At 71.0% G+C, this 57,671-nt stretch carries 46 protein-coding genes, 6 tRNA genes and 1 riboswitch (1 of these 53 running past the window's edge); of the genes, 29 read left to right on the top strand and 23 right to left on the bottom strand.

The features are described 5' to 3' along the window. Positions 1-13 carry the start of an Lsr2 family protein gene (locus tag AB0G20_RS04990; RefSeq protein WP_361297670.1) on the bottom strand. 305 nt of this gene lie to the left of the window's left edge, so only the first 13 of its 318 coding nucleotides appear in the window; its start codon is at positions 11-13; its stop codon lies off the left edge, out of view. Positions 14-335: 322 nt separating this feature from the next. Between AB0G20_RS04990 and purS the strand changes: the two genes are divergently transcribed. The 9 genes from purS to purM all read left to right on the top strand — a co-directional run bounded on the left by purS (position 336) and on the right by purM (position 9,368). Further along, on the top strand, positions 336-599 hold the full coding sequence (gene purS, locus AB0G20_RS04985; protein ID WP_053669986.1) for a phosphoribosylformylglycinamidine synthase subunit PurS: 264 nt from the start codon (positions 336-338) through the stop codon (positions 597-599). After that, positions 596-1,276, top strand: coding sequence for a phosphoribosylformylglycinamidine synthase subunit PurQ (purQ, locus tag AB0G20_RS04980; RefSeq protein WP_361295969.1), 681 nt, complete (start codon positions 596-598; stop codon positions 1,274-1,276). Before purS ends, purQ begins: the two co-directional genes overlap by 4 nt. Next, positions 1,273-3,531: a phosphoribosylformylglycinamidine synthase subunit PurL gene (gene purL, locus AB0G20_RS04975; RefSeq protein WP_361295966.1), complete on the top strand. Its 2,259-nt coding sequence runs from the start codon at positions 1,273-1,275 to the stop codon at positions 3,529-3,531. The genes purQ and purL overlap by 4 nt, the downstream gene beginning before the upstream one ends. A 114-nt stretch (positions 3,532-3,645) precedes the next feature. After that, on the top strand, positions 3,646-4,146 hold the full coding sequence (locus AB0G20_RS04970) for a winged helix-turn-helix domain-containing protein (RefSeq protein ID WP_361295963.1): 501 nt from the start codon (positions 3,646-3,648) through the stop codon (positions 4,144-4,146). 17 nt (positions 4,147-4,163) lie between these two features. Continuing rightward, on the top strand, positions 4,164-4,997 hold the full coding sequence (locus AB0G20_RS04965) for a M23 family metallopeptidase (protein ID WP_361295960.1): 834 nt from the start codon (positions 4,164-4,166) through the stop codon (positions 4,995-4,997). A gap of 10 nt (positions 4,998-5,007) precedes the next feature. Further along, positions 5,008-5,805 carry a sterol carrier family protein gene (locus tag AB0G20_RS04960; RefSeq protein WP_361295957.1) on the top strand — a complete coding sequence of 266 codons (798 nt, stop codon included), beginning with the start codon at positions 5,008-5,010 and terminating at the stop codon, positions 5,803-5,805. Between the two features lie 71 nt (positions 5,806-5,876). Next, on the top strand, positions 5,877-6,650 hold the full coding sequence (locus AB0G20_RS04955; RefSeq protein WP_361295954.1) for an META domain-containing protein: 774 nt from the start codon (positions 5,877-5,879) through the stop codon (positions 6,648-6,650). A gap of 63 nt (positions 6,651-6,713) precedes the next feature. Beyond that, entirely contained in the window at positions 6,714-8,243 is a 1,530-nt protein-coding gene (purF, locus tag AB0G20_RS04950; protein WP_361295951.1) for an amidophosphoribosyltransferase, read from the top strand. 45 nt (positions 8,244-8,288) lie between these two features. After that, a complete protein-coding gene (gene purM / locus AB0G20_RS04945) occupies positions 8,289-9,368 on the top strand; it encodes a phosphoribosylformylglycinamidine cyclo-ligase (protein WP_361295948.1) in 1,080 nt (359 codons plus the stop codon). 83 nt (positions 9,369-9,451) lie between these two features. Here the strand turns inward: purM and AB0G20_RS04940 are convergent, their stop codons facing one another. Together AB0G20_RS04940 and AB0G20_RS04935 are read right to left on the bottom strand one after the other, a co-directional pair. Next, positions 9,452-9,697 carry a DUF3073 domain-containing protein gene (locus tag AB0G20_RS04940; RefSeq protein WP_030251636.1) on the bottom strand — a complete coding sequence of 82 codons (246 nt, stop codon included), beginning with the start codon at positions 9,695-9,697 and terminating at the stop codon, positions 9,452-9,454. A 317-nt stretch (positions 9,698-10,014) separates the two neighbouring features. Next, positions 10,015-11,121 carry a Glu/Leu/Phe/Val dehydrogenase dimerization domain-containing protein gene (locus AB0G20_RS04935; protein ID WP_361295945.1) on the bottom strand — a complete coding sequence of 369 codons (1,107 nt, stop codon included), beginning with the start codon at positions 11,119-11,121 and terminating at the stop codon, positions 10,015-10,017. Between the two features lie 221 nt (positions 11,122-11,342). Between AB0G20_RS04935 and AB0G20_RS04930 the strand changes: the two genes are divergently transcribed. Beyond that, the gene (locus tag AB0G20_RS04930; RefSeq protein ID WP_361295942.1) at positions 11,343-12,188 is read left to right on the top strand and encodes a hypothetical protein; all 846 of its coding nucleotides are present in this window, start codon (positions 11,343-11,345) and stop codon (positions 12,186-12,188) included. Positions 12,189-12,787: 599 nt separating this feature from the next. After that, entirely contained in the window at positions 12,788-12,994 is a 207-nt protein-coding gene (bldC, locus tag AB0G20_RS04925; protein ID WP_003949541.1) for a developmental transcriptional regulator BldC, read from the top strand. Positions 12,995-13,457: 463 nt separating this feature from the next. On the opposite strand, the gene AB0G20_RS04920 is transcribed toward bldC, so the two are convergent. The 7 genes from AB0G20_RS04920 to AB0G20_RS04890 all read right to left on the bottom strand — a co-directional run bounded on the left by AB0G20_RS04920 (position 13,458) and on the right by AB0G20_RS04890 (position 20,099). After that, positions 13,458-13,649 carry a DUF6274 family protein gene (locus AB0G20_RS04920; protein ID WP_361295939.1) on the bottom strand — a complete coding sequence of 64 codons (192 nt, stop codon included), beginning with the start codon at positions 13,647-13,649 and terminating at the stop codon, positions 13,458-13,460. A 192-nt stretch (positions 13,650-13,841) separates the two neighbouring features. Continuing rightward, positions 13,842-13,916, bottom strand: a tRNA-Asp gene (locus AB0G20_RS04915). A 93-nt stretch (positions 13,917-14,009) separates the two neighbouring features. Next, entirely contained in the window at positions 14,010-17,978 is a 3,969-nt protein-coding gene (hrpA, locus tag AB0G20_RS04910) for an ATP-dependent RNA helicase HrpA (RefSeq protein ID WP_361295936.1), read from the bottom strand. Positions 17,979-18,163: 185 nt separating this feature from the next. Continuing rightward, positions 18,164-18,237 (bottom strand) — tRNA-Phe (locus AB0G20_RS04905). A 24-nt stretch (positions 18,238-18,261) separates the two neighbouring features. Then, positions 18,262-18,336: transfer RNA gene (locus AB0G20_RS04900), tRNA-Asp, on the bottom strand. Between the two features lie 35 nt (positions 18,337-18,371). Beyond that, a tRNA-Glu gene (locus AB0G20_RS04895) sits at positions 18,372-18,444 on the bottom strand. A gap of 80 nt (positions 18,445-18,524) precedes the next feature. Continuing rightward, positions 18,525-20,099, bottom strand: coding sequence for a metallophosphoesterase (locus AB0G20_RS04890; RefSeq protein ID WP_361295933.1), 1,575 nt, complete (start codon positions 20,097-20,099; stop codon positions 18,525-18,527). A gap of 83 nt (positions 20,100-20,182) precedes the next feature. Between AB0G20_RS04890 and AB0G20_RS04885 the strand changes: the two genes are divergently transcribed. The 4 genes from AB0G20_RS04885 to AB0G20_RS04870 all read left to right on the top strand — a co-directional run bounded on the left by AB0G20_RS04885 (position 20,183) and on the right by AB0G20_RS04870 (position 23,868). Continuing rightward, a complete protein-coding gene (locus AB0G20_RS04885; protein WP_361295930.1) occupies positions 20,183-20,533 on the top strand; it encodes a metallopeptidase family protein in 351 nt (116 codons plus the stop codon). A gap of 87 nt (positions 20,534-20,620) precedes the next feature. After that, complete coding sequence (locus AB0G20_RS04880; protein ID WP_361295927.1) at positions 20,621-21,154, top strand: hypothetical protein; 534 nt, start codon at positions 20,621-20,623, stop codon at positions 21,152-21,154. Positions 21,155-21,484: 330 nt separating this feature from the next. Continuing rightward, positions 21,485-23,581 carry a DEAD/DEAH box helicase gene (locus AB0G20_RS04875; RefSeq protein ID WP_361295924.1) on the top strand — a complete coding sequence of 699 codons (2,097 nt, stop codon included), beginning with the start codon at positions 21,485-21,487 and terminating at the stop codon, positions 23,579-23,581. A gap of 214 nt (positions 23,582-23,795) precedes the next feature. Beyond that, positions 23,796-23,868, top strand: a tRNA-Lys gene (locus tag AB0G20_RS04870). Between the two features lie 97 nt (positions 23,869-23,965). Here the strand turns inward: AB0G20_RS04870 and AB0G20_RS04865 are convergent. The 3 genes from AB0G20_RS04865 to AB0G20_RS04855 form a co-directional block, all read right to left on the bottom strand. Continuing rightward, positions 23,966-24,325 (bottom strand): hypothetical protein, encoded by a 360-nt coding sequence (locus AB0G20_RS04865; protein WP_361295921.1) that lies wholly within the window; start codon positions 24,323-24,325, stop codon positions 23,966-23,968. Positions 24,326-24,982: 657 nt separating this feature from the next. Next, the gene (locus AB0G20_RS04860) at positions 24,983-25,831 is read right to left on the bottom strand and encodes an RNA polymerase sigma factor SigF (RefSeq protein ID WP_361297667.1); all 849 of its coding nucleotides are present in this window, start codon (positions 25,829-25,831) and stop codon (positions 24,983-24,985) included. 344 nt (positions 25,832-26,175) lie between these two features. Next, complete coding sequence (locus tag AB0G20_RS04855; RefSeq protein ID WP_361295918.1) at positions 26,176-26,670, bottom strand: MarR family transcriptional regulator; 495 nt, start codon at positions 26,668-26,670, stop codon at positions 26,176-26,178. Between the two features lie 137 nt (positions 26,671-26,807). Here AB0G20_RS04855 and AB0G20_RS04850 point away from each other — a divergent pair, with 137 nt between their 5' ends. From AB0G20_RS04850 to AB0G20_RS04830, 5 genes are all read left to right on the top strand, one after another. Continuing rightward, positions 26,808-27,980 (top strand): PP2C family protein-serine/threonine phosphatase, encoded by a 1,173-nt coding sequence (locus tag AB0G20_RS04850; RefSeq protein ID WP_361295915.1) that lies wholly within the window; start codon positions 26,808-26,810, stop codon positions 27,978-27,980. Positions 27,981-28,119: 139 nt separating this feature from the next. Beyond that, on the top strand, positions 28,120-29,037 hold the full coding sequence (locus AB0G20_RS04845; RefSeq protein WP_361295912.1) for an STAS domain-containing protein: 918 nt from the start codon (positions 28,120-28,122) through the stop codon (positions 29,035-29,037). Further along, positions 29,034-29,453 (top strand): STAS domain-containing protein, encoded by a 420-nt coding sequence (locus AB0G20_RS04840; RefSeq protein WP_361295909.1) that lies wholly within the window; start codon positions 29,034-29,036, stop codon positions 29,451-29,453. Before AB0G20_RS04845 ends, AB0G20_RS04840 begins: the two co-directional genes overlap by 4 nt. Next, the gene (locus AB0G20_RS04835; RefSeq protein ID WP_361295906.1) at positions 29,453-29,896 is read left to right on the top strand and encodes an ATP-binding protein; all 444 of its coding nucleotides are present in this window, start codon (positions 29,453-29,455) and stop codon (positions 29,894-29,896) included. Before AB0G20_RS04840 ends, AB0G20_RS04835 begins: the two co-directional genes overlap by 1 nt. Beyond that, on the top strand, positions 29,896-30,966 hold the full coding sequence (locus tag AB0G20_RS04830) for an ATP-binding SpoIIE family protein phosphatase (protein WP_361295903.1): 1,071 nt from the start codon (positions 29,896-29,898) through the stop codon (positions 30,964-30,966). Before AB0G20_RS04835 ends, AB0G20_RS04830 begins: the two co-directional genes overlap by 1 nt. 46 nt (positions 30,967-31,012) lie before the next feature. Here the strand turns inward: AB0G20_RS04830 and AB0G20_RS04825 are convergent, their stop codons facing one another. The 3 genes from AB0G20_RS04825 to AB0G20_RS04815 all read right to left on the bottom strand — a co-directional run bounded on the left by AB0G20_RS04825 (position 31,013) and on the right by AB0G20_RS04815 (position 32,949). Further along, entirely contained in the window at positions 31,013-31,513 is a 501-nt protein-coding gene (locus AB0G20_RS04825) for a MarR family winged helix-turn-helix transcriptional regulator (RefSeq protein ID WP_361295900.1), read from the bottom strand. A gap of 117 nt (positions 31,514-31,630) precedes the next feature. Then, positions 31,631-32,272, bottom strand: coding sequence for a GTP cyclohydrolase II (ribA, locus tag AB0G20_RS04820; RefSeq protein ID WP_361295897.1), 642 nt, complete (start codon positions 32,270-32,272; stop codon positions 31,631-31,633). A 161-nt stretch (positions 32,273-32,433) separates the two neighbouring features. Beyond that, the gene (locus AB0G20_RS04815; protein ID WP_361295895.1) at positions 32,434-32,949 is read right to left on the bottom strand and encodes a MarR family transcriptional regulator; all 516 of its coding nucleotides are present in this window, start codon (positions 32,947-32,949) and stop codon (positions 32,434-32,436) included. An 89-nt stretch (positions 32,950-33,038) separates the two neighbouring features. Between AB0G20_RS04815 and AB0G20_RS04810 the strand changes: the two genes are divergently transcribed. The 4 genes from AB0G20_RS04810 to AB0G20_RS04795 all read left to right on the top strand — a co-directional run bounded on the left by AB0G20_RS04810 (position 33,039) and on the right by AB0G20_RS04795 (position 36,898). Continuing rightward, a complete protein-coding gene (locus tag AB0G20_RS04810; protein WP_361295892.1) occupies positions 33,039-34,175 on the top strand; it encodes a dihydrofolate reductase family protein in 1,137 nt (378 codons plus the stop codon). 53 nt (positions 34,176-34,228) lie between these two features. Next, positions 34,229-34,302 (top strand) — tRNA-Met (locus AB0G20_RS04805). A 299-nt stretch (positions 34,303-34,601) separates the two neighbouring features. Next, a riboswitch (cyclic di-AMP (ydaO/yuaA leader) is annotated at positions 34,602-34,758 on the top strand. An 11-nt stretch (positions 34,759-34,769) separates the two neighbouring features. After that, positions 34,770-35,804 carry a M23 family metallopeptidase gene (locus AB0G20_RS04800; RefSeq protein ID WP_361295889.1) on the top strand — a complete coding sequence of 345 codons (1,035 nt, stop codon included), beginning with the start codon at positions 34,770-34,772 and terminating at the stop codon, positions 35,802-35,804. Between the two features lie 149 nt (positions 35,805-35,953). Further along, positions 35,954-36,898, top strand: coding sequence for an aldo/keto reductase (locus tag AB0G20_RS04795; protein WP_361295886.1), 945 nt, complete (start codon positions 35,954-35,956; stop codon positions 36,896-36,898). Between the two features lie 18 nt (positions 36,899-36,916). Here the strand turns inward: AB0G20_RS04795 and AB0G20_RS04790 are convergent, their stop codons facing one another. The 4 genes from AB0G20_RS04790 to AB0G20_RS04775 form a co-directional block, all read right to left on the bottom strand. Beyond that, a complete protein-coding gene (locus tag AB0G20_RS04790) occupies positions 36,917-38,257 on the bottom strand; it encodes a PrsW family intramembrane metalloprotease (protein ID WP_361295883.1) in 1,341 nt (446 codons plus the stop codon). A gap of 58 nt (positions 38,258-38,315) precedes the next feature. Continuing rightward, entirely contained in the window at positions 38,316-39,149 is an 834-nt protein-coding gene (gene trmB, locus AB0G20_RS04785) for a tRNA (guanosine(46)-N7)-methyltransferase TrmB (RefSeq protein WP_361295880.1), read from the bottom strand. 173 nt (positions 39,150-39,322) lie between these two features. Beyond that, positions 39,323-40,528: an L-2-hydroxyglutarate oxidase gene (gene lhgO / locus AB0G20_RS04780; protein ID WP_361295877.1), complete on the bottom strand. Its 1,206-nt coding sequence runs from the start codon at positions 40,526-40,528 to the stop codon at positions 39,323-39,325. Positions 40,529-40,600: 72 nt separating this feature from the next. Continuing rightward, the gene (locus AB0G20_RS04775) at positions 40,601-42,025 is read right to left on the bottom strand and encodes an MFS transporter (RefSeq protein ID WP_266460839.1); all 1,425 of its coding nucleotides are present in this window, start codon (positions 42,023-42,025) and stop codon (positions 40,601-40,603) included. An 862-nt stretch (positions 42,026-42,887) separates the two neighbouring features. Here AB0G20_RS04775 and AB0G20_RS04770 point away from each other — a divergent pair. Both AB0G20_RS04770 and AB0G20_RS04765 read left to right on the top strand, forming a co-directional pair. Then, positions 42,888-45,005 (top strand): asparagine synthase-related protein, encoded by a 2,118-nt coding sequence (locus AB0G20_RS04770; RefSeq protein ID WP_361295874.1) that lies wholly within the window; start codon positions 42,888-42,890, stop codon positions 45,003-45,005. Positions 45,006-45,169: 164 nt separating this feature from the next. Then, positions 45,170-48,463 carry a BTAD domain-containing putative transcriptional regulator gene (locus AB0G20_RS04765; RefSeq protein ID WP_361295871.1) on the top strand — a complete coding sequence of 1,098 codons (3,294 nt, stop codon included), beginning with the start codon at positions 45,170-45,172 and terminating at the stop codon, positions 48,461-48,463. A gap of 13 nt (positions 48,464-48,476) precedes the next feature. Here the strand turns inward: AB0G20_RS04765 and AB0G20_RS04760 are convergent, their stop codons facing one another. Both AB0G20_RS04760 and AB0G20_RS04755 read right to left on the bottom strand, forming a co-directional pair. After that, complete coding sequence (locus tag AB0G20_RS04760) at positions 48,477-50,459, bottom strand: sigma-70 family RNA polymerase sigma factor (RefSeq protein ID WP_361295868.1); 1,983 nt, start codon at positions 50,457-50,459, stop codon at positions 48,477-48,479. A gap of 237 nt (positions 50,460-50,696) precedes the next feature. Further along, complete coding sequence (locus tag AB0G20_RS04755) at positions 50,697-51,467, bottom strand: helix-turn-helix domain-containing protein (protein WP_361295865.1); 771 nt, start codon at positions 51,465-51,467, stop codon at positions 50,697-50,699. Between the two features lie 374 nt (positions 51,468-51,841). On the opposite strand from AB0G20_RS04755, the gene AB0G20_RS04750 reads away from it, so the two are divergent. Both AB0G20_RS04750 and AB0G20_RS04745 read left to right on the top strand, forming a co-directional pair. Next, a complete protein-coding gene (locus AB0G20_RS04750; RefSeq protein WP_361295862.1) occupies positions 51,842-53,221 on the top strand; it encodes an NAD(P)/FAD-dependent oxidoreductase in 1,380 nt (459 codons plus the stop codon). Positions 53,222-53,393: 172 nt separating this feature from the next. Further along, on the top strand, positions 53,394-55,061 hold the full coding sequence (locus tag AB0G20_RS04745; protein WP_361295859.1) for a SpoIIE family protein phosphatase: 1,668 nt from the start codon (positions 53,394-53,396) through the stop codon (positions 55,059-55,061). Between the two features lie 12 nt (positions 55,062-55,073). Here the strand turns inward: AB0G20_RS04745 and AB0G20_RS04740 are convergent, their stop codons facing one another. After that, positions 55,074-56,339: an MFS transporter gene (locus AB0G20_RS04740; protein WP_361297664.1), complete on the bottom strand. Its 1,266-nt coding sequence runs from the start codon at positions 56,337-56,339 to the stop codon at positions 55,074-55,076. Positions 56,340-56,461: 122 nt separating this feature from the next. On the opposite strand from AB0G20_RS04740, the gene AB0G20_RS04735 reads away from it, so the two are divergent. Further along, positions 56,462-57,010 (top strand): MarR family transcriptional regulator, encoded by a 549-nt coding sequence (locus tag AB0G20_RS04735; protein WP_361295856.1) that lies wholly within the window; start codon positions 56,462-56,464, stop codon positions 57,008-57,010. Positions 57,011-57,671 lie beyond the last annotated feature (661 nt).

Genomic DNA, 57,671 nt, shown 5'->3' with positions numbered 1-57,671 from the left:
CCTTCTGCGCCACGAATATCGGTCCCTTCATGCGGCACTTTGCCAATTCATTTGTACAGTGCCTGGCAATACATTGTGAAGCCCGACTAAATCCTTCTGCGTGTCCAAAAGCAAGAGGGAGCGCAGCGACTTCATTGGAAGGGTGGTGGCGGGAGACGGGTGGGCGCAATAGGTCCCGGGTGTCGATCCGGAATCTTTCCCGAAAATTTCGCGTGTGGGCCCGTCGATGCCGGATCGTGATGACGGTCACGTAGTTTCCTACAAGTCAACGCGCGTAGAATTTTTGTGCGGGTAGTCTGAAGGAACCTGCTCAGCACCACACACCGGGAGTGCCAGTGGCACGCGTCGTAGTCGACGTCATGCTCAAGCCGGAGATCCTCGACCCCCAGGGCCAGGCGGTGCAGCGCGCACTGCCGCGGCTGGGATTCGAAGGCATCTCGGACGTCCGCCAGGGAAAGCGTTTCGAACTGGAAGTTGACGGGCCGGTCGACGAGGCCGCCCTCGCCCGCATTCATGATCTTGCGGAGTCCTTCCTCGCGAACACCGTGATCGAGGACTTCACGATCAGGGTCGAGGAAGTCGCGGAGGCCGCGAAGTGACCGCTCGTATTGGCGTCGTCACTTTTCCCGGCAGTCTGGACGACCGCGACACCCAGCGCGCGATCCGCGTCGCCGGCGCCGAGCCGGTCGCCCTCTGGCACAAGGACAAGGACCTCAAGCAGGTCGACGCCGTGGTGCTGTGCGGTGGATTCTCCTACGGCGACTATCTGCGCGCCGGGGCCATCGCCCGTTTCTCGCCGGTGATGGAGCCCCTGCTGGAGCAGGCCAAGGCCGGCCTGCCGGTGCTCGGCATCTGCAACGGCTTCCAGATCCTCACCGAGGCCCATCTGCTGCCGGGCACGATGCTCCGCAACAACCACCTGCACTTCATCTGCCGTGACCAGAAGCTGCGGGTGGAGAACGCCGAGACTTCCTGGACCACCGACTACACGTCCGGCCAGGAGATCCACATCCCGCTGAAGAACAACGACGGGCAGTACGTCGCCGACACGTACACGCTCGACAAGCTGGAGGCCGAGGGCCGCGTCGCCTTCCGCTACCTGGACTTCAACCCCAACGGCTCCCAGCGGGACATCGCCGGCGTCACCAACGAGGCCGGAAACGTGGTCGGCCTCATGCCGCACCCCGAGCACGCCGTCGAGCCGCTGATCGGCACCGGTCGCACCGACGGCCTCCCGTTCTTCACCTCGATCCTCAAGAAGCTGGTCAACGCATGAGCCGGACGCCTCTGGACACGGTCGAGCACGCGGCCGCGACCCCCGACGTCGAGCTGCCCTGGGCCGAACTGGGCCTGAAGAAGGACGAGTACGAGCGCGTGGTCGAGATCCTCGGCCGCCGGCCCACCGGCGCCGAGCTCGCCATGTACTCGGTGATGTGGTCGGAGCACTGCTCGTACAAGAGCAGCAAGGTGCACCTGCGCCAGTTCGGCGAGAAGGCCCCCGAGTCCGACGCGATGCTCGTCGGCATCGGCGAGAACGCCGGTGTCGTGGACGTCGGCCAGGGCTACGCGGTCACGTTCAAGGTCGAGTCGCACAACCACCCGTCGTACGTCGAGCCCTACCAGGGCGCGGCCACCGGTGTCGGCGGCATCGTCCGCGACATCATCGCCATGGGCGCGCGGCCCGTCGCGGTCGTCGACCCGCTGCGGTTCGGCGCGGCCGACCACCCCGACACCAAGCGCGTCCTGCCGGGCGTCGTCGCCGGCATCGGCGGCTACGGCAACTGCCTGGGACTGCCCAACATCGGCGGCGAGGTCGTCTTCGACGCCTGCTACCAGGGCAACCCGTTGGTCAACGCCGGTGCCATCGGCGTCATGCGGCACGAGGACATCCACCTCGCGAAGGCCTCCGGCGCCGGCAACAAGGTCATCCTGTACGGGGCCCGGACCGGCGGCGACGGCATCGGCGGCGCCTCGATCCTGGCCTCCGAGACCTTCGACGACGCCAAGCCCTCGAAGCGCCCGGCCGTGCAGGTCGGCGACCCCTTCCAGGAGAAGCTCCTCATCGAGTGCACCCTGGAGGCCTTCGCCGAGAAGCTCGTCGTCGGCATCCAGGACCTCGGCGCGGCCGGCCTGTCCTGCGCCACCTCCGAGCTCGCCTCCAACGGCTCCGGCGGCATGCGCGTCACCCTGGACGACGTCCCCCTGCGCGACTCGACGCTCTCGCCCGAGGAGATCCTCATGAGCGAGTCGCAGGAGCGCATGTGCGCGGTCGTCGAGCCGGAGAAGGTCGACCGCTTCCTGGAGATCTGCGACAAGTGGGACGTCATCGCCACCGTCATCGGTGAGGTGACCGACGGCGACCGCCTGGAGATCTACTGGCACGGCGGCAAGATCGTCGACGTCGACCCGCGCACGGTCGCGCACGAGGGCCCGGTCTACGAGCGCCCCTACGCCCGCCCGTCCTGGCAGGACGAGCTCCAGGCCGACGACGCGAACAAGCTGCCGCGGCCGGCGACCTCCGAGGAGCTGAAGGACCAGGTCCTGAAGCTGGTCGGCTCCCCGAACCAGGCCTCCAAGTCCTGGATCACCAGCCAGTACGACCACTTCGTTCAGGGCAACACCGTCCTCGCCCAGCCCGAGGACTCCGGCATGATCCGGATCGACGAGGAGACCGGCCTCGGCGTGGCCATCGCCACGGACGGCAACGGCCGGTACGCCAAGCTCGACCCGTACCACGGCGCCCAGCTGGCGCTGGCGGAGGCGTACCGCAACGTCGCCACCACCGGGGCCAAGCCGCTCGCCGTCTCCGACTGCCTGAACTTCGGTTCGCCCGAGGACCCGGCGGTGATGTGGCAGTTCGCGGAGGCCGTGCGCGGTCTGGCGGACGCCTGCCAGCAGCTCGGCACCCCGGTGACCGGCGGCAACGTCTCGCTCTACAACCAGACGGGCGAGGCCGCCATCCACCCGACGCCGGTGGTCGCGGTCCTCGGCGTGATCGACGACGTGGCCCGCCGCACGCCCGTCGCCTTCCAGGAGGAGGGCCAGCTGCTCTACCTCCTCGGCGACACGCGTGAGGAGTTCGGCGGCTCGGCCTGGTCCCAGGTCGTGCACGACCACCTCGGCGGTCTGCCGCCCAAGGTCGACCTGGAGCGCGAGCGGCTGCTCGCCGAGATCCTGATCTCCGCGTCCCGCGACGGCATGATCGACTCCGCGCACGACCTGTCCGACGGCGGTCTGATCCAGGCGGTCGTCGAGTCGGCGCTGCTCGGCGGCAAGGGCGCCCGCCTGATCGTCCCGGACGGTCTGGACGCCTTCACGTTCCTCTTCTCCGAGTCGGCGGGCCGCGCGGTCGTGGCCGTGCCGCGCTCGGAGGAGGTCCGCTTCAACGACATGTGCGGGGCGCGGGGCCTGCCCGTCACCCGCATCGGTGTCGTCGACGGCGACACCGTGGACGTCCAGGGCGAGTTCGCGCTCTCCTTGGCCGAGCTGCGCGAGACGCACGAGGGCACGATCCCGGCTCTGCTGAAGTAAGCAACCGCTGCGAAGCCCCCGCCCGGTCCGCCGGGCGGGGGCTTCGCCGTGTCCGGAACGGTACGCGCACACCGGCCCTTGTGTGAGATTACGTAGTTACGTAATCTGGGAAGTGTGGAACTGGAACAACGCGTCGCCGACCTCGAACGCCGCCTGGCGGCCCTGGAAGGCGCCCAGCGCACCGGCCCCCGCCTCGACGGCAGCGACTTCTGGGCCCTGAACGGGCTGAGGGAGCAGCTGTCCGAGGCCGGGGCGGCCGACGGCGGTGTCCTCTACACCGGCTCCGTACGCCTGCCGACGGGCGAGCAGTACGCCTGGCAGATGACCGCCCTCACCCAGGACCTGCTGGAGGACGACTGGGTGTCGGCCGCCGAGTCGTTCGCCGCGCTCGGCCACCCCGTCCGGATCCGCCTGCTCCGCGAGATCCTCGGCGGCCGGCGCACCGCCGCCGAACTCGCCGAGCTCGACGAGGTCGGCACGACCGGCCAGATCTACCACCACCTGCGCCAGCTCACCGGCACGGGCTGGCTGCACACGACGGGCCGGGGCCGCCACGAGGTGCCGCCGGGGCGGGTCGTACCGCTGCTGGTGGCGCTGGCGACGACCCGCCCATAGAGGAACGGGGGGACAGGATGTCCGCACGCAAGCTCGGCACAGTCGCTTCCCGAGGCCTTCAACTGGCCTTCATCGGCCTGGTGACCGCCCATGTCTGCTTCGGCTGGGACCACAACGTCCTGTGGAATTTCCTGCCGCTGGTGCTGGCGTACGCCGTCGTCACCGTCGCCAACCGGTGGGGCGGCGCCCCGGACGACCCCCGGGTCGCCCCCGAGCCCCTGGAGGTCGCCCCGCCCGTGACCGGCCGCTGGTCCGCGCTGAACAGCCCGGCCGACCGCACCCCGAGCCATGGCGTCCACGCCCACGGGCAGACGTACGCCATCGACATCGTCGCCGAGCCCGAGCCGGGTGCCCGTCCGGCCTTCGGGTGGCTGTGGCCGCTCGCCCGCCGCCCCCAGGACTTCCCGGCCCACGGCGCCCCGATCCTCGCGGTCGCCGACGCCACGGTCGTACGCGCCATGGACGGTCAGCGCGACCACCTCAGCCGCAACTCCCTGCCGGGGCTGCTGTACCTGATGCTGATCGAGGGCTCGGTACGCGAGCTGTTCAGCGTCAACCGCATCCTCGGCAACCACATCGTCCTCGACCTCGGCAACGGCACCCACGCCGCCTACGCCCACCTCCAGCGCGGCTCCCTCACCGTCCGCGAGGGCGACCGCGTCCGCGCCGGACAGCAGCTCGCCCGCTGCGGCAACTCCGGCAACTCCACCGAGCCGCACCTGCACTTCCAGCTGATGGACGGCCCCGACCCGGACGCGGCCAGGGGCGTCCCCTTCACCTGGCAGGGCATCGGCGTGCCCCGCAACGGGGAGACCTTCGAGGCACCCCCCACTGTCACAGCCCGCACTTAGGCTGACCCCCATGCCACCGGCCAGGAAGCGCACCCGCAGCTACGACCCCGCCAAGATCCGTACGGCGGTACTCGCCCAGTTCGGGAACGTACGGGCCGCCGCCGCCGGACTCACCCCCGACCAGCTCGCCCTCCCCACCCGGCTGGGCGACTGGACCGTCCGGGACCTGGTGGCACATGTCGGGATGAGCCTCGGGGCGGTCTCCCGGCTGACCGGCCTGCCGGAGCCGGCCAAGCAGGACGGCACCCTGCTCGACTGGCCCTCCGCGATCGCGGCCGACGCGCCGGACATCGCCGCGTACGCCCGTGAGCTGGCAGAGAGCCACCCGGACCCGGCCGCCCACCTCGCGGACACCGAGGAGCGCTTCACCGCCGACCTCGCCGCCCACCCCGGCACCCGGCTGCTCGCCACCAGCGCCGGCGCCCTGCCGCTGGCCGACTACCTCGTCACCCGCACCGTCGAACTCGTCGTCCACACCGACGACCTCAACGCCGCCGTCCCCGGCCTGGACATCCCCTACGACCGTCAGGCCCTGGCCGCCTGCACCCGGCTGCTGGCCGACGCGCTCGCCGCGAAGGCGCCCGGCGGTTCGACGGAGGTGCGGGTGCCGCCGTACGCGGTGGTGCAGTGCGTGGAGGGGCCGAGGCACACCCGGGGCACCCCGCCCAACGTCGTCGAGACGGACCCGCTGACCTGGATCCGGCTGGCGACCGGGCGTCTTGCCTGGGCGCAGGCCCTCCGGGACGCCCAGGTCAGTGCGAGCGGGGAGCGGGCGGATCTGTCGGCCCACCTGCCGCTCATGGCGTGAATGCTCATGGCACAAGAAGGAATCGCCGCCGTAAGGGGAACCGATCCCCCCGGGTGGCCCGTCGAAGTGGCATGGACAGGCAGAAGCAGCGCATGACTCTGACGGCCGCCGCCATGCTCGTCCCGCTCATGGCGGCCTGTGGCAGTGAGAAGGCGGACAGCGGCAGCGGCTCGGTCGGTGCCGAGCGGCCGGTCACCGGTGTGCGGTGGAGCGTGGACAGCGTCACCGCGGACGGCAGGACGCAGAAGGCACCCACCGGCGCCCACGTGACCATCGACAAGGGCCGGGCCGAGGGCAGCTTCGGCTGCAACAACTTCAGCGCCGAGGCCACCGTCGACGGCGACCGCGTCCGGCTCGGCAAGACCATGGCCACCGAGATGGCCTGCGAGAACAAGCCCATGGCCTTCGAGAAGACCCTCGCGCAGGCCTTCTCGGACCAGGAGCTGAAGGCGAAGGTGGACGACGACCGTCTCACCCTCACCACCGGCCAGGGCGACACCGTCCGGCTGACCAAGGCGAAGGACGCCCCGCTGGCCGGCACCAAGTGGACCGTCACGACCCCGAGGGCCGACGGCCGTGCCCACCTCACCTTCGACGAGAAGAAGGGCACCGTCTCCGGCAGCCTCGGCTGCAACAAAGTGAACGCCAAGGCCACGGTCCGCGACGGCCATATCACCCTCGGCCCTCCGGCCACGACCCGAATGATGTGCGAAGACTCACTCATGGACGGCGAGAAGACGCTGCTGCGACTTTTCGACGGAAAGCTGAAGTACCGAGTCGATCACCAAACCCTGACGCTGACCAGCGAAAACGGTACGAGTGTGCGAGCGGTCGCCGAGCGGTGATCCACCGGAAAGTCCGGTATCCCCAATTCGGACCAGTGGTCGACCTCGCCTACACTCGGTGGCGTGCCACGTGGTGACGGACGACTCAACCACGACCTGCTCCCCGGTGAGAAGGGCCCCCAGGACGCTTGCGGCGTCTTCGGTGTCTGGGCTCCGGGCGAAGAGGTCGCCAAGCTCACGTACTTCGGGCTCTACGCCCTCCAGCATCGAGGCCAGGAATCCGCGGGAATCGCGGTCAGCAACGGCTCACAGATCCTCGTCTTCAAGGACATGGGCCTGGTTTCCCAGGTCTTCGACGAGACCTCCCTCGGTTCGCTCCAGGGTCACATCGCGGTCGGACACGCCCGCTACTCGACCACCGGTGCCTCCGTCTGGGAGAACGCCCAGCCGACCTTCCGCGCGACCGGACACGGATCCATCGCGCTCGGCCACAACGGCAACCTCGTCAACACCGCCCAGCTCGCCGAGATGGTCGCCGACCTGCCCAAGCAGGAAGGCGGGCGGACCCCGCGCGTCGCGGCGACCAACGACACCGACCTGCTCACCGCGCTCCTCGCGGCCCAGGTCGACGAGGAAGGCAAGCCGCTGACCATCGAGGAGGCCGCCCACAGCGTCCTTCCGCAGGTCAAGGGCGCCTTCTCACTCGTCTTCATGGACGAGAACACCCTGTACGCGGCCCGCGACCCGCAGGGCATCCGCCCGCTGGTCCTCGGCCGCCTGGAGCGCGGCTGGGTCGTCGCCTCCGAGTCCGCCGCCCTCGACATCTGCGGCGCCAGTTACGTCCGCGAGATCGAGCCGGGCGAGTTCGTCGCCATCGACGAGAACGGCCTCAGGACCTCCCGATTCGCGGACGCGAAGCCCAAGGGCTGTGTCTTCGAGTACGTGTACCTGGCCCGCCCCGACACCGACATCGCCGGCCGGAACGTGTACCTCTCCCGCGTGGAGATGGGCCGCAAGCTCGCCAAGGAAGCGCCCGTCGAGGCCGACCTGGTGATAGCGACCCCGGAGTCCGGCACGCCCGCGGCGATCGGCTACGCGGAAGCGTCCGGCATCCCGTTCGGCGCCGGCCTCGTCAAGAACGCGTACGTCGGACGTACGTTCATCCAGCCCTCGCAGACCATCCGCCAGCTGGGCATCCGCCTCAAGCTGAACCCGCTGAAGGAAGTCATCAAGGGCAAGCGCCTGGTCGTCGTCGACGACTCGATCGTGCGCGGCAACACCCAGCGGGCCCTGGTCCGCATGCTCCGCGAGGCGGGCGCCGCCGAGGTCCACATCCGGATCTCCTCGCCGCCCGTGAAGTGGCCCTGCTTCTTCGGCATCGACTTCGCCACCCGCGCCGAGCTCATCGCCAACGGCATGACGATCGACGAGATCGGCACCTCCCTGGGCGCCGACTCCCTGGCCTACATCTCCATCGACGGCATGATCGAGGCGACCACCATCGCCAAGCCGAACCTGTGCCGTGCCTGCTTCGACGGCGAGTACCCGATGGAGCTCCCGGACCCCGAGCTGCTCGGGAAGCAGCTGCTGGAGACGGAGCTGGCCGCCGGCCCGGCCGCCACGGCCGCCGCCGACGCGATCCGCCGCCCGTAGACGGCCCGTAACACCTGCCGTACGACACGAAGGTTCTCTTTAGCCATGTCCGAGAAACCCAATGCCGAGGGCGGCGCCAGCTACGCAGCCGCGGGCGTCGACATCGAAGCGGGCGACCGCGCCGTCGAACTGATGAAGGAGTGGGTGAAGAAGGCCCAGCGCCCCGAGGTCCTCGGCGGCCTCGGCGGCTTCGCCGGCCTCTTCGACGCCTCCGCCCTGAAGAACTACGAGCGGCCCCTGCTCGCCTCCGCCACGGACGGCGTCGGCACCAAGGTCGACATCGCCCGCCAGCTGGGCGTCTACGACAGCATCGGCCACGACCTGGTCGCCATGGTCATGGACGACATCGTGGTCTGCGGCGCCGAGCCGCTGTTCATGACCGACTACATCTGCGTCGGCAAGGTCCACCCCGAGCGGGTCGCCGCCATCGTCAAGGGCATCGCCGAGGGCTGTGTGCTGGCCGGCTGCGCCCTGGTCGGCGGCGAGACGGCCGAGCACCCGGGCCTGCTGGGCGAGGACGACTTCGACGTCGCCGGCGCCGGTACGGGCGTCGTGGAGGCCGACCGGCTGCTCGGCGCGGATCGTATCCGGACGGGTGACGCGGTGATCGCCATGGCGTCCTCCGGTCTTCACTCGAACGGGTACTCCCTCGTCCGGCACGTCCTGCTGAACCAGGCGGGCCTGGCCCTGGACGCGCACATCGAGGAGCTCGGCCGCACCCTCGGCGAGGAGCTGCTGGAGCCCACGAAGATCTACTCGCTGGACTGCCTGGCCCTGATGCGCACCACCGAGGTGCACGCCTTCAGCCACATCACCGGCGGCGGACTCGCGGCCAACCTCGCCCGGGTCATCCCGGACGACCTGCACGCGATCGTCGACCGCTCCACCTGGACGCCGGCCCCGATCTTCGACCTCGTCGGCCGTACGGGCAGCGTCGAGCGCCTGGAGCTCGAGAAGACGCTGAACATGGGCGTCGGCATGATCGCGATCGTGCCGCAGGAGTCCACGGACGTGGCCCTGACGACCCTCGCCGACCGCGGCGTGGACGCCTGGGTCGCCGGAGAGATCACGGACCGGGGCGAGCACACCACTGGTGCCGCCCTGATCGGTGACTACGCGAGCTGAAGCACGGGGGACATGACCCTGCAGGCAGCACAGAACCCGGTCGGTGACCGGAGTCACCGACCGGGTTAGTGCTCAGTGCAGGGTCAAGCGCCGCGACGATGTTGCGAGGACTGGTCGTCCTCGTCGTCGTCGTCCTCGTAGAGGTCGGCGTACCGTGCGTACAGGTCGTCGTCCTCATCGTCTTCGAACGGCTCGCCGTTAGGCGGCTGCGGATTCGAAGGCGATGCACCCAGCTCCTCGGCCAGGCGTGAGAGGTCAGTCCCACCGCTGTTGTACTTCAGCTGGCGGGCGACCTTCGTCTGCTTGGCCTTGGCCCGGCCGCGCCCCATGGCTCGACCCCCTCAACGACGGGGCTCGACGGCCCCAGAGTCTTGACACGCGTTCATGGTCCGGCACGGACTCTCCGCGGAGAGACCGGTCCGTAGGGCTTCCACGGTACCTGAGCCCGCGCCCATACGGTACGTCGCCCGCATGACGTGCCCGCGCCCAGGACCTTCGAGGCGCCCCGTCCTCGCTGGTCAACCGCGATTTTAACCACTTCTCGGCGGTCGACCCGCCGGTAGAAGTGAGAGTTCTCTCTAACTGCCCACCGACGGGTACCGGCCAAACGTACGAGGCTGCGCGGATCAGTCCCGCATCGCCCGGGTCAGTTCGCCCGGCGCGCCAGGGCCGCGTCGTGCATCCGCTGCTCGGCGATCCGGTCGGCCGCGGCGGCCGGCGGAATGCCGTCCTCCTTCGCACGTGCGAATATGGCCAGCGTGGTGTCGAAGATCTTCGACGCCTTCGCCTTGCACCGGTCGAAGTCGAAGCCGTGCAGCTCGTCGGCGACCTGGATGACACCACCGGCGTTCACCACGTAGTCCGGCGCGTAGAGGATCCCGCGGTCGGCGAGGTCCTTCTCCACGCCCGGGTGGGCGAGCTGGTTGTTGGCGGCGCCGCAGACCACCTTGGCGGTGAGCGCCGGCACGGTGTCGTCGTTCAGGGCCCCGCCGAGCGCGCAGGGGGCGTAGATGTCGAGGCCCTCGGCGCGAATCAGGGTCGCGGTGTCGGCGACGGCCGTCACACCCGTCGGGTGGGCCGCGAGGATCCGCCCCACGGCGTCCTCGCGCACGTCGGTGATGACGACCTCGGCGCCCTCCGCCCGCAGGTGCTCCACCAGGTGGTGGCCGACCTTGCCGACGCCGGCGATGCCGACCCGCTTCCCGCGCAGCGAGGGGTCGCCCCACAGGTGCTGCGCGGAGGCCCGCATGCCCTGATAGACGCCGTACGCGGTGAGGACGGAGGAGTCCCCGGCGCCGCCGTTCTCCGGCGAGCGGCCGGTCGTCCAGGGGCACTCGCGGGCCACGACGTCCATGTCGGCGACGTACGTACCGACGTCGCAGGCGGTGACGTACCGGCCGCCGAGGGAGGCGACGAAGCGGCCGTAGGCGAGGAGCAGGTCCTCGGACTTGATGCGCTCCGGATCCCCGATGATCACGGCCTTGCCGCCGCCGTGGTCGAGACCGGCCATGGCGTTCTTGTACGACATCCCGCGGGCGAGGTTCAGCGCGTCGGCGACGGCGTCGGCCTCGTTCGCGTACGGGTAGAAGCGCGTGCCGCCGAGCGCGGGGCCCAGGGCGGTGGAGTGGAGGGCGATGACGGCCTTGAGGCCGCTCGCGCGGTCCTGGCAGAGCACGACTTGCTCATGTCCTCCCTGGTCCGAGTGGAACAGGGTGTGCAGTACATCAGCAGGTGCGCCGGTTACGTCGGTCACTGTGGTGACTCCTGTGTAGTTGCGGCGGGCGGAGACCAGCTCCCGTGCGGGTGGCGGGGACTGTTGAGCACGAGATTAGAGCCTGGTGCGCCCGCCGACCGCACAGTGCTCAGGATCACCTCCGACCGGAGTACATCGTGCGACGATTTGCATAGATTTCCCGCGCGATCGTCAGTGGGTTCCGCAGGTTTTCGCGGCGGTGCGCGGGGGAGGGAGCAGGCGTGCCCAAGGTGACCTCGGTGATCGTCCCCTACGCGACCTACCTGCGCGTGTACGAACCGCTGGCCGCCTTCCCCGAGCCGGAGCGCAGCCACTGGGCCCGCTACGCCCGCCGTACGGACCGCCCCTCGTACCAGGACGAACTCCGCCGGGCCCTGGCCGACTTGGCCCCCACCCCGCCGGTCCCGGTGCCGGTGCACGAGAGCGAGGACGCCTTCGTGCTCGACGTCGACGGCGTCGTCTGCGTCTGCCCCTGGCGCACCAGGCTGCGCGGCTGGCTGGCCCTGGACGAGCTCTCCGAGGAGCTCCCCCCGCCGGTCATGGACGCGGTCCTGCCGCCCGTTCTGCGGCGCCAGGCGGCCCAGGACCACGAGCGCTGGCTGGCGATCAACCCCGACGCCCGGCCCTGGATCCGTACGGCCACCTGGCAGGTGCCGATCAACTGGTTCGTGCTGGTCTCCGACGAGGAGCGCGAGTACGACAAGGGCGCCTCGGCCGACAGCCCGCCCGTGCTGCGCTACCGCACCCCCATGGTCCAGGCCCGGCGGCGGGTGGCCCGGGGGCTGCGCGCCCTGAAGGAGGCCATGGACGAGGGGCCGCTGATCGACGGCCTGGTGGACGTCGGACGCTGGCTGGAGGAGTTCCACCCGCGCTCGCTCGTGGAGCTGGACTACGGCGGCCTGGTGCACGCCGTGCCGGCCGGGGCGCTGGAGGACGACCACTCCGCGGCGGACGTGGCCGAGGGCATCGCCGCGCTGCGCCGGGGTGACGGGGCGGTCGCGGGGGAGGCGTACGCCCGGCTCGTGGAGCGGTGGCGTTCCGTACGGGATCTGCGGTCGGCCAACTGACCCCTGACCTTGTTGTCCGTACAGACCGCTCGCATTAGGTCACGAACTGACGTTTGACGAACCGCCCGATTTGGGGTTTCGTCCTCGCACCGAGTTCCTGAAGCGGGCTGAGCGTCTCCTGAGGCTTCGTCAGCAAGGGACGTAGGGCCCGATCCGGGCAGACCTCTCAAGTAGGCCAAGCGTGACGGACTACACGTACGAGGCTCTTGCGCCCCTTGCCCCTCCTCATGCCAAAATAGGACAAGGAGTCCGGGGAGGGCTCCTTCCGTCCCATGGTGCTGCACTATGGGTGGAATCTCAGCATTGCACGCTTTGGGGGGTCTGGTGACTTCCTGATCACCCTGTGACTGATCGTCACAGCGGTGTGACTGTCCGCTATGGCATGGTCCATCGGCTTCCGTCGCTGATGAACACCTGGAGGGGCAATTCCATCGGTTTGGCCGACGCGGCTGGACAGATGGTGTAGTTGTAGTGCCGAGGACAAGCCGTTCGTCCTATAACCGACTCGACTCGCGTCCGCCATTTCGGGCAACGCGGGTCAAGGTGCAGAATTTAGAGGAAAGAACCGAGAAGGTTCGGTTCTCCCGAGGAGGCCGCTCATGACCGCTCGCACCCCTGATGCCGAGCCGCTGCTGACCCCGGCTGAGGTCGCCACCATGTTCCGTGTCGACCCCAAGACGGTCACGCGGTGGGCGAAGGCCGGCAAGCTCACGTCGATCCGCACGCTCGGCGGGCATCGGCGCTACCGCGAGGCCGAGGTCCGCGCTCTGCTGGCGGGCATCCCGCAGCAGCGCAGCGAGGCCTGAACAACTGAATAACCGGGCAAACCGGCTGGTCCCCCCATCGGCCGCGGCGTCCGGAACCACAGCTCCAAACGACGCGGGTACCTGCCCCAACAGGCCCCACGCCCAAGCCAGTCAGAGCTTTCCAGGCATATAACAGGGTGCGTCGTCGATCGCGCTGGACTCCGCCGGGTCCAGCGCGATCTTTTTTGTGCGCCCACGGTGGGTCGGCCGATCCTGCTGTGAGCGGCCTTGTAGGAGCCTGGGGAGGGCTGTCGGATCTCCCGTGTGCGACACCTCGGACAGAGTGCAATTGCACATATTAAATTGACCCTTTGTAGGTGGGGGGTAAGTACCGCACTTTCCAAAACTCATGCGGTGACACCCGTCACATACCAAGCAGCTTGTTAGCTCTGTCGCGGGTGCGATAGAGAAGCCTCCGCCTCCAGCGGCCCACGTCCGCCCGGGTGTTGAGACCACTCATGGATCATGCCGACGCCGGGCTCTCGTCCTCTCGGGTCGGGGGCGCGGCCCGAGAGGCACGCGGCGCCGACTCCATCGCCAGCCGCAGCAGGCGATGGCATATCGGGCAGTGCCGTGTGAGGTGCCGGTATGACGACGCGGCCGACAGATGCGCGCGGAGCAGAGCCCGCGTCTCGTGCCTGGCCGCTGTCGCCATACGCCACCTCCAGAAGGCCGCACGGGGGAACGGTCCTGGTTCTGGGGTACCGACGGAATGAGGGGGCGTCAAGACGGCGTGAGGGGGCCCGGGGAGGTTGAACAGAGGCCGAACGGAAGCCGGGCGGAGGGCAGGCAGAGGTCAGGCGCACAAAAAAGAAGCCCGGATCCGAAGATCCGGGCTTCTCCACTGCGGTCCTGACGGGATTTGAACCCGCGGCCTCCACCTTGACAGGGTGGCGAGCACTCCAAACTGCTCCACAGGACCAGGTTTCGCGGCGCCATTCGTGCGTTGCGCTGCGAGAAGAGACTGTACAGGAGGGTGAGCCCCTGGTCGAACTCACCCTGCGTACAGGTCCCGTTACGGCGCCACCGCGTCGATCGCCTTCACGATCCGCTTGTCGGAGACGGGGTACGCCGTGCCCAACGCGTGCGCGAAGTAGCTGACCCGGAGCTCCTCGATCATCCAGCGGATGTCCAGGACCGACGACGGGACCGGCCGGCCCTGCGGCATCTGCTCCAAAAGCCAGGCGTACTCGTCCTGCATCTCATGGACCTTCTGCATCCGCGTGGTGTCCCGCTGGACGTTCGTCGGCATCTGCTGCAGACGCCGGTCGGCCGCCACCAGGTAGCGCATCAGGTCCCCCATGCGCCGCAGCCCCGCCTCCGTCACGAAGCCCGGCTTCACAAGAGCGTCCAACTGCTTGCGGACATCCTGGAGATTCGGCAGCAGCGCAGGGCTGCGCACGGCCTTCAGACGGCGCTCACAGGCCTGCCAGGCGGCCAGGACCTGCTGCACCTGCCCCACCGTACGCACGGTCGTGTCGACGATCTCGGCGCGCACCTTGTCGTACAGCTTCCGGTACGACTCCTCGTCCCACGCCGGCCCGCCGAAGTCCCCGATCAGCTTGTCCGCGGCGGCCATCGCACAGTCGTCGAACAGGCCCTGGACGGAACCGTGCGGATTCGCGGACAGCGCCAGCTTCTGCGCGTTCGTCAGGCGATCGCTCGCGAATTTCGCCGCGTTCACCGGGATGTTGCGCAGGATCAGCCGCCGCGTGCCCTTCCACATGGCCTGCGCCTGCTCCGCCTCCGTGTCGAAGAGGCGCACGGACACGGTGTCGCCGTCGTCGACCAGCGCCGGGTACGCCTTCACCGGCTGACCGGCCCGGCGGGTCTCGAACACGCGGGAGAGCGTGCCGATCGTCCAGTCGGTCAGACCCGAGCGCTCCAGGGACTCGCCGCCGGAGCGCTCGGCCGTCGCCGCGGCCGCCTGGGAGAGAGCCTTACGGGCCTTCGGACGCAGCTTCAGCTTCAGCGCCTCCAGGTCCTTGTCCTCGGCCAGCTTGCGGCGCCGCTCGTCGACGATCCGGAACGTGATCTTCAGGTGATCGGGGACCTTGGACAGGTCGAAGTCGTCCGCCTCGAAGGGCACCCCGACCATGAGCCTCAGCTCGCGCGTCATGGTCGCGGTGAGAGGCTCCTGGAGCGGAACGGCCCGGTCCAGGAACGCCTTCGCGAAGTTCGGTGCGGGCACGTAGTTCCGGCGGATCGGCTTGGGCAGAGACCGGATCAGCTCCGTCACCAGCTCCTCACGCAGGCCCGGAATCTGCCAGTCGAAGCCCTCGTCCGTGACCTGATTGAGGACCTGCAGCGGGATGTGGACGGTCACGCCGTCGGCATCCGCGCCCGGCTCGAACTGGTACGTCACCCGGAACTTCAGATTCCCCTGACGCCACGAGTCCGGGTAGTCGGCCTTGCTGACCTCACCCGCCTTCTCGTTGATGAGCATCTCGCGCTCGAAGTCCAGGAAATCGGGCTGCTCGTGCCGCTTGTGCTTCCACCAGGAGTCGAAGTGGGCCCCGGACACGACATGTTCGGGAATCCGCTGGTCGTAGAAGTCGAACAGCGTCTCGTCGTCGACCAGGATGTCCCGCCGCCGGGCCCGGTGCTCCAACTCCTCGACCTCGGTGAGGAGGCGACGGTTGTCCGAGAAGAACTTGTGGTGCGTACGCCAGTCACCCTCGACCAACGCGTTCCGGATGAACAGCTCACGGCTGATCTCCGGGTCGATCCGCCCGTAGTTGACCTTCCGCTGCGCCACGATCGGCACGCCGTAGAGCGTGACCTTCTCGTACGCCATCACCGCGGCCTGGTCCTTCTCCCAGTGCGGCTCGCTGTACGTGCGCTTGATGAGGTGCGCCGCGAGGGGCTCGACCCACTCGGGCTCGATCTTGGCGTTGACGCGGGCCCAGAGACGGGACGTCTCGACGAGCTCGGCGGACATCACGAAACGCGGCGGCTTCTTGAACAGGGCCGAGCCGGGGAAGATCGCGAACTTGGCGTTCCGCGCACCCAGATACTCGTTCTTCCCGGCGCTCCTCCCGCCCTCCCCTCCCGCGTCCTTCACGTCCTTCATGCCGATGTGGGAGAGCAGGCCGGCAAGGAGGGAGACGTGGATGCGGTCGGCCGGGGCGTCGTCCTCGTTGAGATGGATGCCCATCTGCTTCGCGACCGTACGCAACTGCGTGTAAATGTCCTGCCATTCGCGGATGCGAAGGAAGTTGAGGTACTCCTGCTTGCACATCCGGCGGAAGGACGACGACCCCCGCTCCTTCTGCTGCTCGCGGACATAGCGCCAGAGGTTGAGGTAAGCCAGGAAGTCGCTGGTCTCGTCCCTGAAACGGGCATGCTGCTGATCGGCCTGCGTCTGCTTGTCAGCGGGGCGCTCGCGCGGATCCTGGATGGACAGCGCGGCCGCTATGACCATGACCTCGCGCACACAGCCGTTCTTGTCCGCCTCCAGCACCATCCGGGCCAGCCGGGGGTCGACAGGCAGCTGGGCCAACTTGCGGCCAGTGTCCGTGAGCCGCTTGCGGGGATCCTTCTGCGCCGGGTCGAGAGCGTTCAGCTCCTGGAGCAACTGAACACCGTCCCGGATGTTGCGGTGGTCCGGCGGGTCGATGAACGGGAACTTCTCGATGTCGCCAAGACCGGCCGCGGTCATCTGCAGGATCACGGAGGCCAGGTTCGTACGGAGGATCTCCGCGTCCGTGAACTCCGGGCGGGCATCGAAATCGTCCTCGCTGTACAGACGGATACAGATACCGTCGGACGTACGGCCGCAACGGCCCTTGCGCTGATTGGCACTGGCCTGCGAAACCGGCTCGATGGGCAGCCGCTGCACCTTGGTGCGATGGCTGTAGCGCGAGATGCGCGCGAAGCCGGGATCGATGACGTACTTGATGCCCGGCACCGTCAACGACGTCTCGGCGACGTTCGTCGCCAGAACGATCCTTCGACCCGTGTGCGGCTGGAAGACGCGATGCTGCTCCGCATGGGAGAGCCGGGCGTACAGCGGCAGGATCTCCGTGAACCGGTAGTTCTTCTTGGTCAGCGCGTCCGCCGTGTCCCTGATCTCCCGCTCACCGGAGAGGAAGACGAGAATGTCACCCTTCCCCTCCCTCTGAAGCTCCTCCACGGCATCGGTGATCGCAGTGATCTGATCACGGTCGGCGTCGTCCCCGTCCTCCTCCAGCAGCGGCCGGTAACGGACCTCCACGGGATACGTACGGCCACTGACCTCGACGATCGGGGCATCGCCGAAATGCCGCGAGAACCGCTCGGGGTCGATCGTGGCCGAAGTGATGACGACCTTGAGATCCGGGCGCTTCGGCAGCAACTGGGCCAGATAACCCAGCAGGAAGTCGATGTTGAGAGACCGCTCATGAGCCTCGTCGATGATGATCGTGTCGTACGCACGCAGCTCGCGATCCGTCTGGATCTCGGCGAGCAGGATGCCGTCCGTCATGAGCTTGACGAAAGTGGCCTCAGGATCGACCTGATCGGTGAAGCGCACCTTCCAGCCGACAGCCTCCCCGAGCGGAGTGTCCAGCTCCTCGGCGACACGCTCGGCGACCGTCCGGGCGGCGATCCTGCGCGGCTGCGTGTGCCCGATCATGCCGCGAACGCCACGCCCGAGCTCCAGGCAGATCTTGGGGATCTGCGTCGTCTTGCCGGAGCCCGTCTCGCCGGCGACGATCACGACCTGATGGTCGCGGATGGCGTCGGCGATCGCGTCCTTCTTCTGGCTGACCGGCAGCTGCTCGGGATACGAGACCTCAGGCACGAGGGCGCGCCGACCGGCCATCCGCTCCTCGGCCCTGCCGACCTCCGCCTCGATCTCGGCGAGCACGGCGGCCCGCGCCTCCGGCTTACGGATCTTGCGCGCACCTTCGAGCCTGCGCCCGAGCCGGTGCGCGTCGCGCAGGGACAGCTCGGTCAGGCGGGGGGCGAGGGCGCCGAGGGCGGGGGCGGGGTGCGTAGACATACGCGACCCAGGATCTCATCCCCCGCAAAACAGAGGCGAACGGATTTCCACCAGACCACGTAAGTGCAATTCGAGCGCTTGGCCGGACAGTCATTCGATCGCCTCGGCACGCGGACGCTCGTACCAAGGGTGTGATCCACGAGACATACAACAAGGCCCCGATCCGAAGATCGGGGCCTTAGCTGTGGCTGGGGCCGGGGTCGAACCGGCGACCTATCGCTTTTCAGGCGATCGCTCGTACCAACTGAGCTACCCAGCCACGAGGTTTCACGTGAAACCTCAGCGGTCCTGACGGGATTTGAACCCGCGGCCTCCACCTTGACAGGGTGGCGAGCACTCCAAACTGCTCCACAGGACCAAGCTTCGTACGACAGTGTCGCACAGGGTGGTGCGTGCCCCCAACGGGATTCGAACCCGTGCTACCGCCTTGAAAGGGCGGCGTCCTAGGCCGCTAGACGATGAGGGCTATCGGCCCGCCTGGGCGCTTCTCAGCGCGTCGGGGACGTGAGAAGCATATGGGATGGCGGGAGCTATCGCCAAAACGGTTTAGGGGGAGGGTGACGAGCTGCCCTCCGGCGGGGTGCTGGGGGACTGGCTCGCGCCGGGCTGGTTCTCCTTCGGGAGGTGGCGGCTGACCTCGGCGGTCGTGAGGCCGAGGCCGCCCAGTTCGATCTCGTCCCAGGCCTGGAGGTGGCGGGTGTCCCGGTCGAAGTAGAGGATCGACGCCTCGATGGGGTCCGGGTGTTTGCCTTCGATGGCGCGCAGGCCGCTGCCGCCCGTGGAGCCCTCGATGCGGAGCCGGGTGCCGTAGGGCAGGTCCTCCATCTCGTCGTGGTGGAGGTGGCCGGCCAGGACCAGGGGGACCTCGCCGTCGACCTCGCGGGCCGCGGAGGGTTCGTGGGCGATGGCGATGTCCACCGGGGTGCCGGCGGTGCTCTGGTCGCGCAGGGCCGTGGCCAGGCGGGCGCCGGCGAGTTCCTGGGACTGTTCGGCGCCGGTCTGCTGGGAGCGGTCGGGGGTGAACTGGGGGTCGCCGATGCCCGCGAAGCGCAGGCCCTTGATCGTCTGTGCCCGGCCGTCGTCCAGGACGTGGACGTTCTTCAGGTTCTCCATGTAGCGCTGGGTGATCATCGAGTCGTGGTTGCCGCGGACCCAGACGTAGGGGGCTCCGAGGTCCTCGATGGGGTCCAGGAAGCCGTTCTCGGCGGCGGTGCCGTGGTCCATGGTGTCGCCCGAGTCGACGATCACGTCGACCTTGTACTGCTCCACGAGTGAGGCGATGATCTTCCAGCTCGCCGGGTTGAGGTGGATGTCGGAGACGTGCAGGACCCGGATCGTGGAGGGGTCGGGCGCGTAGGCGGGGAGTGTCGAGGTGGCGTCGTAGAGCTTGGTCACGTTGGTGACCAGGCGGGCCAATTCCTTCTGGTAGACGTCGAATTCGGTGACGATGCTGCGTGCGTTGCCGACCAGGGAGGGGGCCGAGGTGAGCAGGCCGGAGAACTTGGGTTCCAGGACGGAGTCGGGACGCCAGGTGGCGTAGGCCGTGCCGCCTGAGGCGGCGAGGAGGGTGAGGGCGAGGCCGCCGGCGGCGAGGGCGCGGCGTGGGCGGCGGTAGACCGCGAGGCCGAGGGTGGTGGCGCCGGCGACGACGGCGACGCCGGAGCGGAGGGCGAGGTCGAGGGTGCCGCGGCCGACGTCCTGGGTGACTTCGTCTTGGAGGCCGGAGAGGCGTTCGGGGTGGTCTACGAGGGCCTGGGAGCGGTCGGGGTCGAGCTGGTCGACGTTCACGTCCAGGCGGACGGGGGCGATGTGGCTGTTCAGTTCCAGGGCGCCGAGCGGTGAGATGTTGATTTTGGTGCCGCCGGTGAAGGAGGGGCGGAGGGTCATGGTGGTGTTCATGGGGCCGACGGGGACCCGGACGTTGCCTACGACCAGTAGTCCGAGCCAGGCGCCGAGGAGGACGACGGCCACGAGTCCCATCGCTCGGGTCCAGGGGTGCGGCTGTGCCACGAGTTCGATCGTGGCGGGTGCCTGGCGGGAGCGATAGCGGCGGGCCAGGGCGCGTGGGGCCCTGCGGATCGGGTTCAGGACGGTCAGGACTGCGGCGGGGACGCGGGCCATTGGTCCCGTATGCCCAAGTCCGTGGCCGGATATGCGGCGCCGGGAGGCTCTCGTCCGGCGGGGTGGTGGCCGACAATGGGCGTGTGCTGGAGATGACGCGCGAGGAGTTCGAGGAGCTGGTCGCTGAGGCGCTCGACCGGATCCCGCCGGAGTTGACGCGACTGATGGACAACGTCGCGGTGTTCGTCGAGGACGATCCGCCGGCGGACGATCCCGAGTTGCTCGGGCTGTACGAGGGGACTCCGCTGACCGATCGGGGTGAGTGGTACGCCGGTGTGCTGCCGGATCGGATCACGGTCTACCGGAATCCGACGCTGCGGATGTGCGAGTCGCGGGAGGACGTCGTCGCGGAGACGGAGATCACCGTCGTGCACGAGATCGCGCACCACTTCGGTATCGATGACGCGCGCCTTCACGCCCTCGGTTACGGCTGACCCGGTTGTGAATGCGGGGCGCGTGTCCTCTTGTGGGCGGCGGGAGTTGGAGGTGTTGACTCCATCACCCTTTCCGGAGGTGGCCCCGTGCGCCCCTTGTACGTACCCGTCCGACTGGCCGCCACGGTCGTGGCGGTGGCCGCTGCCGCCGGCTGCATGAGTGTCGGCGATGACGACGCGGGTGGGAGCGTCAAGCCGTCGCACACCGCCGGGCAGCGGGGTGGCAAGGCGCCCGATGGCGGTCCGGCGGTGTCGGGCGGCGGAGCGGGGTTCGGCGCGGCCGGGGCCGACGGCGAGCGGGGGCGTGGCAAGGGCAAGAAGGGCAAGAAGGGCAAGGGTGGCGGGGCGGGGGAGCAGGCGTCTCCTGCGGCCTCGCCGAGTGCTGACGCGAGTCCGACCGTGCCGGGGCGTGACAAGCCGGGGGGGCCGGCCCGGCCCACGCCGAAGCCGCCGGTTCCGCCGGCGCCCACTCGGACGGCCGAGCCGGAGCCGACGCCGACGCCGCCGGAGCCGACCACGTCTCCGGAGCCGACGCCGGAGCCGTCGTCGTCGGCGCACGAGCCGCCGGGGCCGCAGCTGGGGCAGCGGGAGCCGGCGCCGGAGGCGGGGGCCCCGGCGTGAGGGCCGAGGGCGTGGGTGGGGCGGGAACTTTTCCTCCTGGGGCGGGAACAATTCCGTCCGGGGGGTGGTTGGAGTCGTCGGAAGGCTGTCCGGTCGACGGACGGTGTTCCGCTGTCGCCTGCACAGTCCGGTTTGCCTTGCGGGGCCCGGAGTGCGTATGGTGGCAGATCGTTTGATCCCATCTTGCCCGGCGCCACTGCAGAGCGCGCCGTGTGGCGCGTACTCTCCCTTGCCGTGGTGGACCGCATTGAGGCGGTCGTATTGCGAATCGCGAATCACGGAGTTGACGGGCGCGTGCCGACTTGAGACTCCGGAAGGTTTCGCATTCGCATGTCCATCGCCAGTACTGATCACGTCGTCGTGCCCGAGAACGAGGCAATCGAGGACGCCCCCGAGGCCACTTTCGCGGACCTCGGCCTTCCCGAAGGCGTTGTGCGCAAGCTTGCGCAGAACGGCGTGACCACCCCCTTCCCGATCCAGGCCGCGACGATCCCGGACGCCCTGGCCGGCAAGGACATCCTCGGTCGTGGCCGCACCGGCTCCGGCAAGACCCTGTCGTTCGGTCTGCCGACTCTGGCCACGCTGGCCGGCGGCCGTACCGAGAAGCACAAGCCGCGTGCCGTCATCCTGACGCCGACGCGTGAACTCGCCATGCAGGTCGCCGACGCGCTGCAGCCCTACGGCGACGTCCTCGGCCTGAAGATGAAGGTCGTCTGCGGCGGTACGTCGATGGGCAACCAGATCTACGCCCTGGAGCGCGGTGTCGACGTCCTCGTCGCCACGCCGGGCCGGCTGCGCGACATCATCAACCGTGGCGCCTGCTCGCTGGAGAACGTGCAGATCGCCGTTCTCGACGAGGCCGACCAGATGTCCGACCTGGGCTTCCTGCCCGAGGTCACCGAGCTGCTCGACCAGGTCCCGGCGGGCGGTCAGCGCATGCTGTTCTCGGCCACGATGGAGAACGAGATCTCCACGCTGGTCAAGCGTTACCTGACCGACCCGGTCACGCACGAGGTCGACAGTGCTCAGGGCAACGTCACGACCATGTCGCACCACATCCTCATCGTGAAGCCCAAGGACAAGGCGCCGGTCACCGCGGCGATCGCCTCCCGCAAGGGCCGCACGATCATCTTCGTCCGTACCCAGCTGGGCGCCGACCGTATCGCCGAGCAGCTGTGCGATTCCGGTGTGAAGGCCGACGCGCTGCACGGCGGTATGACGCAGGGCGCGCGTACGCGTGTGCTGGAGGACTTCAAGAAGGGTTACGTCAACGCGCTCGTCGCGACCGACGTCGCCGCCCGCGGTATCCACGTCGACGGCATCGACCTGGTGCTGAACGTGGACCCGGCGGGTGACCACAAGGACTACCTGCACCGGGCGGGCCGTACCGCGCGTGCCGGCCGTACGGGCACGGTCGTGTCCCTGTCCCTGCCGCATCAGCGGCGTCAGATCTTCCGGCTGATGGAGGACGCGGGCGTCGACGCCTCGCGTCACATCATTCAGAGTGCGGGTGCCTTCGACCCGGAGGTCGCCGAGATCACCGGTGCCCGGTCGATGACCGAGGTCCAGGCCGAGTCCGTGGGTAACGCGGCGCAGCAGGCCGAGCGTGAGGTGGCCGAGCTCACCAGGGAGCTGGAGCGGGCGCAGCGGCGTGCGAACGAGCTGCGTGAGGAGTCCGACCGGCTGCTTGCGCGGGTCGCGCGTGAGCGGGGCGAGGAGCCCGCGGCTGTGGTGGCCGGGGAGGCCGGGGATGTCGCGGCCGCCGTGGAGGTGTCGGTGCCCGAGCAGCCGACCGCGAAGGACGTCGAGCGCGAGGAGCGCCCCGAGTCCTCTGCTCCGTACGAGCGCCGGGAGCGGCGTGAGGAGCGCGGTGGGTTCCGCCGTGACGACCGTGGTGACCGGGGCGGTGACCGTGGTGGCCGTTCCTTCGAGCGTCGTGACGACCGTGGCGGTCGTTCGTTCGAGCGTCGTGACGACCGTGGTGGGTTCAACCGCGACCGTGACCGGGACCGTGGTGGCCGTTCCTTCGACCGTGACCGTGACCGCGGTGGCTTCCGCCGTGACGACCGGGCCGACCGTGGCGACCGCGGTGAGCGCGGTGGGTTCCGCCGTGACGACCGTGGCGACCGGGGTGGTGACCGTGGTGGCCGTTCCTTCGAGCGTCGTGACGACCGTGGCGGTCGTTCGTTCGAGCGTCGTGACGACCGTGGTGGGTTCAACCGCGACCGTGACCGCGGGGGCTTCCGCCGGGACGAGCGTACGGGGCACCGCGGCAGCGACCGTCCCTTCAACCGGGACCGCCGTGATGACCGTCCGGGCTTCCGCGCCGGCGGGCACGACCGTCCCAACGGCCGTCGTGACGACCACCGCGGCGGTGGTTCGTTCCAGCGCCGCGAGGACAAGCCGCGCTGGAAGCGCAACGGCTGACATCAGCGCATGAGGAGCGCCGTGCTCCGTCCCAACGGGCGGGTCACGGCGCTCTGTCGTTCCGGCGGGCTCCCGGGGGAGCATCGCGGACACGCCCGAACCGGTCGATCGTGGCCCTCATCGGCCCTGTTCGTCGGTCCGGCGGGGCCGGGACCCCGATACCCGATCGGAGTCTCGGCGTCGTCCGGCTATGCTCGTGGGGGCAACATCGCCTGGGCCCTTAGCTCAATTGGCAGAGCAGTGGACTTTTAATCCATTGGTTGTGGGTTCGAGTCCCACAGGGCCTACCGTGCGGTTGACGGGGATACCCCGTCTGACCTGCTGGGCAGCGCCCGGGTCGGCTTCGGCCGGCCCGGGCGCTGACTTGTTTTCGGGGCTGGGGCGTCAGTGGTCGGAGTAGCTGAAGTCGCCGACGGTCCAGGCGCTGACGTCCTCGATCGCGACGCGGTACATCCCGCCGGTCTCGGGGATCCCCACCGCGCCCTGCAGGATCCGGGCGACGTGGAAGTGCAGATGTGTGGGTGGGCCGTCCTTCTTCGTGGGGGTGTCGAAGACGGCGGAGAACTCGCCCAGGTCGGCGGAGTCCGTCAGCACGTCCGACACCCTTTGCCTCCACAGGGCTTCTGGGGCCAGCCGACCGGTGATGACAGCGCCACCGGTGACCACGGTCAGGGACATCTGATTGCTCTGCCCGGACTCCACGAGGGCGGCGATGTCAACGATCAGCTCGTCAGGCTTCGACATGAGCACGGATTCTATGCACCGGTCGGCTCCGGTGGTCCGGGTGGGCTGTGGACGGCCCGAAGCCTTCGCGTCTGGCCCACCGGCTGTGCCTCATCGTCGAGGGCACTAAATCTGTGCTCGCCAGAGTAGACATTCGCTGCTGGCATGTTTATGGTTTCTTTCGTAGCAGAGATCGAGCAGGGCACGGCAGACACGAACTGCCGTGCAGCACAACACGCATGACGGTCCGGTGGTGGAGTGTCGAAGCCAGGTTGTTGCAGGACGGCGACGGGACTGACGACCGGACCGGGTGGCCCGCGGTGATGAGGGGCCGCCGTTCCGAGGGAAGAACGGAGGAGTCGAGCGCCATCAGGATCGCCCGGGTGAAAGACGCGAAGCCCGGGTGCCGCAGGACATCGATAGGCAGGTGGTCTCCGGTCACGCATCAGCGATCCCCGCACCCCCGTCGGAGTATCGGGCGGTCGTGCGGAAACAGAAGGCCGGCGCAGCACTAGGGCCGGCAGATGGTGTTGCAGTTCCTTCGGGGCCTTGGTGCCGTACGGCACCAAGGCCCCTCGACGTGTTCCGAAGACCGGCTCTGTTCCGAGGACCGGCTCGAAGAAAGCCCCGGTCCGGATGGTCTCCGGGCCGGGGCTCCTGCCGTGGTGTGAGGGCGTGTCAGCCGGTGGTCAGCATCCCCGACCGCAGGCGTGCCACCGTGCGCGAGATCAGCCGGGAGACGTGCATCTGCGAGATCCCGAGCCGGGCGCCGATCTCCGCCTGGGTCAGCTCCTCGACGAAGCGCAGGTGGAGGATGAGGCGCTGGCGCTCGTCGAGTTCGGCGACCAGGGGGGCCAGGGCGTGGAAGTCCTCGACGAGTTCGAGGGCCGGGTCCTCCTCGCCGATGAACTCCGACAGCGTCGTGTCGCTCTCGTCCGGGTCGCCGCTGACCGTCGCGTCGAGGGAGGACGACACGTAGCCGTTGGCCGCGATCTGGGCCTCGACGACCTCCTCCTCCGACAGGTTCATCAGGGCCGCCAGTTCGGACACTCTCGGCGCGCGGCCGAGGCGGGAGGCCAGTTCCTCGGTGGCCTTGGCGAGTTCCGTACGGGCCTCCTGGAGGCGGCGCGGCACGTGCACGGCCCAGGACGTGTCGCGGAAGAACCGCTTGATCTCGCCGATGATGTACGGCACCGCGAAGCTGGTGAACTGCACCTCGCGGGAGACCTCGAACCGGTCGATGGCCTTGATCAGCCCGATGATGCCGACCTGGACGATGTCCTCCATCGACTGGCCGCTGGTGCGGAAGCGGCGGGCCGCGAAGCGCACCAGCGACGTGTTCATCTCGATGAGCGTGTTGCGGGCGTACTGGTATTCGGGCGTGCCCTCCTCGAGCACGGCGAGCCGGTCGAGGAACTGTCCGGTCAGCTCGCGCGCGTCCTGCGGGGCGAGCTTCTGGGGCTCGGCGATCTGCGGCAGCTCCTCACCGGTGTAGGTGGCGGAATCCGTCGTCGTGCCGATGCGCATGGTCGCCGTCACGGGCCCTCCCTCTCAGTCCGGCCCGCTCCGATCCCCCGACAGGCCACCTCCAGCGCCGCTACCCGCCCTCGCCCTGGTCATGCCCTGCATATGCCCCGGCGAGACGTTGACCACAGACGGTGCAGGTCGAGGCGGTGGCGGGGTACCCGAACCGGTACTGCGACGGTACGGGCAGGGAGGGCGGGGCGGTGGGGTGCGCGGGAGAAGACCGAGGAGCTCGCGGAGCGGACAGTTGTCGTTTGACAACTATAGGTGGAGGGCAACAACCTAGGCGTGCCGCACGTGTTCGGGGAAGGGGCAGCAGGAATCGACTCCGTGCCGCGGCGGGCAGTTCAGGCAGTCCGGGTACCGGACGAGCGGGAGTCGTCGGAGTCGTCGTGTATCTGGGCCGCCGCCGCGTCGCAGAACGCCTCCAGCCCCTGCAGCAGCGCGACCCGCTTCGCCGCGGGCATCTGGTCGAGCACGGCGCGCAGCGCCTGCTCCCGGCGCATGCGCAGGTCGGCGAGGAAGGCGCGGCCCCGGCCGCTGAGGCGCAGGCGGACCTCGCGCCGGTCGGCCGGACTCGCCGCGCGTTCGACGAACCCGGCCGCCTGCAGCCGGTCGCACAGCCGGCTGGTCGAGGGCGGTGTGGAGGCGAGGGAGTCGGCGAGCGTGCGCAGGTTGATGTCCTCGTGGTGTTCGAGGATGAGCAGCACCCGCAGCTGGGACGCGGAGGCCGGCGCGGTCGAGGCCCGGCCCCAGAGGACTTCCAGCAACTCCGCGGCCGTGGAGGTCACACGGGCGACCTCTGCTGGCTCAGGGCGGGGTCGGAGGGAAGTCACAGTCACACTCTCGCAGGCACCGGGATGGCCGTCAGCGTACTAGGCGTGATGTGAACCGCCCGGGACCGCTCTGCCGGCCCGTGGACAAGAACCAGTTTCCGAGGACGCGTCGGCGTCCCGTCGAGGATGGTGAACAGACCACCGTGACCACGATCACGAACAGATTCGTGGCCGCCGAGCGCGCTCTGCGCACGGCGGCGCCCCATCAACTGCTGGACGCGGTCCGTCGTGTACTGACCGATCAGTACGCGGCGGACTCCGTCGAGCTTTTCCTGGCCGACTACGGACTGACGGTGCTTCAGCCGGTGTCCGTGCTGCCGCACACCCTCCAGCCGGTGTCCGTGCACAACAGCCCGGCGGGCCGGGCCTTCGGTGCGCAGCAGCCGTACGTGGAATCCCTCTCGGACGGCCTGGTACGGGCGCATCTGCCCGTCACCGTGCGCGGTGACCGCCTCGGCGTGCTGACCGTGACGCTGCCGGGCGACGGGCACGCCGACGGCTGTCTGGGCGAGCTGGCGGAGATCGCCGAGGTGCTCGGGCACGAGGTCTTCGTGGCCGAGCGCGACACCGACCTGTATCTCCAGGCGCGCCGCCGGGACCGGCTCACGCTGGCCGCCGAGATGCAGTGGCAGCTGCTGCCGGGCCGCTCCTGCAGCCGCCCCGAGTACGAGCTGGGCGCGCAGCTGGAACCGGCGTACGCGATCTTCGGCGACAACTTCGACTGGTCCGCCACGGCCGACCGGCTCAGTCTCTACGTCACCAACGGCATGGGCGAGGGCATAGAGGCCTCCCTGCTGACGAACCTGGCGATCAACGCCCTGCGCAACGCGCGCCGGGCCGGGTTGCCCCTCGACGACCAGGCGGCTCTGGCCGACCAGGCGGTGTACGCCCATTACCGGGGCCGCTGCTACCTGTCCGTGCTCATGCTCGACTTCGACCTGGCCACCGGGCGGGTCCGCGCGGTGGACGCCGGGTCGCCGCAGATGCTGCGGCTGCGCCGGGGCGCGGTGGAGCGGGTGCCCTTCGACGCGCAGTTGCCGCTCGGCATGTTCGAGGAGACCGACTACGTGATCCAGGAGGTACGTGTCGAGCCGGGCGACCGGCTGGTCTTCGTCAGCGACGGGGTCTACGGCGTCGCCTCCCCGGGTGGCGAGGCCTACGGGGACGCCGCCCTGGCCCGGGCGATCCAGTCGACCCGGCTGCTGCCGGCCGCCGAGGTGCCCCGGGCCGTCCTGCGCGAACTGACGGGCCACCGCGGCAGGTCCACCCCGGACGACGACGCCCTCGTGGTGTGTCTGGACTGGCGTGGCCGGTAAGGGACGGGGAAGGTGCAGGTCGGGGGCGTAGGTAGGCAGTTGTTTGGTGGTGCCGTACGTCGGCACTAATGTTTGTCATACGGCAACTAACGGCTGAGGCGCCGTCGCGTGACCTCGGTTCGGCCCGTGCAAGGGAGCGATGCAAGTGTCGGTGTCGGAAGAGAACGCGGAACAGGAGCCGGCCGCATACCAGGTGAGCGCCTTTCTGGAACGGCGCCGGGAGCAGATCGCCCAACGGTGGGCGGACGCCGCGCTGTTCCGCACGGTCTTCACCGTGTCACGCGACGAGGCGGTGGAGGCGGGCAGGGCCGTGACCGCGGCCCTGGCGGCTGTGGCCGCCTCCGGGAGGGTGGACGACATCCGGGCGTCCGGGTTCGAGTCCGTGCGCGACCAGCTGGGGCGGATGGCCGCCTCCCGCGCCCGTACGGGCATCGACCCGGACGGGGTCGCCGACGAGGTGGCCGCGCTGCGCGAGCCGGTGACCGAGCTGCTGCGCGCCGAGTTCCCGGACCCGTACGCCGCCGAGGCCCAGGAGTCCGTGGTGGCGCTGACCGTGCTCATGGGCACGCTGCGCCTGGTCGTGATGGAGACGACGGTCAGCGCGGGCGAGGAGCTGATCGCCCGGCAGCGTGAGCAGCTGCACGAGGTGGCCACCCCCGTGATCAAGCTCTGGGAGAGCACGGTCGCCGTACCGCTGATCGGCACCCTGGACAGTGCGCGCAGCCAGGTGGTCATGGAGAGCCTGCTGGACGCGATCGTCGCCGAGCGCGCCCGGTACGCCATCCTCGACATCACCGGCGTGCCCACGGTCGACTCGCTGGTCGCCCAGCACCTGATGAAGACCGTGGCGGCGGCCCGGCTGATGGGCGCCGAGTGCATCGTCTCCGGCATCCGGCCCGCGATCGCGCAGACCATCGTCCATCTGGGCATCGACCTCGGCACGGTGCTCACCCGCTCCAGCCTGGAGGACGCGCTCGCCTACGCGCTGAGCCGGCAGGGCGTCGAGATCGCGCCGCTGCGGGCGGTCGGCGCGGCGGCGGACGCGGGCACGCGATGACCAGGTCGGCGGGACACGGCCCGGTGGGCGGGCACGGCTTCGGCTTCACCGTGCCGGTGCTCCAGCTGGGCGACGTCCTGCTCGTCACCCTGCAGGGGGAGTTGCACGACGGGATGGCCGAGCAGCTCCAGCAGGACATCACGGCCCGGATCTCGCACAGCCGGGTGACCGGGGTCGTGATCGACATCTCCGGTGTGGAGATCGTCGACTCCTTCCTGGGCCGGGTCCTCGCCGAGATCGCCGCCGGAGCCAAGCTGCTGGCGGCCCGTACGGTGCTGGCCGGGATGCGCCCGGCGGTGGCGATCACCCTGGTCGAGCTCGGACTCACCCTGCCCGGCATGCGGACGGCCCTGGATGTCGAACGCGCGATGGAGATGCTCGGCGTGACCACGCGCCGGGGCGAGGGGAGTCCTTGATGCAGACTTCCCGCCATGCCGGTCCGGCCACCCTGCCGATCGGCTCGGACGCCGACCTGGCCTGGGTACGGCAGCAGGTCCGGCAGGCCGCCGCCGAGCTCGGCTTCGGGCTCGTGCAGCAGACCAAGCTCGTCACCGCGGCGAGCGAGCTGGCCCGCAACACCCTCGTCCACGGCGGGGGCGGTCATGTGCAGATCACCCCGCTGGCCGCCGGGCAGTCGCACGGGCTGCGGCTGGCCTTCGTCGACACCGGGCCCGGCATCCGCGACCTGGACCAGGCGCTGACCGACGGCTACACCAGCGGCGGCGGGCTCGGGCTCGGGCTGAGCGGGGCCAAGCGGCTGGTGCAGGGGTTCGAGGTGGACAGCCGGCCCGGTGAGGGGACCACCGTCACCGTCACCGCCTGGGCCACCGTCGTGCCGCCCTCCCGGACGGTGCCGTGATGAGCAGGGTCTGGGACGTGCCGGTGGACGACTCGACCCGGGTGCGGGACGTGCGGGTGGCGGCCGAGCAGGCCAGCGCCTGCGCCGGCCTGCCCTCCAACCGCACCGCGACCGCCGCGCTGGTGGCGACGGAGCTGGCGACCAATCTGCTGCGGCACGCGGAGGGCGGGCGCGTGCTGATCAATCTCGTCGAGCGTGCGCACGACGACGGCCGTCGGGCGGCCGTGCAGCTGGTCTCGCTCGACCACGGCCCCGGCATCCCGGACGTCGCGGCGGCGATGCGCGACGGCTACACCACGACCGTCGCCGCCTCGCTCGGTGCCGGGCTCGGCACGTGCCGGCGCATAGCGAACGACTTCGATCTGCACAGCGCCCCCGGCCGGGGCACCGTCGTGATGGCCCGGATCGGCCACGAGCCCGCAGTCCGGAACCAGGGGCCGCCCGCACCGGGTCCGCGCGCCGGGGGTGTCAATGTCCCCCTCGGCCGGGCCGAGTACTCCGGGGACGCCTGGGGCCGGGTGCGCGACGGCGACCGTCTGACCCTGCTGCTCGCCGACGGGCTCGGTCACGGAGCGAAGGCCGCCGAGGCCTCCACCGCGGCGGTGAATGAGCTGCGCGGCCTGGCGAAGCTGCCGCCCGCCGAGATCCTGCGGCGTCTGGGCCGGGCCCTGCGCCCCACCCGGGGCGCGGCCGTCTCCGTGGCCCAACTCGATCTCGAAGCCGGGCAGTTGAGCTTCGCCGGGATCGGCAACGTGGGCGCCCGGCTGCGGACCGACGGCGCGTGGAAGCCGCTGCTGTCCCAGCCCGGCATCGTGGGCGCGCAGGCCCCGGCTTCCGTGCCCGTGCAGCGGGTCGCCTGGCACGCGGACAGCCTGCTGGTGCTGCACAGCGACGGCCTGCCCAGCCGCTGGACGCCGCCCGACGACGGCGTACTGCCCGGCTGCGATCCGGCGGTGGCGGCCGCCGTGGTGCTCCGGGACGCGGGCAGCGCGGCCCGGCCGGCGAGGGACGACACGTGCGTGGCAGTCCTGACCGCCGGCGGCGTGAGCCGCCACGGCTCGGGGGCCTGACGGTCGGCTGGTCGCCCCGTGCGTGCGGCCGATCAACCGTAGGGAATCACGGCCCGGGCTCACCGGGGCCGGGCGTCGTGTCCTGGGCTGCCAGGAACCCCCTCAACCCCCTGCTCAGTGCCGCCCGTTCGGCCGGTTGCATGGCCGCCAGGGCCGTGGCCAAGGCCTGGGCGCGGCGGGCGGCGACGTCGGCCAGGACGTGCTGTCCGTGTGTCGTGAGCCACAGTTGCACCTCGCGGCGGGTGCCGGGATGCGGGGCCCGTTCCAGCAGGCCGGCCGCCGCCAGGCGGTCGCAGAGGCGGCTGGCCGTGGGGAGACCGATGTCCAGGCCGTCCGCCAGAGCCGTCAGGTTCAGGCCGGGCGCCGCCTGCACGGTGCGCAGCGCCCGCAACTGGTGCAGGGACAGGCGCAGGGACGCCTCCTGGGCGGCGACCGACCACAGCGCCGTCAGACTCTCCACGGCATCGGCGATCTGCGATGCGACGGCCTCCGGGTCATCGCCCGGTCCCCTCGCCCGGTGGTTGCCGGGGCCGCCGAGATCGGTCACGAAACGGTCACTTCCATAAGGCTCCGGGTACTGATGAGGTCGCCCTCTTTCAAAGGCTGTACCCGATGAACCGAGGGGCAAGCAGTCCGGTTCAGTGCCCGGCCGGACCGGGGCGGTTCAGCCCGCGCTGAGCTCCGTCAGCGCGGCGAGCGGCAGCGTGTGCTGCGTCTGGAGGACTTTCGCGCGCAGATAGCGGACGTTGTGGGCGGTGGTGAAGACGCCCGTGGGAATCCGGTCGCGGACGTCGACGCCCAGGGACCGCAACTGGTCCGCCTTGTCGGGGTTGTTGGAGAGCAGGTCCAGTTCGCCGATGCCCAGGGCCCTGAGCATCTGGGCCGCCGCCGTGTAGTCGCGGGCGTCCTCCGGCAGCCCCAGCGCCGCGTTCGCCTCGTACGTGTCGAGCCCCTCGTCCTGGAGGGCGTACGCGTCGAGCTTGTTGTAGAGGCCGATCCCGCGGCCCTCCTGGCGGAGGTACAGGAGCACGCCGCCGCGCTCGGCGATGCGCTCGACGGCCTCGCGCAGCTGCGGGCCGCAGTCGCAGCGGGCCGAGCCGAACACGTCCCCGGTCAGGCACTCGGAGTGCAGCCGCACCAGCGGGACCGGGCCGGGCTCGCCGAGGACCACGGCCACGTGCTCCCGGCCGTCGGCCAGCCCGTGGAAGGTGACGAGCTCGGCGTCGGCCTCGTAGCCGTCGTGGAAGCGCAGCGGGACCCGGACGCGGGAGCGCGGGGTGGCGATGACGGCGGGGGTGTCGGGCATGCGGGGCCTCCGGGTTCCGTTTCCTGTTCGGCTGCACAGCCGTAGTGCTTCAGATTTGAAGCAGATCCACGTCCGGAACCCTAGTCGTGCTTTAAATTTGAAGCAACGAGTGTCGGTGTCTTGTGATGCGCGTCACGTGCACCTCGGGCGTACGCGTCGCGTCACGAACAGGCCGGTGAGGACCTCCGCCGCCACGGCACGTCGTCCGCCGCCGGTCGCGCCCCGTCCTCCTGGAGTCCCTGCGCGATCGCCGCGGAGATCTCCTCCAGCTGCCCCACCTGCTCCTCGCTGAGCCGGTCGAACAGGAAGCTCCGCACGGTCTCGACATGCCCGGGCGCCGCGTGCTCCAGCACGGCGAACCCCTCGTCGGTCAGCGCGGCGATGCTGCCCCGCTTGTCGTACCGGCAGGCCTCGCGCCGCAGCATGCCGTCCTTCTCCAGCCGCGTGACCGCGTACGTCAGCCGGCTGCGCGTGATCTTCAGCCGTTCGGCGAGATCGGTCATGCGCAGCCGCCGTTCCGGGGACTCCGACAGGACGGAGAGGATGGAGTAGTACAGGTGCGGCATGCCGGCGTCCTGCTGGAGCTGCCGGTCGATCGCGTCCTCCAGGAGCAGCGAGGCGGCGATGTAGGCGCGCCAGGCGCGCTGCTCATCGGGGGTGAGCCAGCGAGTCGTCATGCCGCCAGTGTAGGTTTGTTTCAAACTTGAACCAAGCCCGCCTTGGTGACCCGTCCAGTCCCGCCGTCCCGACCAGCCGCGGAGCGTCGATGCCTCACCCGTACGTCCTGCTGTCCGCCGCCGTCTCCCTCGACGGCTACCTGGACGACACCGGACCCGACCGCCTGCTCCTGTCGAGCCCGGCCGACTTCGACCGGGTCGACGAGGTCCGGGCCTCCGTCGACGCGATCCTGATCGGCGCCGGCACCATCCGCGCCGACAACCCGCGGCTGCTGGTGAACTCGGAGCAGCGCCGGGCCGCCCGCACGGCCGCGGGCCGGCCCGAGTACCCCCTCAAGGTCACCGTCAGCGGCTCCGGAGACCTCGACCCGGACGCCCGCTTCTGGCACACCGGCGGCGAGAAGGTCCTCTACACGACCGACCGGGGCGCCGCACGCGCCCGTGCCCTAGGCCTCGCCACCGACGTCGTCCCGCTCGGCGCCGACCTCGACTGGCGGCGGCTGCTCACGCACCTGCACGACGTCCGCGGCGTACGACGGCTCATGGTCGAGGGCGGCGGCCTGATCCACACCCAGCTCCTCACCCAGGGCCTCGCCGACGAACTCCAGCTGGTCCTCGCCCCGCTCTTCGTGGGCGACGCCCGGGCACCCCGCCTCTTCGGCCCCGGCGGCTACCAGGGCGGCCGGCTCCGGCTGCTGGAGTCGCGGCAGATCGAGGACGTGGTCCTGATGCGCTACGAACCGACCGCCCCGGGCACCGGCCCCCTGCCCGCCGCCGCCGACCACCACTGGCTGGCCCTCGCCTGCGAACTGGCCGACCGCTGCCCGCCGTCGGACACGGCGTTCAGCGTGGGCGCGGTCGTGGTCGCCGCCGACGGCACGGAACTGGCCCGCGGCCACTCCCGCGAGGCCGGCGACCCGGTCGTGCACGCCGAGGAGGCGGCCCTCGCGAAGCTCGACCCGGCCGACCCGCGCCTGCCCGGCGCGACGGTGTACAGCAGCCTGGAGCCGTGCGCCCGCCGCGCCTCACGCCCCGCCCCCTGCGCCCGGCTGATCCTCGACGCGGGCGTACGACGGGTCGTCACGGCCTGGCGCGAGCCGGACACCTTCGTGACGGACGCCGACGGCAGCGGTCTCCTGGCGGCCGCGGGAGTGCAGGTCCTCGTCCTCCCGGAGCACGAGGAACGGGCCAAGGCCCCGAACCGACACCTGCTGCGCCGGGTGTGAGCAGCGGGTGTGCAGAGTGGTCCCGCGGATGGCGTACACTGGAGTCACAACGGCGCGGGGTGGAGCAGCTCGGTAGCTCGCTGGGCTCATAACCCAGAGGTCGCAGGTTCAAATCCTGTCCCCGCTACTGAAGGCCGAGGGCCGGAATCCGAAAGGATTCCGGCCCTCGGTGCATTTCCCGATACCTCTCGCGCGTCCCATTACGGTCGGTGAGCGAACCATCCCGTTCCGCATAACAACTGACGCACCGTCAAAACCCGTCAGTCACTTGTGAAGCGGCCAACTCGCCCGATTTGAGCCAGTCATGGCAGGTAAGTCCGCGCGAAACAGGTTAATGATCAAGTGGAATCGCTGGAATACCCCCCGCGCGTCCATTAACGTTCGATAACGCAGCGCGGTCGTCCCAGCCGTCACAGAAGGCGGCTCCGTGCGCACGCGCCGAATCCCGAAAGGGAACCGGGGAACCACCACTTGGGGTGAATCGGGCGGATACCACCGTGAAAGCACGGTAGGTATACGCGCGTAGGAGACCTTCCTGCTCCGAACCCGTCAGCTAACCCGGTAGGCGAGAAGGAAGGAAAGGAGTACGCCCACGTGGCGTCCAACCGGCCTGCCCCCGCGGCCCCGTACGCGCCGAAGCGCGACAGCGACACCTTCGGCTACGGCGCTCAGCGCACCGACGAGGGGCCGTTCCAGGAGTGGAACCCCACCGAGGAGTCCATCCGTCCCGTCCGCGGCCGGCATCGCGTCACCAAGCAGCGCGGCGGAGGTCTCGCCCGCAGCTCCACCGTCCTCGGCGTCGGCGTCATAGCCGCCGTGGGTGCCGGCGGCATGGCCAGCGCCCAGACCGGCAAGCCCCCGGTGTCCATCTCCGTCCCGGACCTGCCCTCGGTGGGTTCCCTCATCTCGGACGACGACACCCCCGAAGGTTCCGCCACTCCGCTCAGCAGCCTCGGCACCGCCACCGCGGAAACCAAGCAGAGCAGCTCCGGCGCCGGCGCCGGTGAGGCCCTGCGCGCCCGGATCATGGCCCAGGTCGAGCACCAGCAGGACCAGATCGAGACCAAGGCCGCCCAGGACGCCGCGGCCGCCGCCGAGAAGGCCGCGGCGGAAGCCGTCGCCAAGGCGGAGGAGGAAGCCAAGGCCAAGGCCGCCGAGGCCAAGAAGAAGGCCGAGGAGGAGGCCAGGAAGAAGGCCGAGGCCGAGCGGCTCGCCGCCCTCGCCAAGCAGTTCACACTGCCGACCTCCTCGTACACCATCACCTCCAGCTTCGGCCAGGCCGGCGCCTACTGGTCCTCCGGCTACCACACGGGCCTGGACTTCGCCGCCCCCACGGGCACGCCGATCAAGGCCGTGCACAGCGGCACCATCACCGAGGCGGGCTGGAACGGCTCCTACGGCTACAAGACCGTCCTCACCCTCGATGACGGCACCGAGATCTGGTACGCGCACCAGTCCTCCATCGGCGTCAGCGTCGGCCAGAAGGTCAGCACGGGCGACGTCATCGGCCGCGTGGGCGCCACCGGCAACGTCACCGGGGCGCACCTGCACCTCGAGGTCCACTCCGGTGGATCCGCCGACGGCATCGACCCGATGGCCTGGCTGCGCGGCAAGGGACTGAACCCGTAAGCGGAAAACGCCCGTAGAAGCGCCGGCGGCCCTGACGACGACCCCCCGACGTCAGGGCTTCCGGATGCCCGGCCGGTGGGCGGCAGCGTTCACAGGGCCTTTGCGCCCGTAGCGGAATGAGCCACTCCGTACGGACGTTGACGCAGAACATGACTTCTCTGCGCAAGCTCGGCACCTCCGACCTCGAGGTCTTCCCGCTCGCCCTCGGCGGCAACGTCTTCGGCTGGACCGCCGACGAGGACCAGTCGTTCGCCGTCCTCGACGCCTACACCGCCGCCGGCGGCAACTTCGTCGACACCGCCGACTCCTACTCGGCCTGGGTCGAGGGAAACCGGGGCGGTGAGTCCGAAACCGTGCTCGGCAAGTGGCTGAAGTCCCGCGGCAACCGCGCGGACGTCGTCGTCGCCACGAAGGTCAGCCAGCATCCCGAGTTCCGCGGCCTGTCCGCCGGCACCATCAAGGCCGCCGCCGACGCCTCCCTGCGGCGCCTGGGCACCGACTACATCGACCTGTACTACACGCACTTCGACCAGCCGGACGTGCCCGTCGAGGAGATCATCGGCGCGCTCGACTCCCTCGTGAAGGCCGGGAAGGTGCGGCACATCGCCGCCTCCAACATCTCCGCCGAGCGGCTGCGGGCGTCCCTGGAGTTCTCCGACCGCGAGGGACTCGCGCGCTACGTGGCCCTCCAGCCGCACTACAACCTGGTCTCCCGTGACACCTACGAGGGTGAGCTCCGGGACCTCGCCGAGCGGACCGGCCTGGCCGCCGTGCCGTACTTCGCGCTCGCGTCCGGCTTCCTCACCGGCAAGTACCGGCCCGGCACGACGGTCGAGAGCGCGCGGGCCAGGAGCGCGGCCAAGCACCTGGAGACCGAGCGGGGGCAGCGGGTGCTCGCCGCCCTCGACGAGATCGCCGGGGCGCATGACGTGCCCGTGGCCACGGTGGCCCTGGCCTGGCTCGCCGCCCAGCCGACTGTGGCGGCGCCGATCGCCTCCGCGCGGACGGTGGAGCAGCTGCCCGCGCTGGTGGGCGTCGGGCAGCTGACGCTCTCGGAGGCCGAGATCGGGCGGCTCACGCAGGCCTCGGCCTGAGCCCGGCCAGGGGCTGGCCTAGGAGCGGTACGGGTTGTACGCGGGGTAGGGCGCCGGCTGGTGGCCGTAGCCGTACACCCCGTACACCGGCCAGGGCGGGGCCACCACCGGGACCGGAGGGGCGGTGATCCGCGCCGCGTGGTCCAGCGCGGGGCGGGCCGCCTCCCGGCGCCGCCACAGCTCGCCCAGCAGCTCCCCCTCCCGGACGGCGAAGTCCGCCCCGGCTCGGCCCCGCCGGGCCCGGTGCCGCAGGAACGCCAGGGACGTCGCGTACGCCTCGTACCGCGCCACCTCCCGGGCCGCCGCCTTGCCCGCGTGACGGCGGGCGTACTGGCGGGCGATCCGCCGGGCCCGCATCGAACCCAGCGCGAACGGCTCGGCCGGGGTCAGCCAGCCGGCCGCCGCGTAGGCGGGCAGCTCCGCCCGTATGGTCTTCAGCTCCCGCTGCCGCGTCCAGATCACCAGCCACGTCAGCAGCCCGAAGATGGGCACCATGAACGCCGCGTACACGGCGAAGAACCCGTACTCGCCGAACGCCGACGAGCCGTTCCACATCGCGTGCATGCCCATCGCGAGCAGCAGCCCGGAGAGCGGGAAGGCGACCCGGCGCAGGTGCCGGCCGTCCGCCGAGAGCGCGGCGATGCCGAAGCCGATGCCGGTGAGGACCGTGAACAGCGGGTGCGCGAACGGCGACATGATGATGCGCACGAAGAAGGTCGCCGCCGTGACGGAGGCGATGCCGGAGCCGCCGGTGAGCTGGTCGGTGCCGAACGCGGTGCCCAGGTAGAGGATGTTCTCCGTGAACGCGAAGCCGGTGGCCGTCACGCCGGCGATGACCACGCCGTCGACGATGCCGGTGAAGTCCCGGCGCCGGAAGAGGAAGACCAGGAGGACGGCCGCCGCCTTGGCCGACTCCTCGACCACCGGCGCTATCACGGTCGCGCCGAGGGTGTCCGCGCTGGACGGGTCCGCCGTCGCCGTCGCTATCCATCTCGTCGCGAAGCTGTTGGCGACGATCGCTATCAGCGCCGCCGCGCAGGCGCCCCAGGCGAAGCAGAACAGCAGGTTCCGCCAGGGGCCGGGTTCGACCCGGTCCAGCCAGCGGAACGCGGCTATCAGCAGGGGTACCGGGAGGACGGCCAGGCCCAGCCCGACCAGGAACCCCTCCGTGCCGGTCTCCTCGCGGACCAGGGCGAGGATGACCAGACCGGATATCGCGAGGAGCGTGCTCAGCGCGCCGTAGCGCACCCACGCGCGCTGCCACCAGTGGGCGTGCCGCAAGGAGCCGGCTGAGCCGACGAGGGGTGCGCCGTCGGTGGGACCGCTCGGGTACGACGGATGTGGGGGGCTGGTGGCCACGGCATTGACCCTAACGACGGATGGGCGCTGTCCGCAGGCGGAGAGGTGCCAGGGGTGGTCAGGCGCCGGCGGGGGGCTGGTCCACGTGCTGTACGCGGCGGAAGAGGAGGTCGTTCACGACATGTCCCTTGTCCAGTCCCTGGCCCTCGAAACGGGTCAGCGGACGGAAGTCGGGACGCGGCGCGAAACCACCGTCCGCCTGCGTGTTCTCGAAGTCGGGGTGCGCCGTGAGGACGTCGAGCATCTGTTCGGCGTACGGCTCCCAGTCGGTGGCGCAGTGGACGATCGCGCTGGGAGCGAGACGGGTGGCGGCGAGGCTGAGGAAGTCGGGCTGGATGAGCCTGCGCTTGTGGTGCCGCTTCTTGGGCCACGGGTCGGGGAAGTAGACGCGGAGGCCGCCGAGGGAGTCCGGGGTGAGCATCTCCCGCAGGAGGATGATCGCGTCGCCGTTGCCGACCCGGATGTTGGACAGGCCGTTCCGGTCGGCGAGATTGAGCAGGTTGCCCTGGCCGGGGGTGTGGACGTCGACGGCGAGGACGTTCGTGGCGGGGTCGGCCGCCGCCATCTGGGCGGTGGCCTCGCCCATGCCGAAGCCGATCTCCAGGACGACGGGGTTGTCGTTGCCGAACAGCTCGGGCAGGTCGAGGGTCCGGCTGCCGTCGATGTCGAGGCCCCACTTGGGCCACAGGCGCTGCAGCGCGTCCGCCTGACCGGCGGTGACACGGCTGCGCCGCGGCTGGAAACTCCGGATCCGCCGCTCGAAGTGCGACCCGGCGGGGTCGGCCTTCGGCCCGTCGGGGAAGCGCGGCTCCCCCTTGGCCCGGGTACGCCGGACGGAGACACCGGGGGTGTTCGGGTGCGGGGTTTCGGGGGTGTTTACGGAGTCAGACACAGTGGGGTCGATTTTACGGGGTGGGGTGTGGGTGGGAGGGGGTGCGTGCGTGTGCGTGCTTTACCCGACGCGGCCCCTTGCGTCGTCCGGCGGGTGGCCGGTGCGTCGTGGTCGCGCCCGCAGCGGCATCCCCTCCGTCGGCTTGGGGGCCCGCCCGGCATCAGCGGCAGGCCTCACAGCGCGCTCAACGCCCTCCGTGCCACCTCCCGGCCGATCGGCAGGGACGCCGTGGCCGCGGGAGACGGTGCGTTCAACACGTGCACCGTGCGAGGGCCCTCGCGGATCAGGAAGTCGTCGACCAGGGTTCCGTCGCGCAGCACCGCCTGCGCCCGCACCCCCGAGGCCGTCGGCACCAGGTCGTCCTCGGACACCCCGGGCAGCAGCCTGCCCACCGCATCCGTGAACGCCGCCTTGGACAGGGACCGCCGCAGCTCACCCGCCCCGTAGCGCCAGTGCCGGCGGGCGATCTGCCAGGAGCCGGGCCAGGCCAGGGTCGAGCCCAGCTCGCGCAGGCGGACCGTGCCCCACCCGTATCCCTCGCGGGCCAGGGCCGGCACCGCGTTGGGACCGACATGGACACCCCCGTCGATGCCTCGCGTGAGGTGCACCCCGAGGAACGGGAACGCCGGATCGGGCACCGGGTAGACCAGGCCCCGCACCAGCTCCGGCCGGGCCAGCTCGTAGTACTCGCCCCGGAACGGCACGATCCGGACGTCCGGGTCGTCCCCGGTCAGCCGGGCGATCTCGTCGCACTGCAGACCCGCGCAGTTCACCAGGACCCGCCCGCGTACGACGTCCCCCGCGGCCGTGAGCACGGCGACCCCCCGCTCGGGGCGCCGGTCGACGCGCACGACCCTCGTGCCGTAGCGGATCTCCGCGCCCGAGCCGTGGGCCAGCTGGCGGGCGACCGCGACGAAGTCGCAGATGCCGGTCGTGCCGACGTGTATCGCCGCGAGGCCGCGTACCTCCGGCTCGTACTCCATGATCTGGGGCCCGCCCAGCTCCCGCACCGGGATCCCGTTCTCCCGGCCGCGCTGTACGAGGGCGTGCAGGCGGGGCAGCTCCGCGCGGTCGGTGGCGACGATCAGCTTGCCGGTGACCGCGTGCGGGATGCCGTACTCGGCGCAGAACTTGACCATCTCCGCCGCGCCCCGCACCGCGTAGCGCGCTTTGAGGGAGCCGGGGCGGTAGTAGATGCCGCTGTGGATGACCCCGCTGTTGCGGCCGGTCTGGTGGCGGGCCGGGCCCGGCTCCTTCTCCAGGACGGTGACACGTGTGCCTGGTGCGGCGCGTGTGATCGCGTACGCCGTCGACAGGCCGACGATGCCGCCGCCGATCACCAGCACGTCACAGTCATATGTGATCCGCACTCGCACCACCTCCCGCTTCGATAGTGCACTGCGCCACTGACAATGCCTCCAAACGCGGGACGGGCGGCATGCCTGCTCCGGCTAGGCCGGAGTCATCAGCAGCGGACGCGCACGCTCACGGAGCTCCACCACCCGCGGCTCGTCGCCGTACGGCTCCAGCCGGTGCAGGAGATCCTTCACGTACTCGGTGGTGCGGGCCGAGGAGATCCGCCCGGCGACCTCCACCGCCCGCACCCCCTGCTCGCAGGCCGCGTCCAGGTTCCCCGACTCCAGTTCGGCGACGGCCGAGACGACCAGGCGCAGGCCGTGCGAGCGGACGAACTCCTCCGTCGGCTTCGACAGGGCCTGCTCGGTGAAGCGGCGGACCTGGCGGGGCGCCTTGAGGTCGCGGTAGCACTCGGCGGCGTCGGCGGCGAAACGGTCGTAGGAGTAGAAGCCGAGCCAGCTCGGGTCGTTGTCGCCGGGGCGGGCGCGCTCCAGCCAGCTCTCGGCCGCCTTCAGGGCGCCCCCGGCCGCCGGGGCGTCGTTCGCGCGAGCATGGGCGCGTGCCTCGACGAGGCGGAAGAAGCTCATGGTGCGGGCCGTCGCCAGGCCGCGGTTGCGTTCCAGGGCGGCCTGGGCGAGGTCCACGCCCTCGTCGCCGAAGCCGCGGTAGGTGGCCTGGAGGGACATGGAGGCCAGCACGTAGCCCCCGAGGGGGACGTCCGCCGCCGCCCGGGCCAGGCGCAGGGCCTGGATGTAGTAGCGCTGGGCCGCTTCCTGCTGGCCCGTGTCGAAGGCCATCCAGCCCGCGAGCCGGGTGAGTTCGGCGGAGGCGCCGAAGAGGGCCCGGCCGACCTCGTCGGAGTACGAGCCGAGCAGCAGAGGGGCGGCCTCCACCCTCAAGCACTCGGGGACCATGGAGGAACGCCAGTCGCCGCCGCCGTACTTGGAGTCCCAGCGCCGCGCGTCCTCGGCGGCCTCCCGCAGCTTCTGCACATCGCTGTGGCCGACTTTGAGCGGTGCGCCGGAGCCCTCGCCGGGGCCCACGTCACGCGCGACCGAACTGTCGGCCGGGGTTATCAGCCACCGTGAGGCGGGCGTTGCGTATGCGCTCACCGCGAACGATCCGGCGAGCGACTGCCAGATGCCGCCGGAACCGGCCCGGCGGCCGGCGAGGTCGAGGCGGTACAGCTCGGTCGCGGACCTCACCGCCTGGCCGACGTCCCGCGGGAAGGCGAGGCCGACTTCGGGTGCGGGGTCCGCGTCCGCCAGGCCGATCTCGTGCAGCGGCACCGGGCGGCCGAGCTTCTGGCCGATGGCGGCGGCGATGAGGTGCGGGGCGGCACCCTGCGGCACCATGCCCTTCGACACCCAGCGCGCCACCGACGTCTTGTCATAGCGAAGCGTCAGACCACGCTGGGCGCCAAGATCGTTGACGCGCCGCGCGAGGCCTGCGTTGGAGATTCCCGCGAGGGCGAGAACGGCGCCGAGTTTTTCGTTCGGCCCGCGTTGCTCCCTGGACATGAGCCACCCCTCGACACAGACGGCTGCCGCACTGGCATAACCACGCGGCATTCGTAAACCCAGCGTAGTTCGCCGCATCCCAAGCGTTAAGGGGCATTGTTCCGGTTGGCGGGATTGTGGTCCGTACTGAAGTGCGGTTCAGATACGGGCTGTTGCGACGTGCTCCCACTGTGTGGCCGTGCGCCTGTCCGTGCGCTCTTCTCCGGCCACTGCGGGAGCGGTTCCATGGTCGTTGCGTGGGTCGGCCCGCTGTACTGGATCCAGTGGGCTGGGGGACACCGCCGCCTCCATCCCCGCGGGCGGCGGAACGGTCCGGGAGGCGTGCTCCGTCTCCCGGACTGCGCGACCGGGTGGCAGGGTGCCGAACCTGTACGGAGAGTGTTCGAGGCTGTCTGCGTGACGCCGATTTGGCCAAAAATCGACCCCGCCGATCGCGGGGTATCAGGGCTCCTACCACGGCACTTGAGGGCGCGTCGGGCGTGATTGGGGCGCGTTTCGGGGGCGCATTCGCGTCGCAGTCGTACCGGAGACATGTCGCTGGCCTGCCTTGATTCTTGGCCGTTTCTTCGCTTCTCCCCGCTTCCGCCGCCGCCCTGTTCGTCGACTTGTTCGTCGTCTTGTTCGTCGACTTGTTCGTCGTCTTGTTCGTCGCCTTCTCGTTGCCCCGATCGTCGTCCCGTCCGCCCGGGTCTTCGTGCGGTGTGCGGGTGTTCGGGGTGTTCGCACCGGTGCGGGTGGCTCCGCCGGGGCGCATTCAACGGAGCGCAAGCGGCGTCGGCACCCTCTGGAACGCTTCCTTCATGGCAGCATGGTGAACCGGTTCGTACGGTGCACTGGTTGTCCACAGCCTGTGGAGGCGGCGATGCGGTGGTTGGTGGGATGGAGCAGCACCGCCGCGGGAGCCGTCGCTGCCGGCTCGGCGGGGGCTACCGGCAGCGAGGGCGAGACGCTGCACCCGGTGGGGTCCCAACTCCTGTGGGGCGATCCCGACCCGCTGTGGGCGGTCGGCGACTGGCGCCCCGACGAGGTGCGGGTCGTGAAGGCCGACGACCGGACCAGGATCGCCGTCCTCGGCATCTGCGGCGCCACCGACGAGCAGTTGCGCGTCGCGCTGTTCGCCGCGCGCGGCGGGGCACTTCGGCATCTGACCGCCTGGCCGGGCAGCTACACGGCGATCGTCCAGGTCGGCAGGCGGATCACCGTCTGCGGCGATCTCGCGGGCGCGCGGCCGGTGTTCCACACGCCCTGGGCCGGCGGTACGGCGTACGCGACCGCCGCGCTGCCGCTGGCCGACCTCATCGAGGCCAACCTCGACTTCGGGCATCTCGCGGCCCTGCTGGCCGCCCCTGACGTGCCCGCCGCGCTGCACGACTCCACGCCGTACGACGGCGTGAAGCGCATTCCGCCCGGGCATGCCCTCATCCTGCGCGCCGGGGCGCGCGAGATCGCCGGGTACGAGCCGGTCGCCTCGCTGGCCGTGGCGGCGCCTCCGGCCGATCCCGACAGCGCGGTCGACGCGGTGCGCGACGCGCTCGTGGAGGCCGTACGGACGCGGCTGTCCGCTCCGCGGCACGTCCCCGGGGCGGACATAGACCCGGGTCCGGTGCCCGGCATGGGTCCCGCCGAGCGGCGGGCCGCGCGCGGGATGCCGGTGCCGGGGATCGGCGCGGACCTGTCCGGCGGGCCTGCCTCCGGGGCGCTGGCGCTGCTGGCCGCGGGGCTCCCCGGGATGCCGGGCACGGTGCTGGGGCACGGCACGGGCGCGGGGGAGCGGCTGCTGGCCGTCACGTTCAACGACCTCGCCGTCGGCGGGCGGGAGGCCGAACTGGAGCGGGCGGGCGCGCTGGCGGCGAACCCGCGGCTGCACCACGTCGTCGTCGCGGGCGGCGAGGAGACCCTCCCGTACGCCGACCTGGACGGACCGCTGACCGACGAACCCGGGCCCTGCCTGGTGTCGGCGGCACGCCATCGGGCCCGGCTGGCGGCGGGCAGCGCGGACCACTTCACGGGCTACGGGGCGCGCCAGGTCCTGGACGCCCATCCCGCGCGGCTCGCCGACCTGCTGATGGACCGCCGGCGGCGGCATCTCGTGCGACCGGTCGCCGCGCTGACCAAGGCCGACGGGTCGGTGCTGGTGCCCGCGCGCGTGTACGGGGCGGCGCGGCGGTTGTCCCGTACGCCGTACCGGTCCGGTCTCGAGTCCCTCGCCGAGCGCCTCCTCGACCCCCGCTCCGACGACGGTCTCGACGCGCCCGGTGGTGCGCTGGACGCCTCGCTCGCCGCGCTGACCTGGGGCAGACCCGGGCCGGCGGCGCGCTGGCTGACCGGTGAGGCGCTCGCTGAAGTATCGGTTCGCCTTCAGGCGGCGACACACCGGTCGGAGCTGGTGGGGCCGGGGACGCGGCCGGGCGACTTCCGCGCGCGTGCGGCGCTGGCCCGGCATGCGGCGGACCTGCGGGTGCTGGAGCAGGCCGCGGAGGTCCGCTTCCAGCGACTGCACGCGCCGTTCCTCGACAACCAGGTCGTCCGCGCGGCCCGGACGCTGCCCGAGGCGCTGCGGGTGCGGCCGGGGGCGCGAGCGGCGATCCTGCGTACGGTGCTGGAAGGCGCCGGTGTCCGGGAGTTGCCGCCCGGCTGGGGCGCCCCGACCCAGGCGACGGCGGCGGCCGCGGAGCGTACGGGGCTGCGCGTGGCGGCGGACTCCCTGGTCGCGCTGTTCGACACCCCGCTGCTGGCGGAGGCGGGCCTGGTCGAGGCCCGCGTGGTCCGCAAGGCCCTGCGCGGCGCGGCGGCGGGCGAACCCCTCCCGCTGGACGGCCTCGCGGACCTGGTCTCCCTGGAGCTGTGGCTCCGCCGCCTGCTGTCCCGCCGCGGCACATGCTGGACGGGGACACCGGCGCGGCAGCGCGCGGTACCGGCGGGCATCGCACCGCAGCGGGGGGCGTTGGGGGCGGGAGCGGGTGGAGGGCGGCGGGTGTAGCGCCCCCCCCCGACACCCCTCGGGCGGCGCCCCCGACACCCCTCGGGCGGCAACGCCCAGCACGCCTCGGGCGGCGACGCCCAGCACCCTCACCCAAGCCCCCGGGCAACGCCCGACACGGAAAACCCCCCGACCCTCACACCCGCCCCAGCGACAATGACCCGGTGCGGTACAGAATCCTGGGCGTCACCACGGCAGAGGACGAGCACGGCTCCGTCGTACCCATCGGAGGGCCCCGGCTCCGCGCCCTGCTCACCGCCCTCGCCCTGCGCCCCTCCCGCGTCACCACCCCCGGGACGCTGATCGACGAGGTCTGGGCGGAGGACCCGCCGCAGGACGCCCCCGCCGCTCTCCAGGCCCTCGTCGGCCGGCTCCGCAGGGCCCTCGGCAAGGACGCCGTCACCTCCGAGACCGGCGGCTACCGACTCGCGGCCACCAAGGACGACATCGACCTCCACGTCTTCGAACGGCTCGTCCAGCAGGGCACCGACGCCCTCGCCGCCGACGACCCCGCCCTCGCCGAGCAGCACCTCGACGCCGCCCTCGCCCTCTGGCACGGCCCCGCCCTCGCCGACCTCCCCGACCGCTCCGCCGCCACCCGCCCGGAGGCCAGGCGCCTGGAGGCGACCCGGGCCAGGGCAGAGGCCCGGCTACGGCTCGGCCGCGGGCCGGACGTCGTACCGGAACTGCGGGAACTGACCGCCGTGCACCCTTACGACGAGCCGCTGCACGCCCTCCTCATCCGCGCCCTGCGCGACACCGGCCGGGACGCCGACGCCCTCGCCGCGTACGAAACGGCCCGTCGCGCCCTGGCCGAGGGCCTCGGCACCGACCCCGGGCCCCATCTGCGCGCCCTCCACGCCGGCCTGCTCGACTCCGCCCCGCAGGACGAGAAGCCCCCGTCCACCCCGCCGGAGCGCGAGCGCATGCGGCCCGGGACCATCCGCCCCCGGCTGACCTCCTTCGTCGGCCGGGAACCCGAGATCGACGCCATCCGTTCCGAGATGCACAGGGCCCGACTCGTCACCCTCACCGGACCGGGCGGCTCCGGCAAGACCCGTCTCGCCGAGGAGGCCGCCGCCGGGCTCCCGCAGGCATGGCTGGCCGAGCTCGCCCCGCTCGACCGGCCGGAGGCGGTGCCGGGAGCGGTGGTCAGTGCGCTCGGTCTGCGCGAGACCGTGCTGATGACCAGCGAGCTCACCGCCGTGCAGGACGACCCCGTCGGCCTGCTCGTCGAGTTCTGCGCGCCGCGCAGTCTCCTTCTGATCCTTGACAACTGCGAGCATGTCATCGACGCCGCCGCCCACCTCGCGGAAACCCTGCTGACCCGCTGCCCGGGGCTCACGATCCTCGCCACCAGCCGTGAACCCCTGGGCGTGCCGGGCGAGTCGGTGCGCCCGGTCGAGCCGCTGCGACCGGACCACGCCCGCCGGCTGTTCGCGGAGCGCGCCGCCGCCGTCCGTCCCGACGCCGACGCCGTGCTCGGCGACGAGCAGGCGGTGGCGGAGATCTGCCGGCGGCTGGACGGGCTGCCGCTCGCCATCGAACTGGCCGCGGCCCGGCTCCGGCTGCTCACCCCCCGGCAGATCGCCGACCGCCTCGACGACCGCTTCCGCCTCCTCACCTCCGGTAGTCGTACGGTCCTGCCCCGCCAGCAGACCCTGCGTGCCGTCGTCGACTGGTCGTGGGACCTGCTCGACGACGCCGAGCGGACGATGCTGCGCGAGGTGTCCGTGTTCGCCGGCGGCTGGGACCTCGCGGCGGCCGAGGCCGTGTGCTCCGGGCCCGCCGCCGAGCTGATCGGGGCGCTCGTCGACAAGTCCCTCGTCGTGGCGTCCCCCAGCGCGGACGACGGCTCCCTCGGCATGCGGTACCGCATGCTGGAGACCATCCACGAGTACGCCGTCGAGCGCGCCGCCGACACCCCGCGGCTGCGCACCGAGGCCGAGCTCCGGCACCGCGCGTGGGCGCGGGCGCTCGCCGAGCGGGCCGATCCGCTGCTGCGCTCCGCCGGGCAACTGCCGTGGATCTCCCGCCTGGAGACCGAGCTGGACAACATCCGCGCGGCCCTCGACCGGGCCCTCAACGCCGGGGAAGAGGCGGAGGCCGCCGCCCTCGTCCTGGCCATGGGCTGGTTCTGGTGGCTGCGCAACTACCGCCACGAGGGCATGGAGTGGCTCGAGCGGACCTTGCGCCTGGGCGTGGCCCAGGACACCGCGGGCCGTGTGCCGCCCGGTGGAGCGCCGGAACCGCCCGGCCACATCGACCACTTCCTCGCCGCGCCCGACGGGGAGGCGGGGCATCCGCTGCACGCCCAGCGGATGGATGTGCGCATGTTGCACGCGTTCTTCATGACCGAGGCCGCGCCCATGGAGACGTTCGTCGAGGAGCACCGGCCGTACATGGAGCGGCTGGGGTCCTACTACGAGGGTGGCGGTCCGCACGCGGCCCGCGTTCCGGGGCTCGTCTGCCCGATCCTCTTCTCCTTCCTGGGCGACCAGAGAGAGGTCCGGGCCGTCCTGGACGCCACCGTCGCCAACTGCCGTGCGTACGGTGGTGACTGGGAGCTCTCCGTCGCCCTGATGTTCCGGGCGCACACGGTCGTCGACGGACCCGGTGGCCTGGAGGGCGTCGACGACGACCTCGCGGAGCTGCGGGTCCTCAGCCGCCGCGCGGGTGACCGCTGGCTGCGCGCCCAGGTGTGCAGCGCGGCCGGTGAGGCCGCCATGGCGCGCAGTCGCTTCGAGGACGCCAAGGGGGAGTACGAGGAGGCGCTGCGGCTCGCCTACGAGGTGGGCGCCTACGCCGAGTCGCCGTTCCTCATCGCCCGGCTCGCCGAGATCGCCTACCGCGCGGGAGACCGGGTGGCCGCGCTGGCGTTGCTGGACGAGGCCACCGCCGCCGCCGACCGGTACGGCGTGCGGGACTCCAAGGCGTACGTCCTCCTGATGCGCACCCAGATGGCGGTCGAGGAGGGGCACACCGACCGGGCGCGCGCGTGGTGCGAGGAGGCCCGCGCCAACGCCGTCCTCGGCACACCGCCGCCGCAGTTCATGGTGATGCTGCTCCTGCTCGACGCCGTGATCACCGCGAGGGAGTCCGGCCCGCGGCCGGCCCTGCTCAAGCTGACCGGAGCCCTGCGCGAGGCCGTGGACAAGCGGTGCTCGGACGTGATCCGGGCCACGGTCGTGGACGGCGCGGCGGGCCTGCTGGCCGACCTCGGCGACTTCCCGCGCGCGGCCCGGCTGCTCGGCACCGCTGACCACTGGAGGTCCGGCCGCCCGCGCTCCATGCCGGAGCGCGCCCCGGTGGAACGGGCCGAGGCCGCCGTTCGTGCCGCCCTGGGGAGCGTCCGGAGCGAGGCGGAGCGCGCTCGGGGCACGGCCCTCACCGCGGAGGACGTCCTGCGCGAGCTGGACGAGGCGCGCAGCGCGTACGCCACCGACCGGGTGAGGTGAGGCGCCGTCCCCGTCAGCAGGTGAACCTGGACTCCGCCCAGGCCACGGGCATCAGGTGGTCGAGGGCGCTGCGCGGTTCCACCACCAGCCGGACCGTGCTGCGGCCGGTGAGGTTCACATGGACGGGTACGGCCGGGTCACCGCCCTCGACCAGCGGGGACCGCCACAGCCGGGCCCCGTCGGCGTAGACGGAGAAGTACACCTTGCCGAGCCGCAGCGTCATGTCGTCCACCCCCACGAGCGCGTCGTACGACGAGCAGGGGCGGTTGAGGTCGATGGTGACGGACGAGCGGCCGTGCACGGTGACGCCGTGGGCGTACCGCTGTCCGCCCACCGACAGGCCGGACCGCTGCCAGACCCAGCTGCTCGAACCGATCCGCATCTCGGGTTCCGTGCCGTCGCCGCTGATGTCGTACGACAGTCCGCTCCACTGGTAGACGGCGGGGGCGGGCGGGGGCGGCGGGGGAGTGGGCGTGGGTGTGGGGGCCGGAGGCGGGGTCGGCCTCGGGGACGCGGGCGGTGGAGCGGGCGTCCGGGTAGGGGCCGGGGTTGACGTCGAGGTCGAGGGCGCGGCCGGGTCCGGACTCGGGCTGGTCCTGGAGCTCGGCGTCGGCGCGGGTGTCTCGGCGCGCGCGGGCACGATCCCCGGCGGCCGCGGCCCGGGTTCCGGCCGGGAGGGGGAGGGTGAGGGCTCGCCGGGGCGCACCACCGACGACGGGGGAGGGGACGAGGGAGCACTCTCGGCCTCCTCCTTGGGATTCTCGTTGCCGGCCAGTGCCATCACCACGGCCGCCACCACACCCACGGCGACCACGCCGGCCGCGACACCGGCCTTCACCGGCGCGCCGACCCCCTCGGAGGCCGCCGCACCACTCCCGCCTCCGGCACCGCCGGCCGAATCGCCGCCCGGCGCGGCTGCCCCACCGGCCGAGCCACCCGCCGCCGTGGCCGCCCCCGCCGCACCGGCCGCGCCCGCACCCCCGGCGATGAGCCCGGCCGCCTTCGCATACCCGGCGGCCCCGAACCAGCCGATGACGGCGACCGGCACGACGGCCGGGATACCGCCGGCCACTTCCTCGATCTGGAGCGCGGCCAGCCGGCACTTCGCGCACTCCTCCAGGTGCTTGCGCAACCCCCGCTCGGCCCGGGTGCGCAGCCGCCCGCGGGCGTAGGTGCCGAGCTGGTCGGCGTAGCGCGCGCACTCCTCGTCGCGGGTGAGCGTGGAGCTGACGTGGGCCTGGAGGTAGGCCTGCTTGAGGCCCTCGCGGGCCCGGCTGGCGAGCACGCGCGTGCCGTTGGCGTCCAGCCCGAACAGCGTGGCGACCTCGCTGGGCGACTCGTCCTCGATCTCGGTGTGCCACAGCACGGCCTGCCAGCGCTCCGGCAGCGACCGGAAGGCCCGCATGGCCATGGACTGCTCGGCCTCGTGCATCGCCCGTACGTCCGCGCCCAGTTCGAGCGTGTCGTCGCCGGACACGTCGGACCCGCGGGCGGACTGGGCGGCGAACAGCGCGAAGTCGTCGACGAGCTGCTCGCGCCGCGCCGACCGCGTCCAGGCGGCGGCGACGCGCCGGACGGAGGTGAGCAGATACGCGCGTACGGCGTGCGCGGGGCCCGCGCCACCGCGCACCGCCTGGAGCATGCGGGCGAAGACCTCGGCGGTCAGGTCGTCCGCGGTGTGGGTGTCTCGGCAGCAGGTGCGGGCGTACCGGCGCACGGCCTGGGCATGGCGCCGGTACAGCTCCTCGTAGGCGGTGTCGTCGCCCGAGCGCATCCGGTCGATGAGGTCGGCGTCGGACGGCGGCAGCTCGCGCGGCGGCGGCAGGACGCTGTCCTCGCGCCGGTCGCGCTGGGCCGGGATCGACTCGGCGGGGTGCCCGCCGGGCAGCCCGCTCGCGCGTCCGCCCTGACTCGGCACCTGCGGCGGGACCGGGCTGCCCACCGTGGCATCGCCGTTCCCGCTGCCGCTCGACTCGTCCCGACCGTCCACGCTCATCGCGGTAAGCCCCCGCCAGCCGCCCAACCCGTCCAGACCACCGGGTCAGCCTGCCATATTGGCTTTTGGTCAGAACCCCTCAGTTCGGACCACCACTCATCCGTGGGGAATTACCGCACGGCAGTACTGGCCGTCACTCATTCGGGGAAGGCTCCCCTTTTCGCTCCGGGCCCGGACGTCCCGCCCGAGCCCGGAAGCCCCACCTGGCCCGGGCCTGTTCGCCCGGGCCCCGGTGGATCACGCCGGTCGCGAGCGCAGCCCCTCCAGCAGGATGTCCAGCAGCCGGGCCGACGCGGCCGCCTGCTGTGCGGCGTCCGGCAGTGAGGGCGCGGCCGTGGCGATCACCAGCAGCACATCCGACACCGACACGTCCGCCCGCAGCTCACCGGCCGCACGCGCCCGGTCCACGAGCTGCCCGACGACCTCGAGCAGCGCCGACGTCCCGGCGTCGTCGTCGGCCGCGACCGCCGGTACCGAAGCGACCGCGACCGGCTGGTCCGGGACCAGCCGCAGCTCCGTCGTGCCCGGCTGGGTCCGCTGCTGCGGCACCCGCGGCGGGCCGCCGGCGCCGTCCTCGACCGAGACCCGCAGCACCTGCGGCGGCAGCAGCCGCCCGGCGCCGGAGGCCACCGACGTCCGCAGGAAGCGCGACAGCGCCGACCACGGCTCGTCCTCCTGCCCGAGCGCCGCACGCGCCTGGTCGGTCAGCCGGGAGGTCTCCTCCTCGGCTATCCGCCGCACCAGGACGTCCTTGCTCGGGAACCGCCGGTACACCGTGCCCACACCGACCCGCGCGCGCCGCGCCACGTCCTCCATCGGCGCGCCGTACCCCAGCTCGCCGAAGACCTCGCGCGCCGCGCGCAGTACGTGCTCCAGATTGCGCTGTGCGTCCACGCGCAGCGGCGTCGTCCGCGAGGTGTCGCGTCCGTTGCCCGCCGCCGCGCTCATCGTCATGCCGCCCGCCGCCACTGCGGACGCGGTCGACCAATGAGAGTCCTGAACATGCATAAGCATTCCCCCGGTAATGACGTCTCCCCCCGGAGACACTCCCCGTCATTCGATACCAGGGCGAGGGAACCGGCCCGGGTCCGCGGCCCGCCCCGCGGACCCCGGTGAGCGCATCCCCCTACACCCCGTCGACACACGAACATAGTTGAGAGGGAGTCAATTCAGAAGGGGCAGGTTCCGCACGGAGCGCCCACCGATCGGAGTACGGGCCGCATACGTCCCGAATGTGCCCCCGCGCGCCCCTCGCACTACCCCACCTGACCTGCATGTATGTGCCGCAGGCCGCTAATCCGGCCAACTCCGCGCGCGCTCCCGCTCCGGTCACACAATTCGTCGAGGCTGTGGACAAACGCAAGCGGCGGGTGCGTCATGGGATGGTGAAGGAACGTGCGCGCATTCTCGTTGTCGGTGGCGGCTACGTCGGGATGTACACGGCCCTGCGCCTGCAGCGCAGACTGAAACGGGAACTGGACCGGGGCGAGGTGGAGATCACGGTCGTCACCCCCGACCCGTACATGACCTACCAGCCGTTCCTCCCCGAGGCCGCCGCGGGCGCCATCTCCCCCCGCCACGTCGTCGTACCGTTGCGCCGCGTCCTGGACCGGTGCCGGGTTCTGATCGGCGAGGCCACCGCCGTCGACCACGCGAAACGCACCGCCACCGTCACCACCCTCGCCACCGAGGAGGAGGGCACGGGCGGACAGCGGCTGTCCTACGACGAACTCGTCCTCGCCCCCGGCTCCGTCTCGCGCACCCTGCCGGTCCCCGGCCTCGCCGACCACGGGATCGGCTTCAAGACCGTCGAGGAGGCCATCGGCCTGCGCAACCACGTCATCGAGCAGATGGACATCGCCTCCTCCACCCGCGACCCCGCGATCCGCGACGCGGCCCTGACCTTCGTCTTCGTCGGCGGCGGCTTCGCGGGCGTGGAGGCACTCGGCGAACTGGAGGACATGGCCCGCTACGCCGCGCGCTACTACCACAACGTCCAGCCCGAGGACATGAAGTGGATCCTCGTCGAGGCCTCGGACCGCATCCTGCCCGAGGTCGGCGAGGAGATGGGCCGCTACGCCGTCACCGAACTGCGCCGCCGCAACATCGACGTCCGCCTGCAGACCCGGCTCGAGTCCTGCGCCGACCGGGTCGCCGTCCTCAGCGACGGCGCCCGCTTCCCCACCCGTACGGTCGTCTGGACGGCCGGTGTGAAACCCCACCCGGTGCTCGCCGCCAGCGACCTGCCCCGCAACGGCCGCGGACGCCTGAAGTGCACCCCGGAACTGTCGGTCGACGGCACCACGCATGCGTGGGCCGCGGGAGACGCCGCCGCCGTCCCCGACGTCACCGCCGGGGATCCGGGCCGCGAGTGCGCACCCAACGCCCAGCACGCCGTCCGCCAGGCCAGGGTCCTCGCCGACAACATCGTGCACTCCCTGCGCGGCGAACCCCTGGAGACGTACGAACACGCCTACGCCGGCTCGGTCGCCTCCCTGGGCCTGCACAAGGGCGTCGCCCACGTCTACGGACGCAAGCTCAAGGGCTATCCCGCCTGGTTCATGCACCGCGCCTACCACCTCAGCCGCGTGCCCACCTTCAACCGCAAGGCGCGCGTGCTCGCGGAATGGACGCTGGCCGGCCTGTTCAAACGGGAGATCGTCTCCCTGGGTTCACTCGAACACCCCCGGGCCGAGTTCGAACTCGCGGCCGGTGGAAAGCCTCCTCTGGACCCCCCGCACAACCCGAAGGGGTCGTCCTGACCGGACCCAGGAACTCCAGCGGCCGGCCCGGCGTCTGACGGATGTCGGTCCGGTCCGCACCCTGCCAGACTGGTCCACCACCGCGGCCGTGCCACCCCACGTCCCGGTGCGGGCCTCCGGGCCCCGGCCGGTTCCGGTGCCGGCCGCCGACCACTACACGAGGCAAGGATTCGTGAACTTCACGCGCTGGAGCGCCCGGCTCCCCGGAACGCAGCGCCGCGCCGCAGCGCGGACCGAGCAGACGGCGTCCCCGGACCGGCGGGGGGAAAGCTCCGTACCCGCCGCCCGTGCCGAACAACTGACCGACGAGACACCGTCCGTACCCGCCGTCGACGAGCTGCGGGTGCGTGAGGTCCTCGACCGCGTCCCGTCCCTCGTCGCCCTGGTCCACGGCCCCGACCACCGCATCGCCTACGTCAACGACGCCTACACGACCGCCTTCGGCGTACGCCCCCTGGGCGAACGCGCCCGCGAGGCCCTCCCCGAGCTGGAGGCCCTCGGCCTGTTCCCCCTCCTGGACCAGGTCCAGCGCAGCGGCAAACCGCGCACGGTCAAGTCCCGCAAGGCTCCCGACGGCCGCTCCTACACCTTCACCTGCACCCCGGTCGCCCAGGGCGACGGCAAGGGCGGCAGCGAAGGCCGCGGCGTCCTCGTCTTCGCCACGGACGTCACCGACCACGCCGAAGCCGCCGAACGCCTGCGCGCCAGCGAACGCCGCCAGCGCGAAACGGCGGTCACCCTCCAGCGCTCACTGCTCCCCCAGGAGCTCGAAGAACCCGACGACCTGCGCATCGCCGCCACCTACCACCCCGGTGGCACCGAGGCCGCGGTCGGCGGCGACTGGTACGACGTCATCACCCTGGGCGGCGGCCGCACGGCCCTGGTCATCGGCGACGTCATGGGCCGGGGCGTCCGCGCGGCAGCGGTCATGGGCCAGCTGCGCACGGCGGTCCGCGCGTACGCCCGCCTCGACCTGCCCCCGCACGAGGTCCTCCAGCTCCTCGACGGGCTGGCCGCCGAGATCGACGCCAACCAGATCGCCACGTGCGCGTACGCCATCCACGACCCGAACGAGGGCAAGCTGATCTACTCCTCGGCGGGCCACCTCCCCATCCTCGTCCGCGACGAGAACGGCACGGTCCTGCGCGCCGAGGAACCCACCGGCCCCCCGCTGGGCACCGGCGGCTGGATGCACACCTCGGGCTCGATCCCCCTCGCCCCCGGCTCCACCGCCGTCCTCTACACGGACGGCCTGGTCGAGCGCCGCGACGCCGACCTGGACGAGGGCATCGCCGCCCTGGAACGCGCCCTGGCCGGCGCCACCGGCACACCCCAGGTCGTCTGCGACCGCCTGGTCCGCTCCGCGGGCGTGACCCCCGACCACGACGACGACGTGGCCGTCCTGGTCCTCCAGCACCCCGCCCGCACGGGCTCGGAGGGCGAGCTCTTCCGCAACGCCGCCCTGGAACTCCTGGGCGGTGTGGAAGCCGCGCCACGCGCGCGTGCCTTCGCCTCCGGTGTCCTGACCAGCTGGCGCTTCCCCGCCGACCTGCACGACCTGGGCGTCCTGGCCACCAGCGAACTGGTCGCCAACTCCCTCCAGCACGGCACCCCGCCGATGCGCCTGCGCCTGCGCCGCACGGACCGCCGCCTGATCATCGAGGTCACCGACGGCGACGACCATCTCCCCAGACGCCGCCGCGCGGAAGCGGGCGACGAATCGGGCCGGGGCATCGCCATCGTCGCCACGATCGCGTCGAACTGGGGCTGCCGCCGCACACCGGGCGGCGGCAAGGCGGTCTGGTGCGAGTTCGCCCTGCCGCGCACGCAGCCGACGTAGCCGAGCCGAGGATCAGACGTCCGCGGAAACGGGCGCCCCACCCCGCGCCACGACCCGGCTCTTCCCGAGCCACGGCTGATCCTGCACATCGGTCAGCTGCCGACCCAACCGCACGGCCAGGACGGTGATCCCCAGCGAGAACACCAGGAACGCCACGATGTACGGCGCGTGCAGCGAGGCCCCCAGAGGTCCGCCCACCGCCGGCCCGACGGCCAGTGCGAGCTGCTTGACCAGGGCGAACGCGGAGTTGTACTGCCCGGCCATCCCCTCCGGCGCGAGATCCGCGACCAGCGGGGCCACGGTCGGCGACAGCATCGCCTCTCCCAGCCCGAACAGCGCGTACGTCGAGACGAACGCCGCCGTCGCCATCTCCTGGCTCCCGTGCCCGAGCCCCGCGTACCCGGCGACAGCCCACGCCACGGCCCAGATCAGCCCGACAGCGGCGATCACCCGCGACCGCCGGCGCCGCTCCACGAACCGCAGCACGGCGAACTGCGCGATGACGATCACCAGAGTGTTGGCGGCGAGCGCGGTCCCCAGCGCGGACGTCGAGATCCCGGCGGCCTCGACCCCGTACGCACTCAGCCCCGACTCGAACTGCCCGTAGCAGGCGAAGAACAGCACGAAGCCCAGCACGCACAGCTGCACCATGGCCCGGTTGCCCAGCAGCTGCTTCCAGCTGCCCCGGCCCGACGCCTTGGGAGCGTCCTCGATCCGCGGCGCGTGCGGCAGCCGCACGGTCGTCATCACCACGACGAGCAGCAGGAACATCGCCGCCTCGATCGCGAAGAGCAGAGTGAAGGAGGCGGCGCTCGTCGTGTCGACGAGATGCCCGCCGATGAGGCCACCGACGCCGAGCCCGAGGTTCTGCAGGAAGAACTGCGTGGCGAAAGCACGCGACCGCGTCTCCGCCGACGAGCAGTCGACGATCATCGTCGCGAGCGCCGGCTGCATCACGGCCTGCCCGGCTCCCAGCAGGGAGGCCGACACCAGCACGGCCGCTGCGCTGCTCGCGATCCCCAGACTGAGCGCACCCAGAGCGGCGGTGACCAGGGCGGCGAGCAGCACCGGCAGCGGGCCGCGCCGGACGATGGCCCGCCCGGCGAACGGCAGCACGACCAACGCGGCCACAGCGAAGACGGCGAGTACGAGACCCGCCGTCATGGCCCCCAGCCCTCGCACCTGCGCCACATAGACGTACAGGTACGGGACCGTGAAGCCGAGCCCGAACGCGCTGAGTGCGTTACCCACGTGAATCCGGCGCATCGCTGCGCCCATCGCCCTGGTCACGTTCACCTCTCTCACAAGTTAGGAGTGAAGACTTCGAAACTAAAGTTCGAAGCTAAAGAGTACATACCCAAGGACTTCAAGGCAAAGAACGATCGTGCGATACTGCGCACATGGGCGACACCCCCGGCCCCAGCGAGCCGACCCTCGAAGAGCAGATCGCCGCGTACCAGCGCGAGTTCCAGGACCTCGATCCCCAGGTCGAGCAGATCGTCTCGGCCCTGTCCCGCCTGAACCGCCGCATGAACGTCGCCTACGGCCGTCAGACCTCGGCCCTCGGCATCAGCAACGCGGAGTGGGAGGTCCTCAAGGCCCTCGTCCTCTCCGGAGCCCCCTACCGCCTGGGCCCCAGCGACCTCGCCAAGCGCCTCGGCCTCACCCCGGCCGCGATGACCCACCGGATCGACCGCATGGTTGCCGAATCTCTGGTGACCCGTGAGCGAGACGAGTCGAACCGCGTACGAGTCATCGTGGAACTGACATCCGAGGGGCGGGAGAAGTGGCTGGAGGCGATGCGCCTGGCGTCGGTCTTCGAGGAGGACCTGCTCCAGGACCTGAACCCCGACGAGCGCACGGCGCTGGGCGAAGTGCTCACGCGTCTGCTGCGCCGGGTCGAGGACGCCCAGCCGGATGCCGGCGGGCGCCTCACCGACCTGGACTGACGCCGGGGCCGAAAAGATCTTGACAGGGCCGCTTGACAGCCCCCTGGTGGATCCGTAATGTTCTTCGGGTTGCCGCGGAGCCGTAACGGTTCTGCGACAGCACTTCCGCCGCACCAGCGGCACCCAAACCACCAGCTCGACCTCCCAACGGGATTGATTTCGGCGTGCCCGAATTCAATTCGAATTGGGACTCGACGATCCGATCGGCACAGCTTCGATTTGGAACTCGCCGAGAGGGCGCGCTAAGGTTAGGGACGTCGGAACGGCCCAACAGCCGCAAAGACAAACCCCGCTGACCGGGGATCAGGCCCGAAAGGATCTGATAGAGTCGGAACCGCCGGAAAGGGAAACGCGGAAGCGAGAACCTGGAAAGCACCGAGGAAATCGGATCGGAAAGATCTGATAGAGTCGGAAACGCAAGACCGAAGGGAAGCGCCCGGAGGAAAGCCCGCGAGGGTGAGTACAAAGGAAGCGACCGTTCCTTGAGAACTCAACAGCGTGCCAAAAGTCAACGCCAGATATGTTGATACCCCGTCTCCAGCATCTGCTGGGGCGAGGTTCCTTTGAAAAACACAGCGAGGACGCTGTGAACGGTCGGGCCTATTCCGCCTGACTGTTCCGCTCTCGTGGTGTCGACCGGATTACCGGTAAACATTCACGG

Source organism: Streptomyces sp. NPDC024017 (genome assembly GCF_040638895.1).
Taxonomy (GTDB): Bacteria; Actinomycetota; Actinomycetes; order Streptomycetales; family Streptomycetaceae; genus Streptomyces.
Note: the sequence above shows the minus strand (reverse complement) of the source record. Positions and strands in the feature narration are given on the sequence as shown.

Coding starts and splice junctions, on each gene's coding strand:
- AB0G20_RS04960 (WP_361295957.1), top strand. CDS start 5,008: ATGCCACCGGCCAGGAAGCGCACCCGCAGCTACGACCCCGCCAAGATC.
- AB0G20_RS04770 (WP_361295874.1), top strand. CDS start 42,888: ATGCGGTGGTTGGTGGGATGGAGCAGCACCGCCGCGGGAGCCGTCGCT.
- AB0G20_RS04795 (WP_361295886.1), top strand. CDS start 35,954: ATGACTTCTCTGCGCAAGCTCGGCACCTCCGACCTCGAGGTCTTCCCG.
- AB0G20_RS04835 (WP_361295906.1), top strand. CDS start 29,453: ATGCAGACTTCCCGCCATGCCGGTCCGGCCACCCTGCCGATCGGCTCG.
- AB0G20_RS04760 (WP_361295868.1), bottom strand. CDS start 50,459: ATGAGCGTGGACGGTCGGGACGAGTCGAGCGGCAGCGGGAACGGCGAT.
- ribA (WP_361295897.1), bottom strand. CDS start 32,272: ATGCCCGACACCCCCGCCGTCATCGCCACCCCGCGCTCCCGCGTCCGG.
- AB0G20_RS04740 (WP_361297664.1), bottom strand. CDS start 56,339: ATGGGCGCAGCGATGCGCCGGATTCACGTGGGTAACGCACTCAGCGCG.
- AB0G20_RS04815 (WP_361295895.1), bottom strand. CDS start 32,949: ATGACGACTCGCTGGCTCACCCCCGATGAGCAGCGCGCCTGGCGCGCC.
- AB0G20_RS04775 (WP_266460839.1), bottom strand. CDS start 42,025: ATGTCCAGGGAGCAACGCGGGCCGAACGAAAAACTCGGCGCCGTTCTC.
- AB0G20_RS04940 (WP_030251636.1), bottom strand. CDS start 9,697: ATGGGGCGCGGCCGGGCCAAGGCCAAGCAGACGAAGGTCGCCCGCCAG.
- AB0G20_RS04845 (WP_361295912.1), top strand. CDS start 28,120: ATGCAAGTGTCGGTGTCGGAAGAGAACGCGGAACAGGAGCCGGCCGCA.
- hrpA (WP_361295936.1), bottom strand. CDS start 17,978: ATGTCTACGCACCCCGCCCCCGCCCTCGGCGCCCTCGCCCCCCGCCTG.
- AB0G20_RS04840 (WP_361295909.1), top strand. CDS start 29,034: ATGACCAGGTCGGCGGGACACGGCCCGGTGGGCGGGCACGGCTTCGGC.
- AB0G20_RS04890 (WP_361295933.1), bottom strand. CDS start 20,099: ATGGCCCGCGTCCCCGCCGCAGTCCTGACCGTCCTGAACCCGATCCGC.
- AB0G20_RS04755 (WP_361295865.1), bottom strand. CDS start 51,467: ATGCATGTTCAGGACTCTCATTGGTCGACCGCGTCCGCAGTGGCGGCG.
- AB0G20_RS04830 (WP_361295903.1), top strand. CDS start 29,896: ATGAGCAGGGTCTGGGACGTGCCGGTGGACGACTCGACCCGGGTGCGG.
- AB0G20_RS04920 (WP_361295939.1), bottom strand. CDS start 13,649: ATGGCGACAGCGGCCAGGCACGAGACGCGGGCTCTGCTCCGCGCGCAT.
- AB0G20_RS04860 (WP_361297667.1), bottom strand. CDS start 25,831: ATGCGCATCGGCACGACGACGGATTCCGCCACCTACACCGGTGAGGAG.
- AB0G20_RS04810 (WP_361295892.1), top strand. CDS start 33,039: ATGCCTCACCCGTACGTCCTGCTGTCCGCCGCCGTCTCCCTCGACGGC.
- AB0G20_RS04750 (WP_361295862.1), top strand. CDS start 51,842: ATGGTGAAGGAACGTGCGCGCATTCTCGTTGTCGGTGGCGGCTACGTC.
- AB0G20_RS04735 (WP_361295856.1), top strand. CDS start 56,462: ATGGGCGACACCCCCGGCCCCAGCGAGCCGACCCTCGAAGAGCAGATC.
- AB0G20_RS04865 (WP_361295921.1), bottom strand. CDS start 24,325: ATGTCGAAGCCTGACGAGCTGATCGTTGACATCGCCGCCCTCGTGGAG.
- AB0G20_RS04875 (WP_361295924.1), top strand. CDS start 21,485: ATGTCCATCGCCAGTACTGATCACGTCGTCGTGCCCGAGAACGAGGCA.
- purL (WP_361295966.1), top strand. CDS start 1,273: ATGAGCCGGACGCCTCTGGACACGGTCGAGCACGCGGCCGCGACCCCC.
- bldC (WP_003949541.1), top strand. CDS start 12,788: ATGACCGCTCGCACCCCTGATGCCGAGCCGCTGCTGACCCCGGCTGAG.
- AB0G20_RS04965 (WP_361295960.1), top strand. CDS start 4,164: ATGTCCGCACGCAAGCTCGGCACAGTCGCTTCCCGAGGCCTTCAACTG.
- purM (WP_361295948.1), top strand. CDS start 8,289: ATGTCCGAGAAACCCAATGCCGAGGGCGGCGCCAGCTACGCAGCCGCG.
- AB0G20_RS04955 (WP_361295954.1), top strand. CDS start 5,877: ATGGACAGGCAGAAGCAGCGCATGACTCTGACGGCCGCCGCCATGCTC.